The 56,610-nt window shown below is 68.5% G+C and carries 49 protein-coding genes, 1 other RNA gene and 2 pseudogenes (1 of these 52 only partly in view); 8 read left to right on the forward strand and 44 right to left on the reverse strand.

Annotated elements, in window-relative coordinates:
• Positions 1-23: 23 nt before the first annotated feature.
• The 26 genes and pseudogenes from CDN99_RS04640 to CDN99_RS04760 form a co-directional block, all read right to left on the reverse strand.
• On the reverse strand, positions 24-455 hold the full coding sequence (locus CDN99_RS04640; RefSeq protein ID WP_088382958.1) for a hypothetical protein: 432 nt from the start codon (positions 453-455) through the stop codon (positions 24-26).
• Positions 456-543: 88 nt separating this feature from the next.
• Positions 544-828, reverse strand: a pseudogene (locus CDN99_RS04645) (transposase domain-containing protein); the annotation flags it as partial.
• Between the two features lie 59 nt (positions 829-887).
• A pseudogene (locus tag CDN99_RS29715) lies at positions 888-995 on the reverse strand (transposase family protein); the annotation flags it as partial.
• Between the two features lie 41 nt (positions 996-1,036).
• Positions 1,037-1,402 carry a transposase gene (locus tag CDN99_RS04655; protein WP_141100635.1) on the reverse strand — a complete coding sequence of 122 codons (366 nt, stop codon included), beginning with the start codon at positions 1,400-1,402 and terminating at the stop codon, positions 1,037-1,039.
• Positions 1,403-1,828: 426 nt separating this feature from the next.
• On the reverse strand, positions 1,829-2,014 hold the full coding sequence (locus tag CDN99_RS04665) for a hypothetical protein (protein ID WP_088382962.1): 186 nt from the start codon (positions 2,012-2,014) through the stop codon (positions 1,829-1,831).
• Positions 2,008-2,271, reverse strand: a complete 264-nt coding sequence (locus CDN99_RS04670) for a hypothetical protein (RefSeq protein ID WP_088382964.1) — start codon at positions 2,269-2,271, stop codon at positions 2,008-2,010. Before CDN99_RS04670 ends, CDN99_RS04665 begins: the two co-directional genes overlap by 7 nt.
• Positions 2,272-2,310: 39 nt before the next feature.
• Complete coding sequence (gene lpxC, locus CDN99_RS04675; RefSeq protein WP_088382966.1) at positions 2,311-3,246, reverse strand: UDP-3-O-acyl-N-acetylglucosamine deacetylase; 936 nt, start codon at positions 3,244-3,246, stop codon at positions 2,311-2,313.
• Between the two features lie 24 nt (positions 3,247-3,270).
• Positions 3,271-5,520, reverse strand: coding sequence for a sensor histidine kinase (locus tag CDN99_RS04680; RefSeq protein ID WP_088382968.1), 2,250 nt, complete (start codon positions 5,518-5,520; stop codon positions 3,271-3,273).
• Between the two features lie 188 nt (positions 5,521-5,708).
• On the reverse strand, positions 5,709-6,944 hold the full coding sequence (gene ftsZ / locus CDN99_RS04685; RefSeq protein ID WP_088382970.1) for a cell division protein FtsZ: 1,236 nt from the start codon (positions 6,942-6,944) through the stop codon (positions 5,709-5,711).
• Between the two features lie 111 nt (positions 6,945-7,055).
• Entirely contained in the window at positions 7,056-8,285 is a 1,230-nt protein-coding gene (ftsA, locus tag CDN99_RS04690; RefSeq protein ID WP_088382972.1) for a cell division protein FtsA, read from the reverse strand.
• 8 nt (positions 8,286-8,293) lie between these two features.
• Entirely contained in the window at positions 8,294-9,133 is an 840-nt protein-coding gene (locus CDN99_RS04695; protein WP_088382974.1) for a cell division protein FtsQ/DivIB, read from the reverse strand.
• Between the two features lie 34 nt (positions 9,134-9,167).
• On the reverse strand, positions 9,168-10,175 hold the full coding sequence (locus tag CDN99_RS04700) for a D-alanine--D-alanine ligase (RefSeq protein WP_193531675.1): 1,008 nt from the start codon (positions 10,173-10,175) through the stop codon (positions 9,168-9,170).
• A complete protein-coding gene (gene murC, locus CDN99_RS04705; RefSeq protein WP_088382976.1) occupies positions 10,172-11,611 on the reverse strand; it encodes a UDP-N-acetylmuramate--L-alanine ligase in 1,440 nt (479 codons plus the stop codon). Before murC ends, CDN99_RS04700 begins: the two co-directional genes overlap by 4 nt.
• A complete protein-coding gene (gene murG / locus CDN99_RS04710) occupies positions 11,608-12,708 on the reverse strand; it encodes an undecaprenyldiphospho-muramoylpentapeptide beta-N-acetylglucosaminyltransferase (protein ID WP_088382978.1) in 1,101 nt (366 codons plus the stop codon). Before murG ends, murC begins: the two co-directional genes overlap by 4 nt.
• A gap of 177 nt (positions 12,709-12,885) precedes the next feature.
• Positions 12,886-14,169, reverse strand: a complete 1,284-nt coding sequence (gene ftsW / locus CDN99_RS04715; RefSeq protein WP_088382980.1) for a putative lipid II flippase FtsW — start codon at positions 14,167-14,169, stop codon at positions 12,886-12,888.
• Positions 14,166-16,175, reverse strand: a complete 2,010-nt coding sequence (gene murD, locus CDN99_RS04720; protein ID WP_088382982.1) for a UDP-N-acetylmuramoyl-L-alanine--D-glutamate ligase — start codon at positions 16,173-16,175, stop codon at positions 14,166-14,168. Before murD ends, ftsW begins: the two co-directional genes overlap by 4 nt.
• 17 nt (positions 16,176-16,192) lie before the next feature.
• Complete coding sequence (mraY, locus tag CDN99_RS04725; protein ID WP_088382984.1) at positions 16,193-17,371, reverse strand: phospho-N-acetylmuramoyl-pentapeptide-transferase; 1,179 nt, start codon at positions 17,369-17,371, stop codon at positions 16,193-16,195.
• Positions 17,361-18,836: a UDP-N-acetylmuramoyl-tripeptide--D-alanyl-D-alanine ligase gene (locus tag CDN99_RS04730; RefSeq protein ID WP_088383424.1), complete on the reverse strand. Its 1,476-nt coding sequence runs from the start codon at positions 18,834-18,836 to the stop codon at positions 17,361-17,363. The genes mraY and CDN99_RS04730 overlap by 11 nt, the downstream gene beginning before the upstream one ends.
• Positions 18,837-18,871: 35 nt before the next feature.
• The gene (locus tag CDN99_RS04735) at positions 18,872-20,401 is read right to left on the reverse strand and encodes a UDP-N-acetylmuramoyl-L-alanyl-D-glutamate--2,6-diaminopimelate ligase (protein ID WP_193531676.1); all 1,530 of its coding nucleotides are present in this window, start codon (positions 20,399-20,401) and stop codon (positions 18,872-18,874) included.
• Positions 20,402-20,414: 13 nt separating this feature from the next.
• Positions 20,415-22,202, reverse strand: coding sequence for a peptidoglycan D,D-transpeptidase FtsI family protein (locus CDN99_RS04740; RefSeq protein ID WP_088382986.1), 1,788 nt, complete (start codon positions 22,200-22,202; stop codon positions 20,415-20,417).
• Positions 22,199-22,519, reverse strand: coding sequence for a cell division protein FtsL (gene ftsL / locus CDN99_RS04745; RefSeq protein WP_088382988.1), 321 nt, complete (start codon positions 22,517-22,519; stop codon positions 22,199-22,201). Before ftsL ends, CDN99_RS04740 begins: the two co-directional genes overlap by 4 nt.
• On the reverse strand, positions 22,519-23,529 hold the full coding sequence (gene rsmH / locus CDN99_RS04750; RefSeq protein WP_088382990.1) for a 16S rRNA (cytosine(1402)-N(4))-methyltransferase RsmH: 1,011 nt from the start codon (positions 23,527-23,529) through the stop codon (positions 22,519-22,521). The genes ftsL and rsmH overlap by 1 nt, the downstream gene beginning before the upstream one ends.
• 8 nt (positions 23,530-23,537) lie before the next feature.
• Positions 23,538-23,966: a division/cell wall cluster transcriptional repressor MraZ gene (mraZ, locus tag CDN99_RS04755; RefSeq protein WP_510632653.1), complete on the reverse strand. Its 429-nt coding sequence runs from the start codon at positions 23,964-23,966 to the stop codon at positions 23,538-23,540.
• Positions 23,967-24,365: 399 nt separating this feature from the next.
• A complete protein-coding gene (locus CDN99_RS28065) occupies positions 24,366-24,617 on the reverse strand; it encodes a hypothetical protein (RefSeq protein WP_141100636.1) in 252 nt (83 codons plus the stop codon).
• The gene (locus tag CDN99_RS28070; protein WP_141100637.1) at positions 24,614-24,919 is read right to left on the reverse strand and encodes a hypothetical protein; all 306 of its coding nucleotides are present in this window, start codon (positions 24,917-24,919) and stop codon (positions 24,614-24,616) included. Before CDN99_RS28070 ends, CDN99_RS28065 begins: the two co-directional genes overlap by 4 nt.
• A 94-nt stretch (positions 24,920-25,013) precedes the next feature.
• On the reverse strand, positions 25,014-26,117 hold the full coding sequence (locus CDN99_RS04760; RefSeq protein ID WP_088383428.1) for an MBL fold metallo-hydrolase: 1,104 nt from the start codon (positions 26,115-26,117) through the stop codon (positions 25,014-25,016).
• Between the two features lie 192 nt (positions 26,118-26,309).
• Here CDN99_RS04760 and CDN99_RS04765 point away from each other — a divergent pair, with 192 nt between their 5' ends.
• Positions 26,310-27,005 carry a TetR/AcrR family transcriptional regulator gene (locus CDN99_RS04765; protein WP_088382994.1) on the forward strand — a complete coding sequence of 232 codons (696 nt, stop codon included), beginning with the start codon at positions 26,310-26,312 and terminating at the stop codon, positions 27,003-27,005.
• Between the two features lie 156 nt (positions 27,006-27,161).
• Here the strand turns inward: CDN99_RS04765 and CDN99_RS04770 are convergent, their stop codons facing one another.
• Together CDN99_RS04770 and CDN99_RS04775 are read right to left on the reverse strand one after the other, a co-directional pair.
• Positions 27,162-28,115 (reverse strand): carbonic anhydrase, encoded by a 954-nt coding sequence (locus CDN99_RS04770; protein ID WP_088382996.1) that lies wholly within the window; start codon positions 28,113-28,115, stop codon positions 27,162-27,164.
• Between the two features lie 150 nt (positions 28,116-28,265).
• On the reverse strand, positions 28,266-29,486 hold the full coding sequence (locus CDN99_RS04775; RefSeq protein WP_088382998.1) for a multidrug effflux MFS transporter: 1,221 nt from the start codon (positions 29,484-29,486) through the stop codon (positions 28,266-28,268).
• Positions 29,487-29,677: 191 nt separating this feature from the next.
• Between CDN99_RS04775 and CDN99_RS04780 the strand changes: the two genes are divergently transcribed.
• From CDN99_RS04780 to CDN99_RS04795, 4 genes are all read left to right on the forward strand, one after another.
• Positions 29,678-30,661, forward strand: a complete 984-nt coding sequence (locus tag CDN99_RS04780) for a Gfo/Idh/MocA family protein (RefSeq protein WP_158218757.1) — start codon at positions 29,678-29,680, stop codon at positions 30,659-30,661.
• 42 nt (positions 30,662-30,703) lie between these two features.
• Positions 30,704-31,104, forward strand: an RNA gene (gene rnpB / locus CDN99_RS04785) — RNase P RNA component class A.
• A 147-nt stretch (positions 31,105-31,251) separates the two neighbouring features.
• A complete protein-coding gene (locus CDN99_RS04790) occupies positions 31,252-31,719 on the forward strand; it encodes a GNAT family N-acetyltransferase (RefSeq protein WP_088383002.1) in 468 nt (155 codons plus the stop codon).
• A gap of 208 nt (positions 31,720-31,927) precedes the next feature.
• Positions 31,928-33,025, forward strand: coding sequence for an acyltransferase family protein (locus CDN99_RS04795; protein ID WP_088383004.1), 1,098 nt, complete (start codon positions 31,928-31,930; stop codon positions 33,023-33,025).
• 304 nt (positions 33,026-33,329) lie between these two features.
• Here the strand turns inward: CDN99_RS04795 and CDN99_RS04800 are convergent, their stop codons facing one another.
• From CDN99_RS04800 to CDN99_RS04810, 3 genes are all read right to left on the reverse strand, one after another.
• A complete protein-coding gene (locus tag CDN99_RS04800; RefSeq protein WP_088383006.1) occupies positions 33,330-34,328 on the reverse strand; it encodes an FHA domain-containing protein in 999 nt (332 codons plus the stop codon).
• The gene (locus CDN99_RS04805) at positions 34,310-35,875 is read right to left on the reverse strand and encodes a S1 family peptidase (protein WP_088383008.1); all 1,566 of its coding nucleotides are present in this window, start codon (positions 35,873-35,875) and stop codon (positions 34,310-34,312) included. Before CDN99_RS04805 ends, CDN99_RS04800 begins: the two co-directional genes overlap by 19 nt.
• Positions 35,876-36,008: 133 nt before the next feature.
• Positions 36,009-37,475, reverse strand: coding sequence for a cyanophycinase (locus tag CDN99_RS04810; RefSeq protein ID WP_088383010.1), 1,467 nt, complete (start codon positions 37,473-37,475; stop codon positions 36,009-36,011).
• Between the two features lie 284 nt (positions 37,476-37,759).
• Here CDN99_RS04810 and CDN99_RS04815 point away from each other — a divergent pair, with 284 nt between their 5' ends.
• Positions 37,760-40,609, forward strand: a complete 2,850-nt coding sequence (locus CDN99_RS04815) for a TonB-dependent receptor (RefSeq protein WP_088383012.1) — start codon at positions 37,760-37,762, stop codon at positions 40,607-40,609.
• 213 nt (positions 40,610-40,822) lie between these two features.
• Here the strand turns inward: CDN99_RS04815 and pyrC are convergent, their stop codons facing one another.
• From pyrC to CDN99_RS04855, 8 genes are all read right to left on the reverse strand, one after another.
• Positions 40,823-41,857: a dihydroorotase gene (pyrC, locus tag CDN99_RS04820; protein ID WP_088383014.1), complete on the reverse strand. Its 1,035-nt coding sequence runs from the start codon at positions 41,855-41,857 to the stop codon at positions 40,823-40,825.
• Positions 41,854-42,393 carry a hypothetical protein gene (locus CDN99_RS04825; protein WP_088383016.1) on the reverse strand — a complete coding sequence of 180 codons (540 nt, stop codon included), beginning with the start codon at positions 42,391-42,393 and terminating at the stop codon, positions 41,854-41,856. The genes pyrC and CDN99_RS04825 overlap by 4 nt, the downstream gene beginning before the upstream one ends.
• Before the next feature lie 296 nt (positions 42,394-42,689).
• Complete coding sequence (locus tag CDN99_RS04830; RefSeq protein WP_088383018.1) at positions 42,690-43,424, reverse strand: amino acid ABC transporter ATP-binding protein; 735 nt, start codon at positions 43,422-43,424, stop codon at positions 42,690-42,692.
• 12 nt (positions 43,425-43,436) lie between these two features.
• Positions 43,437-44,102, reverse strand: a complete 666-nt coding sequence (locus CDN99_RS04835; RefSeq protein ID WP_193531677.1) for an amino acid ABC transporter permease — start codon at positions 44,100-44,102, stop codon at positions 43,437-43,439.
• 1 nt (position 44,103) lies between these two features.
• Entirely contained in the window at positions 44,104-44,841 is a 738-nt protein-coding gene (locus CDN99_RS04840; protein WP_088383020.1) for an amino acid ABC transporter permease, read from the reverse strand.
• A gap of 158 nt (positions 44,842-44,999) precedes the next feature.
• A complete protein-coding gene (locus CDN99_RS04845; protein WP_088383022.1) occupies positions 45,000-45,893 on the reverse strand; it encodes an amino acid ABC transporter substrate-binding protein in 894 nt (297 codons plus the stop codon).
• A gap of 155 nt (positions 45,894-46,048) precedes the next feature.
• Positions 46,049-46,978: a LysR substrate-binding domain-containing protein gene (locus CDN99_RS04850; protein WP_088383024.1), complete on the reverse strand. Its 930-nt coding sequence runs from the start codon at positions 46,976-46,978 to the stop codon at positions 46,049-46,051.
• A gap of 11 nt (positions 46,979-46,989) precedes the next feature.
• A complete protein-coding gene (locus CDN99_RS04855) occupies positions 46,990-48,831 on the reverse strand; it encodes an ABCB family ABC transporter ATP-binding protein/permease (RefSeq protein WP_088383026.1) in 1,842 nt (613 codons plus the stop codon).
• A gap of 68 nt (positions 48,832-48,899) precedes the next feature.
• Here CDN99_RS04855 and CDN99_RS04860 point away from each other — a divergent pair, with 68 nt between their 5' ends.
• Both CDN99_RS04860 and CDN99_RS04865 read left to right on the forward strand, forming a co-directional pair.
• Positions 48,900-49,355, forward strand: coding sequence for an acyl-CoA thioesterase (locus CDN99_RS04860; protein ID WP_088383432.1), 456 nt, complete (start codon positions 48,900-48,902; stop codon positions 49,353-49,355).
• Positions 49,356-49,540: 185 nt separating this feature from the next.
• A complete protein-coding gene (locus CDN99_RS04865) occupies positions 49,541-50,881 on the forward strand; it encodes a dicarboxylate/amino acid:cation symporter (RefSeq protein ID WP_088383028.1) in 1,341 nt (446 codons plus the stop codon).
• A 7-nt stretch (positions 50,882-50,888) separates the two neighbouring features.
• Here CDN99_RS04865 and CDN99_RS04870 read toward each other — a convergent pair whose 3' ends face one another.
• From CDN99_RS04870 to CDN99_RS04890, 5 genes are all read right to left on the reverse strand, one after another.
• Positions 50,889-51,596: a hypothetical protein gene (locus CDN99_RS04870; protein WP_088383030.1), complete on the reverse strand. Its 708-nt coding sequence runs from the start codon at positions 51,594-51,596 to the stop codon at positions 50,889-50,891.
• 465 nt (positions 51,597-52,061) lie between these two features.
• Positions 52,062-52,823 carry an enoyl-CoA hydratase gene (locus tag CDN99_RS04875; RefSeq protein WP_088383032.1) on the reverse strand — a complete coding sequence of 254 codons (762 nt, stop codon included), beginning with the start codon at positions 52,821-52,823 and terminating at the stop codon, positions 52,062-52,064.
• An 82-nt stretch (positions 52,824-52,905) separates the two neighbouring features.
• On the reverse strand, positions 52,906-53,757 hold the full coding sequence (locus tag CDN99_RS04880; protein WP_088383035.1) for an alpha/beta hydrolase family protein: 852 nt from the start codon (positions 53,755-53,757) through the stop codon (positions 52,906-52,908).
• Positions 53,758-53,919: 162 nt separating this feature from the next.
• Positions 53,920-55,134, reverse strand: a complete 1,215-nt coding sequence (locus CDN99_RS04885; protein ID WP_088383037.1) for an acetyl-CoA C-acyltransferase — start codon at positions 55,132-55,134, stop codon at positions 53,920-53,922.
• Between the two features lie 178 nt (positions 55,135-55,312).
• On the reverse strand, positions 55,313-56,610 hold the 3' portion of the coding sequence (locus CDN99_RS04890) for a 3-hydroxyacyl-CoA dehydrogenase/enoyl-CoA hydratase family protein (protein ID WP_088383039.1). Its footprint extends 1,099 nt past the window's final position; the window shows 1,298 of its 2,397 coding nt (coding positions 1,100-2,397); its start codon lies beyond the right edge, outside the window; its stop codon occupies positions 55,313-55,315.

Genomic DNA, 56,610 nt, shown 5'->3' on the forward strand with positions numbered 1-56,610 from the left:
CGTGCGGGTGTGTGCACCAAGACTCAGACCTTGCCGATCCGTTCAGCGATGTTCTTCGTCACCAATATCCTGTCTCTGAAGATGGCAAGGTAGTCGTCGTCGGCCTCCTTGTCGGCCCCGGCCCCAGCCAACTTGTCCGTCGCAATGCAAAGAATGCAGAAAGCTGCGTGCTCGCCGCGCAGCAAGTTCTGCAACTGCCTGACGTGGTCGTATGGAAAGGCGCCACGGCTAAACGTGAGCGACCTGATGCCATCGCCATAAAAGTCCAACTGATGGAACCACTCCGAGGACGCTTCCCAGCGCCCGAGGGATGGGACGAGCAAGTCCTCTATCGATTGCACGAGTCGAAGATCGATGTCGCCGTGCGCGGCGCCTTGAGCCTCGAACACAATTCGTGGCGTCAGCATTCCCTCGAAGCGAATGTGGAAGTCGGTGTCGTGGGCGGCAATTTCCATGGTGATGGAGAAGACTCTACAGAAGACGTGGCACGGTTGACGTTACCTGATGGATTGCCTTGTTTGCCGGTGTGGCGCTGCCGTGCGCTCAGCGCCAACGATGTGGTAACAACTCATCAATACTGCAGGCACGCTGCGTCGGCAGTCGCTTCAGGACGTCGCTTGGGTAGATATAGGGGTCATGCCCATTGAGCTTGGCCGTCTGGATCAAGCTCATGATGGCCGCGGCGTGCTGACCAGAGAGCAGCGTCCCGGCGAAGAGCCAGTTCTTGCGTCCCGTGGCCCATGGCCTGATCTGCTGTTCGTCGAGATTGTTGTCGATGGGCAAGGCGGGGTCGCCAAGGTGGCGCGTGAGCGCGGCCCAGCGGTGCAGGGGCCCTGATGCAGGCGCCGCGCGGCCAGCCATACGCCGATGCCGTCATGCACGAGCACCTTCATGCGTGTGGCGCGTCGGTTGGCGAAGAGGTAGACATGGTGCGGCTTGGCGTCGCCGAAGACCTGCACCACACGGGCCAGGGCGGTCTCGGTTCCGGCGCGCATGTCCAATGGCGTCGTTGCGAGCCACACGGCGTCGATGCGGATCAACGCAGCAGCTCGCGCATCCAGGCCGCGCACGCGTCGGCAGCGCTTGCTGGCCACGTCAGCGCGATGGTGGTCGCGCCACGGCGAACCTCGATGCAGATTGGCTCAGCGCTCAGCGTGGACGACGCTGGTGGCGCCGGCATCGGGAGCGCGATGAAGCCCACGGGCTGGTCGCTGGCAGGGACTGCGTCGTCAGGCGGTTGAGCCCTCTCATGGACCCAGCGCCGCAGCAGGTTGGCGTTGACGCCCTGAGCCATCGCCACAGCGGCCATCGAGACGCCCGGCTGCCGCAACGCTTGCACTGCTTGTGCCTTGAACTCGGCGCTGTGAATTCGCCGCCGGCGGCCTGGCGCTGCTTGGTCCATGGTGCGTACGTATCCATCAAGTCGCTAATGGATACGAGCATCCTAGGCACTGCTCAGCGGATCAACATGACTTGCCAGGACGCTTACGATTGGTCTTGGTCTATGGCGAACAAGGCTCTGCTCCATGGAACTGCCGATACGACCGGCGTCGAAGCAAGAGCCAAAAGCCGCTTCTATCGGTTTACCGGCTTCATGCCCCACGATGCCTTGCCACACGCCATCACGTTGCTGGTTGGCGTGGTCCTGTTCTGGTTGGGATGGTCAGAACACCTCCCATGCTTTGCCCTGGGCTCCCCACCGAAATAACTCGCCGCCGCTGTCCCAGCGGCTCAACAGTCCTTACCCAGTCAGCAGGACAGGGCCATCCAAGGTTGGCTCGTTGAGCATCCGCTCATGCGGAAGCAGCAGTGGGAAACAGGCGCGCCTCTAAACCAACAACACCAACCTCTCCAAAATAATCACCGCAAAGAACCCAATCCCCGCGATCACCGTCCACTTGATCAGCAGGATTCCGCGCTTGCGCCAGATGGGTTGTTTCGTGCCGATGTAGACGGCGAAGCACAGCAGACCTGCCACGAGCAAGAGAGCAAAGACGAGTCGGAAGATCAGCACGCGAATGGTCTTTCTGATGACGACGTCATCTGCTTCTCATCGATCAATGAGCTGGAATGAAAGTAGCGCACCTGCGACCGAAACAGCGCTTCTGTTTCCGCTCTGAAGATGGCAATCTCGTCGTCCGCATCACTGCCAAGCAAGCTCAACTCCAGTTCGAGCATGTCGTCCTGAGCCTTGCTCATGTCGGCATCGTCGTATCGCTCAAGTCGCATCAGCGACTGAGCACGACGATCGTAGTGAACGAGAAGAATCATCGGCAGATGGTCAGTGGCGCTGATCGAGCAAAGAGCCGCTCACCAAGCCGGCGCCAACTCCCCAAACCCCGCGGGCGCCTCGCGCTCATCCTCGAAGGTCACGATCTCATACGCCTCCGCGTCCGCCAGCAGCTCCCGCAGCAGCAGGTTGTTCAGCGCATGGCCGCCCTTGAACGACGTATACGCCGCCAGCAATGGATGCCCCACCACCTGCATGTCGCCGATCGCATCCAGGATCTTGTGCTTCACGAACTCGTCGTCGTAACGCAGTCCCTCGGCATTCAACACGCGGTAGTCGTCGACGACGATCGCGTTGTCCATGCTCCCGCCCAGCGTCAACCCGCGCGAGCGCATCAGCTCGATGTCCTTCGTCATGCCGAAGGTGCGGGCCCGCGCGATCTCGCGCTTGTATTGGCCGCTGCCCATGTCGAACACGTACTGCTGGCCCGTCGCCGACACCGCGGGGTTGTCGAACTCGATCTGGAAGCTCAGCGTGTAGCCGTGATGCGGCACCAGCTTCGCCCACATCAGACTCTTGCCTTCGCCACGGCGCACTTCCACCGGCTTCTTGACTCGCAGGAATTGCTTGGGCGCGTTCTGCAGCTCGATGCCCGCCGACTGCAGCAGGAAGACGTAGCTCGCGGCCGAGCCGTCCAGCACCGGCACCTCGTCGGCGTTGATGTCGATCAGCAGGTTGTCCAGCCCCAGGCCGGCGCAGGCCGAGAGCAGGTGCTCGATCGTCTGCACCTTGGGTTGGCCGGGATCGCCGTCGGGGCTGATCGTCGTGGCCATGCGCGTGTCGCAGACGTTGGTGGTGCGCACCGGGATGTCGACCGGCTGTGCCAGGTCGACGCGGCGGAACACGAGACCGGTGCCCGGCGCCGCCGGACGCAGCGTGATCTCCACCTTCTGGCCGCTGTGGATGCCGACCCCGACCGCGCGGGTCAGCGATTTGATGGTGCGTTGCTTGATCATGGGCGCCATTCTCCCAAAACGGCATCAACCCTGCTGGACCGTGGCCTCGCGATCCGCGCGTGTCACGGGCAGCCGCAACGTCACCACCGTGCCATGTCCAGGGCTGCTGTCCACCCGCAGTGAACCGCCCAGTTGCCGGGCCCGCCGCTGCAGGCCGCGCAGCCCGCGCCCCTGCGGAATGACGCCGACATCGAAGCCCTCGCCATCGTCCTCGACACGGATCTCGACCCTGCGGCCCAGATCCCGCGTCACCATGCGGACGCGCGTCGCGCGTGCGTGCTTGAGCGCGTTCGTCAGCGCTTCCTGCATCAGCCGCAGCACGTGCAGCGCGTCCGGCGGCTCCAGCCATTCGAGCGGGGGCAGGTCATGCACGTCCCACTCCAGCTTCAGGCCGCCGAGCTGCAGCCGCTTGCCGAGCCGGTAGCGCATCGTCGCCAGCAACGACACCAGGTCATGCCCGACCGGCTCCAGCGAATCGATCACCAGCCGCAGGTCGTCGACGCATTCGCGCAGCACGTCCACCACCTGCTCCTGCGGCATCGAGCCCTGCTCCACCGCCACCATCGCCGACAGCAGCGACGAGCCCAACCCGTCGTGCATGTCCTGCATCAGGCGTTGTCGCTCCAGCAGCAACGCCTGCTGGCGTTCGACCTCGCGCAGCTTGTCGTGCTGCGCGCGCAGCTGGACGCTCTGCTCGTCGAGCCGCCGCGCCAGCTCTTCGTTGGCGCGTTCGACACCGCGCAGCGCCGCGATGTACCGGTACTGCACCGCGTAGAGGAAGCTGGCCAGGATCACCAGCGTCGCGAACGGCATCAGGTAGACGTGCTCCGGCCACCACCAGCCGGCCAGCAGCCCCAGGTCATGGATGCCCAGCGCGATGCCCACCACCAGCGCCATCGCGATCAGGCGCAGCTCGCGCGACCCCTGGCGCCACGCGATGCTGGCGACGAAGGCGGTGCCGCCCAGGCCCACCACCGCATTGCAGATGTGCAGCAGCACCAGCGCGTCGAAGCCGCGTCCCCACAGCGGCATCGACGCCAGGCTGGACACCATCACGAACAGCGCCATGCCCCACTCGAAACGCGCGAAGCGCTGCCGCGCGAAGCGCAGCGCGAAGAGAAAGGTCAGCAGCATCACCCACGACATCGACGCATGGGTCACCCACCAGAACCACTCCAGCGCATCACGCGTGCGCGGCAGGTCCAGGTGGTAATGCAGGTTGCGCACCAGCCACGCGACGCTGGCCAGCGCGAACAGCAGGTAGGCGGGATCCTCGCGCCGCTTCAGCCACAGCACGAGCGCGAACAGGCCCAGCGTGACCAGCGTCAGCCCGGTCGCCTGCGGCACGCCGATCTGCAGGAACCAGCGACGGTCGTGGCGCGCCTCCAGGTCCTCGCGCGCGCCCAGCCACACGCTGGACACCGAGTAGTAGCCGCCCTGCATCACCGGCACCGCGATGACGACCTCGATCTCGCGCGACTGCTGCAGCTCCGTCAACGCCGAGGGCAGCACCACCCACAGCGGCCGCACCCATTGCTCACGCGCGCCGGACTGGTTGTCGAAGACGGGACGCCAGCCGTCGTCGGTCTTCACCAGCACCGCCGCCGCCAGCGCCACCAGCCGCGGCATGTAGAGCGCGACGCTGGTCGGCCAGCGGCCCTGCGGCGCGGCATATCGGACGCGGTACCAGCGCATCTGGAACCGCGTGTCGCCGCTGCCCTGCGCGGCCTCGCGCTGGCGGACCTCGGGCAACTCCACGCGTTGCCAGCGCGCCGGGTCGGACGGCGGCAGCAGCGCGATCGGCAAGGCGCCGTCGCGGCCATCCATCACGCGCAGCGCGCGCCACCAGGCCTTGAGCTGATCCTGCGACCAGTCGGCGGTGGCGATCTCGGCTTCGATGGCGCGTTGCGCGCCGCCGGCGGGACCGCCGTCGGGCAGCGGGCGCGCCGGACCAAGCGGCGAGGCCTGCGCCACCTTCACCGGTGGCACGGGCGCGGTGCCATGGGACGAGCCGGCCGACTGGGCGTGGCCCACGCCGGGCAGTCCGGCCAACAGCGCGGCGAGAAGGACGACGGTCGGCGCGACAGCCAACGCAGCGGTCCGCGCGGTCGCCCGCGCGACAGCCATCGCGTCGGCCAGCGCGCCTCTCCACGCGATCACGATCGCGGCGACGCGCTGCAGCACGGAGCTCGCCAGGGACAGCACCGCCCTCGCCCGCCGCATCCCTGCGGCCGGCGCCCACGGCACCGTCTTCCCTACCTCACCCTGGACCATGCATGCGCTCTGCTGTCTCGTTGTCTGCGGGGCCCGCGCCCAAGGGCGCAAGTGTGCCGAAGTTCACCCAACGGGACGAGCATTCAATTGCAACAACGCCCCCTGGGTTCCGGGGACCGCACGGAAAAAAGGCCACGCCCTTGCGGGCATGGCCTTGAGGCTGGTGGCGTCGAGAAAGCGGCCGGAACTCAGTCCGCCTGCTTGCGCAGGAAGGCCGGGATCTCGATCTCGTCCATGCCGTTGGAGGACAGCGCCTCGACCTTGGCGGCGGCCGTGCGGCCGTGGCGCCAGACGCTCGGCACGCTCATGCCGCCGAAGTCGGTCGAGTTCATCGTCGCGGCCGGAGCCCCGCCCTGCGCCGCCGCCGAACCCGGCATCACCACCGGCTGCGTCAGCACCGGCATGTTGTCGGTACCGGTGCGCAGTTGCGGCTGCTGCACGACGAGCTGCGGCTGCTGGCGTGCCGCGGCGCGCTGGCTCAGGCCGGTCGCGATCACGGTGACGCGCAGTTGGTCGCCCAGCGCTTCGTCGTAGGCGGTGCCGTAGATGATGTGCGCGTCATCGGCGGCATAGCGCTTGATGGCGGTCATCGCGTTGCGGCTCTCGGCCAGCTTGAAGTTGTTGCGGCTGGCCGCGATCAGCACGAGCACGCCGCGCGCACCGGACAGATCGATGCCTTCCAGCAACGGGCAGGCCACGGCCAGCTCGGCGGCCTTGGTCGCGCGGTCCGGACCGGACGCGACCGCGGTGCCCATCATGGCCTTGCCGGGCTCGCTCATCACAGTCTTGACGTCTTCGAAGTCGACGTTGACCAGGCCCGGCATGTGGATGATGTCGGAGATGCCGCCGACCGCGTTCTTCAGCACGTCATTGGCGTGCGCGAAGGCCTGGTCCTGCGTGACGTCGTCGCCCAGCACTTCCAGCAGCTTGTCGTTCAGCACGACGATCAGCGAGTCGACGTTCGCTTCCAGCTCCGCCAGGCCGTTGTCCGCGGCCTTGCCGCGGCGCGAGCCTTCGAACTCGAACGGCTTGGTCACCACGCCGACGGTCAGGATGCCCATCTCCTTGGCCACGCGGGCGATCACGGGCGCCGCGCCGGTGCCAGTGCCGCCGCCCATGCCGGCGGTGATGAACAGCATGTGCGCGCCGGTGATGGACTCGCGAATGCGGGCCTCGGCCTCCTCGGCGGCCTGTCGGCCGACCTCGGGTTTCGCACCCGCGCCCAGGCCGGTATGGCCCAGTTGCAGGAGTTGATCGGCCTTGGAGCGATTCAGGGCTTGCGCGTCGGTGTTGGCCACCACGAATTCAACGCCCTGCACACCCTGGGCAATCATGTGCTCGACCGCGTTTCCGCCGCCGCCGCCCACGCCGATCACCTTGATCTGGGTGCCTTGATCAAACTCTTCGATCATCTCGATCGCCATATCAAACCTCCTGTCCATATTGTGCAACTGCCACCAGCAAAATAGAAGTGGGAACGGCCCTTTTTTAGGGGGCAAAACCCTTGGAAATGTAAAAAGTCTTCTTGGAAATTCTTAGAAATTACCCAGGAACCAGTCCTTGGCGCGGCCGAACAAGGTCTTCACGGACCCCGCCTGCTGCGCCGCCTTGAATCCCCGCGTGCGCGACAATCGCGCTTCCTCCAACAAACCCATCACGGTGGCCGACCGGGGATTGGCCACCATGTCGAAGAGCGCGCCGCTGTAGGTCGGATTCCCGCGGCGCACCGGTTTCAGGAAAATGTCCTCGGCCAGCTCGACCATGCCCGGCATGACCGACGAACCGCCGGACAGCACGATTCCGGAGGACAGCAGTTCCTCGTAGCCGGATTCCCGGATGACCTGGTGAACCAGCGAGAAAATCTCCTCGACGCGGGGTTCGATGACCCCGGCCAGGGCCTGTTTGGACAACATCCGCGGCGCGCGGTCGCCCAAACCCGGCACCTCCACCTGATCGGCCGGATCCGCCAGCAATTGCTTGGCCACGCCGTGCTCGACCTTGATTTCCTCGGCATCCTTGGTCGGGGTGCGCAGCGCCATCGCGATATCGCTGGTAATCAGGTCGCCGGCGATCGGAATCACCGCGGTATGGCGAATCGAGCCCCCGGTAAATATTGCCACGTCGGTGGTGCCGGCGCCGATGTCGACCAGCGCCACGCCCAGGTCGCGCTCGTCCGAGGTCAGCGCCGCGGCGCTCGACGCGCTCGGGTTCAGCACCAGCTGATCGACCTCCAGGCCGCAGCGGCGCACGCACTTGACGATGTTCTCCGCCGCGCTCTGGGCGCCGGTCACGATATGGACCTTGACCTCCAGCCGGCCGCCGCTCATGCCGATCGGCTCCTTCACCTCATGGCCGTCGATGACGAATTCCTGGGGTTCCACCAGCAGCAGGCGCTGGTCGTTGGGGATATTGATGGCCTTGGCGGTTTCCACCACCCGAGCCACATCCACCGGCGTCACTTCCTTGTCCCGCACGATGACCATGCCGGTGGAGTTCTGGCCGCGGATATGGCTGCCGGTAATGCCGGTGTAAACCCTCGAAATGCGGCAGTCGGCCATCATTTCGGCTTCCTTCAGGGCCTGCTGGATGGACTGGACGGTGGCGTCGATATTCACCACGACGCCGCGCTTGAGTCCATGGCTGGGCGCCACGCCCAGGCCGGCGATGCGCAATTCCCCATTGCCCATCACCTCGGCGACCACCGCCATGATCTTGGCGGTGCCGATGTCCAACCCGACGACCAAATCCTTGTATTCCTTGGCCATGCCTGTCCTCAATTCTTCTTGGTGGCGCCCTTGGGCGCGTTTGAAACCGTCGTCACACCTGCCAGCCGCACCGCATATCCGGCCTCATGACGGAGGTCAGCGGATACCAGCGAGGTCTGATAGCGAGTCGTTATCTGGGGAATGCTGGCGATGAATTGCCCATAACGGGCCAGGACTTCCGCCTCGCTGCCCCGGCCGAGTTCCACGACGGCGCCCTTTTCCAGCGTCGCCTTCCAGGACCCGCGGCCGGACAAATCCAGCCGGGCGACCCCCTCGTCGAGTTTGCGGTGGGTCATCGGATCGAGCTGGCGCCACATCGACAACATGGCCGTGGAGGTTTTGTCCGGACCGGCCAGCGTCGGCAGGTCCTCGTCCTCGACGTCGCCCAGGTTGGCCTCGAAAACCTCGCCGAAGCTGTTGACCAGCCGGGTGTCGACGACAGCCTCGCTGCCGGCGTCGGCGTTTTCAGCCTTGGTTTCCCAGTACGCGGCGGGCTTGTGCTCTTCCAGCGTGACCACCAGGTGCAGCGGCCAGACCCGCTGGACCGTCGCATGGCGCACCCAGGGCACCGACTCGAAGGCCTCGCGCGCCTTGCGCAGATTCATCGTCAGGAAGTTGCCGGACAACCGCGGCAGCGCGTTGGCCCGCAGCGATGCGCTGCTGTTGCGGCTGACGTCGCCCTCGACGGTGATCGAGCGGATCGCGAAGGCCGGCTGCCGCGCCAGGTACATCACGCCGACCGCCAGCGTCGCCAGCACCACGCCGAACAGCAGCAAGCCGGCCACGCCGTTCATCACTCGGATGTCCGGCGGCAGCGGGCTGGCGGTGTGGGTGAAGGTGGCGCCCATGGCGGTGGTTCGGGTGGCTAGGCGGGGTCGGGGGTCAGGCCTGGCTGTCCAGCCGCGCCTGCGAGAGCAGGTACAGGCACAGCTTCGGATAGGAGATGCCGACGGCGGCGGCCGCCTTGGGCACCAGCGAATGGGACGTCATGCCCGGCGAGGTGTTGATCTCCAGCAGGAACAGCTGGCCGTCGGTCTTGCGGCGCATCACGTCGACGCGGCCCCAGCCGCGCGCGCCCAGTGAGCGGTAGGCGTCCAGCACCAGCGCCTGCACCCGCGCCTGCTCGTCGGCCGGCAACTGGCCGACCAGATACTGCGTCGTGTCGGTGAAGTACTTGTTCTGGTAGTCGTAATTGCCGCCCTCGGCCCGGATCTCGATGACCGGTAGCGCGATCGCGTCGGCGCCCTCGCCCAGCACCGGGCAGGTCAACTCGGCGCCGTCGACGAATTCCTCGCACAGCACCTCGGCGTCGTACTTGGCGGCCAGCTCGACGGCGGCCTGCATGTCCGAATAGCCCATCACCTTGCTCGCGCCGATGGACGAGCCTTCGTGCGGCGGCTTGACGAAGATCGGCAGGCCCAGTTCATCGGGCACGGTCCGGACGCGCTCGCGTTGCAGCTCGCCGCGCTTGAGGCTGACCCAGCGCGGCGTCGACAGCTTGTCGGCCAGCCAGACGCGTTTGGTGGTGATCTTGTCCATCGCGATCGCCGAGGCCATCACGCCGGAGCCGGTGTACGGGATGCCCATCAGTTCGAGCGCGCCCTGCACGGTGCCGTCCTCGCCATGGCGGCCGTGCAGCGCGATGAAGGCGCGCTGGAAGCCCTCGGCCTTCAGCTCGAGCAGGTTGCGCTCGCCCGGATCGAAGGCGTGGGCGTCCACGCCCTCCGCCTGCAGCGCGGCCAGCACGCCGCTGCCGGACATCAGCGAGACTTCGCGCTCGGCGGAGTCGCCGCCGAAGAGCACGGCCACCTTGCCCTGCGCCTTGGGGTCGATGCCGGCGATGGCCAGGTGCTGGAAAAGTGCGGATGAGGTGTTGAGGTCCGTGGTCATGTCCGGACTCCCTTCGCTTGCGTCATGAGTTCCACGGTGCGCGCGGGGACCGCGGCGATCGAGCCGGCCCCCATCACGATCACCACATCGCCGGCGCGCGCCTGGTGGGCGATCGCCTGCGGCAGTCCCTGCCAGTCACCGACGAAGCCGGCCGCGGTGCCGCGCGCCGTCACCGCCCGGGCCAGGCTTTCGCCGCTGATGCCGGGCAGCGGGGATTCGCTGGCGGCGTAGATCTCGGTCAGCGGCACGCCGTCGGCCTGCGCCAGGACGTCGGCGAATTCGTCGAAGCAGTCGCGCGTCCGCGTGTAGCGATGCGGCTGGAAGGCCAGCACCAGCCGGCGCCCGGGATAGGCGCCGCGCGCGGCCTTCAGCACGGCGGACATCTCGACCGGGTGGTGGCCGTAGTCGTCGATCAGCAGCGCGGTGCCCGCGTCGCTGCCATCGGTCGCGGCCACCGGCAATTCACCGTAGGACTGGAACCGGCGGCCCACGCCGCCGAAGTTGGCCAGCGCCTGCAGCAGCGCGTCGTCGGCGATGCCCAGTTCCATCGCGATGGCGATCACCGCCAGCGCGTTCAACACGTTGTGCTGTCCGGCCAGTCGCAACTGCACCGCCAGCGCCGGCAGCTTGCGCCCGTGCCGGTCGCGGCGCAGCGTGGTGAAGCGCATCCGGCCGCCGGCATCGGCGATCACGTCGGTGGCGCGCACCGCGTTGCCGTCGCCCAGTCCGTACAGGATCACCGGACGCGAGACCATCGGCACGATGCTGCGCACGCCGCCGTCGTCGCCGCACATCACGGCGGCGCCCCAGAACGGCATCAGGTGCAGGAAGTCGACGAAGGCCTGACGCAGACGGGCCATGTCGTGCCCGTAGGTGTCCATGTGGTCGGCGTCGATGTTGGTGACGATCGCCAGTTGCGGCAGCAGGTGCAGGAAGGAGGCGTCCGACTCGTCGGCCTCGACCACCATGTGCAGCCCGCCGCCGAGCGCCGCGTTCGCGCCGCTGTCCAGCAACTGGCCGCCGATCGCGTAGCTCGGGTCCAGCCCGGCGCGCAGCAGCACCGTCGTCAGCAGCGAGGTCGTCGTCGTCTTGCCGTGCGTGCCGGCGACGGCGATGCCCAGGCGCGGGCGCATCAGCTCGGCCAGCATCTGCGCGCGCAGCAGCACCGGGATGCCCGCGGTGTGCGCGGCCATCAGCTCCGGGTTGTCCGCCTTGATCGCGCTGGACTTGACCAGCACCTGAGCCGCGCCGACATGCTCCGCCGCGTGGCCGATCTTCACGTCGACGCCGAGCGAGCGCAGGCGGCGCGTGGTGTCGCTCTCGCCTTGGTCCGATCCGCTGACGCGGTAGCCCTGCGAGGCCAGCAGCTCGGCGATGCCGCTCATGCCGGCGCCGCCGATGCCGGTGAAGTGGATGCGCTGGATGGCGTGCCTCATGCGCGCGCTCCCTTCGCGGCCTTGCGGTCGACCAGCGCTTCGAGCTCGTCGGCCACGCGCGCCGCGGCGCGCGGACGCGCCAGCGAGCGGGCCTTGGAGGCCACGGCCAGCCAGTGCTCGCGCGGTTGCTGGAGCAGCTCGAACAGCTTCTGCGCCGACAGCTCGCCTTGCGGCAGATGCACCGCCGCGTTGTGCTGCGCCATGTACTGCGCGTTATCGCGCTGGTGCGAGGTCGTGCTGACGACCAGCGGCACCAGGATGCTGGCGGCGCCCGCGGCGCACAGCTCCGACACCGTCACCGCGCCGGCGCGGCAGATCACCACGTCGGCATCGGACAGGCGCCGGGCCATGTCGTGGATGAAGGGGACCACCTCGGCCTGCACGCCGGCATTCGCATAAGCGGCCTGCACGAGCGGGAAGTTGGCCTCGCCGGTCTGGTGCGTGACCAGCGGGCATTGGTCCTCGGGCCACAGCGCCAGCGCCTGCGGCAGCACGTCGTTGATCGCGCGCGCGCCCAGCGAGCCGCCCACCACCAGCACCTTCAGCGGACCGGTCCGGCCCTCGAAGCGCAGCTCCGGCGCGGGCAGGTCCTCGATCTCGGCGCGGACCGGATTGCCGGTCACGATGCTCTTGCGCTGCTGCGCGGCGGCCAGGCCGTCGAAGCCGAAGGCGATCTTGCCGGCCACCGGCGCCAGCGCCTTGTTGGACAGCAACAGCGCGGCGTCGGCGTTGACCAGCATCAGCGGACGGCGCATCACCCAGGCCATCAGGCCGCCGGGAAAGCAGACGTAGCCGCCCATGCCCAGCACCGCGTCGGCCTTGCGCTCGGCAAAGACGTTGGCGCTCTGCGCCAGCGCGCGGAACAGCCGCACGACGCCCAGCAGCGAATGCTTCAGGCCCTTGCCGCGCAGGCCGGCGAAGGACAGGCGATCCAACGGCAGGCCGGACGGCGGCACGAGCTTGTTCTCCATGCCGGCCTCGGTGCCGAGCCAGGACACGGTCCAGCCGCGACGCTGCATCTCGGCGGCGACGGCCAATCCGGGAATCACGTGGCCGCCCGTTCCGGCAGCCATCACGACGAGGTGGCGCGTGCTCATGTGGCTCCCTCGCCCACGGCCAGCCGCGGCCGGTCCCCCGCGGGGACGCGAGCTTGCTTGAGGCGGCCCTGCGCTGCGCTCATGCTCGGCCTCCCCGCATGAGCTGGCGGTTTTGCCTTTGTCGAACCCGCAGGGCCCCGCTTCTCGCGGCCGGCTGGCCACGTTGTGTCCAGCAACTCATGCTCGGCCTCCTCGCATGAGCTGGCGGTTTTCAATATCTATCCGCAAGCAGATCGCCAATGCCACGCAGTTGAGGACGGTCGCCGAGCCGCCGTAGCTCATCAGCGGCAGCGTCAGGCCCTTGGTCGGCAGCGCGCCGAGGTTCACGCCCATGTTGATGAAGGCCTGGCCGCCCATCCAGATGCCGATGCCCTGCGCATACAGGCCGGCGAAGACGCGGTCCAGCGCCACCGCCTGGCGGCCGATGTGGAACAGCCGGCGCGACAGCCAGAAGAACGCGAAGATGACCAGCGCGACGCCGATGAAGCCCAGCTCCTCGCCGATCACGGCGAGCAGGAAGTCGGTGTGCGCCTCGGGCAGGTAATGCAACTTCTCCAGGCTGGACCCCAGGCCCTGGCCGAACAGCTCGCCGCGGCCGAAGGCGATCAGCGAGTGCGTCAGCTGGTAGGCCTTGCCCTGCGCGTACTTCTCGTCCCACGGGTTGAGGTAGGCGAAGATCCGCTCGCGCCGGAAATCGCTGAAGGTGATCATCAGCACGAAGGCGCCGATCAGCACCGCCACGCTGAGGAAGAACATCCGGCCGTTGACGCCGCCCAGGAAGAGGATGCCCATCGCGATCGCGGCGATGACCATGAAGGCGCCCATGTCCGGCTCGGCCAGCAGCAGCACGCCGGCGAAGGCCAGCGCGCAGGCCATCGGCCAGACGGCGCGGATGAAGTTCTCCTTGACCTCCATCTTGCGGACCATGTAGTTGGCCGCGTACATCGCGATGGCCAGCTTGGCCAGCTCGGACGGCTGGAAGTTCATCACCCCCAGCGGCAGCCAGCGGCGCGCGCCGTTCACGCCCTTGCCGACGTGCGGGATCAACACCACCATCAGCAGCACCAGCGCGACCACGAAGAGCTTGGGGGCGTGGCGCTCCCAGAACGTCACCGGGATCATCACCGTGATCCAGCCGGCCAGCAGGCCGATCAGGATGAACAGAGCCTGACGCACGAAGAAATGCATCGGCGCGTACTTCGCGAATTTCGGGTTGTCCGGCAGCGCGATCGACGCCGAATAGACCATCAGCAGACCCAGCGCCAGCAGCGACAGCACGACCCAGATCAGCGTCAGGTCGAAGCCCAGCAGGCGCGTGGGCTGGCCGGCCGAGGTCGAGACCCAGTCGCGCACCGGCACGTCCACGCCGGCGCCGCCCGAGGCGCCCGCGGCCGCGCCGCGTCGCGCGAAGGCCGCGCGCGCCCGCTCGCCGAGGTTGCCGAAGATCGAGGCGGCGTTCATCCGATCAGTCCTTCGTCCTCGGCCAGCTCGCGCACGGTGGCGATGAACACCTCCGCGCGATGGGCGTAGTTGCGGAACATGTCCAGGCTGGCGCAGGCCGGGCTCAGCAGCACGCTGTCGCCGGCATGGGCCTGGGCCAGCGCCCAGTGCGTGGCGGCTTCGAGCGAGTCGTGGCGGTGCATCGGCACGCCGCTGTCCTTCAGCGCCGCTTCGATCTGCGGCGCGTCGCGCCCGATCAGCGCCACGGCGCGCGCGTGCAGCGCGATCGGCGTGGCGAGCGGCGAGAAGTCCTGGCCCTTGCCGTCGCCGCCCAGGATCATCACCAGCCTGGCCGGCGCGCGGTCGGCGCCCAGCCCGGTCACGGCCGCGACCGTGGCGCCGACGTTCGTTCCCTTGGAATCGTCGTAGAAGTCGACGCCCTTGATCGTGGTGACGAACTCGACGCGATGCGGCTCGCCGCGGTACTCGCGCAGGCCGTGCAGCATCGGCGCCAGCGGGCAGTCGATCGCCGAGGCCAGCGCCAACGCGGCCAGCGCGTTGGCGGCGTTGTGGCGGCCGCGCACGCGCAGGGCGTCGGCGGGCATCAGGCGCTGGATGGACAGCGGCTCGTCGTCGTCCTTGCGGCGCTTCAGGCCCTTGAGTTCTTCTTCCTGCTCACGGGCGCGGACCAGCCAGGCCATGCCGTTCTCGACCAGCAGGCCGAAGTCGCCCGGGCGGCGCGGCGCGTCCAGGCCGAAGCGGACCACGTCGCGCTCGACCGTCTTGGCGGGGCGTCCGCGGCCCTGCTTGACGACGAGGGGCGCGGGCACCAGCGCCTCGACCTCCGGGTCGTCGCGGTTGATCACCAGCACGCCGCGCTCGCCGAAGACGCGGCCCTTGGCGCGCGCATAGGCGGGCATGTCGCCGTGCCAGTCCAGGTGGTCCTGCGTGATGTTCAGCACCGCGCCGGCGCTGGGCTCGAAGCCCGCCACGCCGTCGAGCTGGAAGCTGGACAGCTCCAGCACCCAGACCTGCGGCAGGACGTCGAACTCGGCCGGCCGGGGCGGCGGCGGCTTGATCGGCAGCGGTTGCTCGTCGAGCAGGTCGGCGACGGTTTCGAGCGCGGTGCGGTCGTCCACGGGTGCGGGCTCGGCGGCCGGGGCCTCGACCGACTCGGCCCGTTCGACCGGCGCCGCCGCGATGGCCTGCGACGCGTCCTCGACCGGGTCCAGCAGGACTTCGACGTTCGGGACGTCGCCGTTGGCCACGTCCACGCGCGCCGTGGCGGAAGGCGCCGCGTCGATGTCGAGCGGCATCACGGACTCGATCGCGACATCGACGATGGCGTCCTCGTCGGGACGCGCCGTGGCGTCGTCCGTGGCAGCCACCGGCGCGCCGTCGTCGATGCGGACGACACCGGCGTCGACGACGGCAGCGGACTCCGGCGCGTCAGCCGGCGCATCGGCGGGGGCCTCGGCCTCCTCGTCCCTGGACCGAGGCTGCGGCTCCTTGTCCAGCGCGTCGGCCAGCGTGCCCAGCAGCGTCGGGCCGATGTTGCCGGCCATCGCGACGCGGCGGCCGGCGCGGTCGACCAGCAGCGCGGTCATGCTGGTGGTGGTCGTCTTGCCGTTGGTGCCGGTGATGGCCAGCACGCCCGGCTCGTAGCGGTACAGCGCCTTGAGCTCCGCCAGCGCCTCGGCGAACAGATCCAGCTCGCCGCGCACGCGCAGGCCGAGCTTGGCGGCGCGCGCCAGCAGCGGCGCCAGGCGCGGGTCCAGCGGCGACAGGCCGGGGCTCTTCAGCAGCAGCGTCGCGGCGTCGACCCACTCCGGCGACAGCTCGCCATGGATGAAGCGCGCGTCCGGCAGGCGCTCGCGCAGCGCGCCCAGTTGCGGCGGCTGCTCGCGGCTGTCCCACACCGTCACGCGCGCGCCCAGCCGCGCGGCCCAGGCCGCCATCGCGAGGCCGGAGTCGCCCAGGCCCAGCACGAGAGCCGGGATGTCCTGGTGGCGCTTGGGGAAGTCCATCGTCGTTCCTGCCGGGCTCAGCGCAACTTGAGGCTGGCCAGGCCGACCAGGCACAGCAGCATCGTGATGATCCAGAACCGGATGACGACCTGCGTCTCCTTCCAGCCCGACTTCTCGAAGTGGTGGTGCAGCGGCGCCATCTTGAAGATGCGCCGGCCCTCGCCGTACTTCTTCTTCGTGTACTTGAACCAGCTCACCTGCAGCATCACCGACAGCACCTCGGCGACGAAGACGCCGCCCATGATGCCGAGCACGATCTCCTGGCGCGTGATCACCGCCAGCGTGCCCAGGCCGCCGCCCAGCGCCAGCGCGCCGACGTCACCCATGAAGACCTGCGCCGGATGCGCGTTGAACCACAGGAAGGCAAGACCCGCCCCCGCCAGCGCGGCGCAGAAGATCAGCAGCTCGCCGGAGCCCGGGATATACGGGAACAGCAGGTAGCGGCTGTAGACCGACGAGCCGGTCACGTAGGCGAAGACGCCCAGCGCCGATCCCACCATCACCACCGGCATGATCGCCAGGCCGTCCAGGCCGTCGGTGAAGTTGACCGCGTTGCTGGTGCCGACGATGACCAGGTAGGACAGGCCGATGAAGCCGAACACGCCCAGCGGATAGCTGATGGACTTGAAGAACGGCAGCATCAGGTCGGCCTTGGGCGGCAGCTCGGTCGAGAAGCCGCTCGTGACCCAGCGGAAGAACAGCTGCACGACACCGAGGAAGCTGGTCTCCGACACGCTGAAGGCCAGGTAGATGGCCGCGATGATGCCGATCAGCGACTGCCAGAAGAATTTCTCGCGGCTGCGCATGCCCTCGGGGTCCTTGTTGACGACCTTGCGGTAATCGTCGACCCAGCCGATGGCGCCGAAGCCCATCGTCACCAGCATCACCACCCAGACGAAGCGGTTGGACCAGTCGAACCACAGCAGCGTCGACACACCGATGCTCAGCAGGATCAGCACGCCGCCCATGGTCGGCGTGCCGCTCTTGGCCAGATGCTGCTGCACGCCGTACTCGCGGATCGGCTGGCCGATCTTCATCTCGGTCAGGCGCCGGATCACCCACGGGCCGAAGGCCAGGCCGAGCAGCAGCGCCGTCAGCGCGGCCATCACCGCGCGGAAGGTGATGTAGCTGAAGACGCGGAGAAAACCCAGTTCAGGGAAATTGGCCTGCAACCACTGGGCCAGACTAAGCAGCATGGGGGTCTCCTGGGCCGCCGGACTGCAAGGCGGCCACGATCTGTTCCATCTTCATGAAGCGGGAACCCTTGACGAGGATGTTCCGCACTTGCGGCGCCTCGCCGAGGGCCGCGATCAATTCGGGCACGGTGTCGAAGGCGCGCGCGCCCTCGCCGTAGGCCTGCGCCGCGTCGCGCGCGGCGGCGCCGGCGGTCCACAGCGCGGCCAGGCGCTGGTCGGCGGCATGCGCGCCGACCTCGCGGTGGAAGGCCGGGCCCTGCTCGCCGACCTCGCCCATGTCGCCCAGCACCAGCCAGGACTGGCCCGGCAGCTCGGCCAGCACGTCGATGGCGGCGCGGACGCTGTCCGGGTTGGCGTTGTAGCTGTCGTCGATCAGCGTGACGCGGCGGCCCTGCCACTGCACCGTCTGCAGCGCGGAGCGTCCCTTCACCGCCTTGAACGCCTGCAGGCCCTCGCGGATCGCGGCCAGCGGCGCGCCCGCGGCCAGCGTGCAGGCCGCGGCGGCCAGCGCGTTGCGGACGTTGTGCTGGCCGGCCATCGCCAGCGTGACCGGCACGGTGCCGGCCGGGGTCAGGATCTCGATCGCCCAGTGACCCGCGCCACCCGCGCTGCCGGCCTCGACCGGCCCGTCGAGCGGCACCACCCACTGCGCGCGGCCCATCACATCGGCCTGGCCCTGCAGCGCGAAGGTCAGCGTCGCGCGGCCGGCGGCCATTTCCTGCCAGACCGGCGCGCAGGCGTCTTCAGCCGGGAACACCGCCACGCCGGCCGTGCCCAGCGCGCCGATCACGGCGCCGTTCTCGCGCGCCACCGCCTCGACGGTGTGCATGAACTCCTGGTGCTCGCGCTGCGCGTTGTTCACCAGCGCCACCGTCGGCTGCGCCATCGCGGACAGCGGGGCGATCTCGCCCGGGTGGTTCATGCCGAGCTCGACCACCGCGGCGCGATGCCACAGCGCCTCGTTCTGGCGCAGGCGCAGCAGCGTCAGCGGCACGCCGATCTCATTGTTGAAGTTGCCCTCGGTCGCCAGCATCGCCGCGTCGCCCAGCCAGGCGCGCAGGATGGACGCGATCATCTGCGTCACCGTCGTCTTGCCGTTGCTGCCGGTGACGGCGATGACGGGCAGGTGCTGCTGCTCGCGCCAGGCCTGTGACAGCAGGCCCAGCGCCGCCTTGGCATCCGGCACCAGCAGGCCGGGCAGGCCGGCCTCGGCCAGGCCGCGCTCGGCGATCGCGGCGGCGGCGCCGGCGCTCCTGGCCTGCGCGAGGAAGTCGTTGGCGTCGAAACGCTCGCCACGCAGCGCGACGAACAAGTCGCCACCACGCAGCGTGCGTGTGTCGGTGTGCACCCGCAGCAGGGGCGTGGCCGCGTCGCCGACCAGCGTCGCGGCCGGCAGCAGCGGCAGCAGCAGCGCATGCGCGCGGCCCAGCGTCATCAGCGGCGCGGCGGTCTCGGGCGCCGTCATCATCGCGGCGACGTTGGTGTTGGATGCGGCGTCGCTCACAGCCCCGCCCTTTCGATCAGCGCGGCGCGTGCCGCCTGCACATCGGAGAACGCGCGGCGCTCGCCGGCGATCTCCTGGTAGTCCTCGTGGCCCTTGCCAGCGATCAGCACGACGTCGCGCGCGCCGGCTTCGCGCACCGCGCGGGCGATGGCCTCGGCGCGGTCGGCGATCACCTCGCGCGCGGCGCCCACGGGCAGGCCGGCAGCGATGTCGGCGAGGATCTTCGCGGGATCCTCGGTGCGCGGGTTGTCGCTGGTCAGCACCACATGCGCCGCCAGCCTGGCCGCGATCGCGCCCATCAGCGGGCGCTTGCCCGGGTCGCGATCACCGCCGCAGCCGAAGACCACGCGCAGCGCGCCGCCCCGCGCCGCGGCCAGCGGCTGCAGGGCACCCAGCGCCTTCTCCAGCGCGTCCGGCGTGTGGGCGTAGTCGACCACCAGCTGCGGCAGCTCGCGGCCGTTGCCGACGCGTTGCATGCGGCCCGGCACCGGCGTCACCAGCGCGGCGACGCGGGCGATGTCCTGCAGCGGATGCCCCAGCGCGCGCAGGCCGGCGATCACGCCCAGCAGGTTGGCCACGTTGTAGTCGCCGATCAGCGCGGTCTGCACCGCGACGGCGTGCTCGCCCTCGCGCAGCGTGAACGCCAGGCCTTGCGCGTCGTGGCGCAGGTCCTGGGCGGTCAGGCGCGCGTCGGCGCGGTTCAGGCCGTAGGTCCAGACATCGAGCGCGCCATCGGCCCGGCCGCCGTTCCCGGCGGCGAGTTCGGACGCAAGCTCGGCCCCCTTCGGGTCGTCGATGTTCAGCACTGCCGCGCGCAGCCCGGTCCAGCCGAACAGCTTGCGCTTGGCGGTCCAGTAGGCCTCCATGCCGCCGTGGTAGTCGAGGTGGTCCTGCGTGAAGTTGGTCAGCAGCGCGACCTGGAGGCGGGTGCCGGCCAGGCGCTGTTCCTCGATGCCGATCGAGGACGCCTCGATCGCGCAGGCCGAGAAGCCGTCGTCGGCCATGCGCTTGAAGGCTTCCTGCAGGCGGACCGGGTCGGGCGTGGTCAGGCCGGTGGCCTCGATCGACGCGGTGGTGGACGCGCCTGGCACCGGCGGCTGGCCAACGCCCAGCGTGCCGACCACGCCGCAGCGCGCGCCCAGCAGCGTCAGCGCCTGCGCGATCCACCAGGCGCTGGAGGTCTTGCCGTTGGTGCCGGTCACGGCCAGCACGCTCAGGCGCGCGCTCGGCTCGCCGTAGAAGGCGGACGCGATCTGGCCGCAGCGCGCCTTCAGGTCCGGCAGCGACGCGATGCGGGCGTCGACGAAACCGTACTCGGCCGCACCGGCGTCCTCGACCAGGCAGGTCGCCGCGCCGGCGTCCAGCGCGCCGGCCACGAACTGGCGCGCGTCCTTCGCGTAGCCGGGCCACGCGATGAAGGCGTCGCCGGGGCCGACGGCGCGGCTGTCGGTGCGGAGCTGGCCGCTCGGCGTCCATTCCAGCAGCCAGCGGGCGGCGGCTTCGGGGGATTTGAGATGCATCAACATGATTCGTGCCCGCTCAGAAACTCTCGTCCACGGCCTGCAGCTTCTGCTGCGCGACGATCTGCGGCTTGACCTCCAGGTCGGCCGGCTCGCCCAGCAGGCGCAGCGTCTGCGCCACCACCTGGCTGAACACCGGACCGGCGACGGCGCCACCGAAGTACTGCCCGTTCTTGGGCTCGTCGACCATCACCGCCACGATGATGCGCGGCTTGGAAATCGGCGCGATGCCCACGAACCAGGAACGGTATTTGTGGCTCGCGTAGCCCTTGCCTTCCTGCTTGTGCGCGGTGCCCGACTTGCCGCCGACGCTGTAGCCCGGGACCATCGCTTGCGGCGCGGTGCCGCCGGGGCCGGCGGCCATCTGCAGCATGGCGCGGATGTCCGCGGCGACCTTGGGCGAGAACACCTTGATGCCGGTCACCGGCTGGTCGACCGGGCGGCGCGTCATGGTGATCGGGATGATGTCGCCGTCGCGCGCGAAGACCGTGTAGGCGCGCGCCAGCTGCAGCAGCGACGCGGACAGGCCGTAGCCGTAGCTCATCGTCGCCTGCTCGATCGGGCGCCAGCTCTTCCACGGACGCAGCTTGCCGGTGACGGCACCGGGAAAGTCGATCTGCGGCCGCTGGCCCAGGCCGATCGCGGTGAACATCTCGTGCATCTCGCGCGGCTGCATCATCAGCGCCATGCGGGCGGCGCCGATGTTGCTGGACTTCTGGATCACCTGCTGCACGGTCAGGTCGCCGTGCGCGTGGGCGTCGGTCGGGGACCAGCCGGAGATGACGACGCTGCGCGGGCCGGTGCTCAGCAGCGTGTCGGGGCGCACGCGGCCGGTCTCCAGCGCCAGCGCGGTGGTGAACGGCTTCATCGTCGAGCCGGGCTCGAAGACGTCGGTCAGCGCGCGGTTGCGCAGTTGCTCGCCGGACAGGTTCTGGCGGTGGCCCGGGTCGTAGCTGGGGTAGTTCGCCAGCGCCAGCACCTCGCCGGTGTGGGCGTCCAGCACGACGACGGAGCCGGCCTTGGCGTTGTTCTCCGCCACCGCGTCGCGCACGCGCTGGTAGGCGAAGAATTGCACCTTGGCGTCGATGGAGAGCTCGATGTCCTTGCCGTTGGCGGCGGGCACACGCTCGCCCATGTCCTCGACGACGCGGCCCAGCCGGTCGCGGACCACCGAGCGCGAGCCGTCGCGGCCCTGCAGGTCCTTCTGGAACGCGAGCTCGATGCCTTCCTGGCCCTGCTCCTCGATGTTGGTGAAGCCGACGATGTGCGCGGCGGATTCGCCCTCGGGATACTGGCGCTTGTACTCGCGGTCCTGGAACACGCCCTTCAGGCCCAGCGCCTTGATCTTGGCGGCGGTCTGGTCGTCGGCCTGGCGGCGCAGGAAGACGAAACGACTGGACGGGTCCAGTCGCTTGTCGAGCTCGGCGGGGCTCATGTCCAGCAGCTTGGCCAGCTGGCGTCGCTTGTCGGGGTCGGCGTCGACCTCCTTGGGGAAGGCCCAGATCGACGGCACCGCGACGCTGGCGGCCAGCACCTGGCCGCTGCGGTCGCTGATCTTGCCGCGGCTGGCCGGCAGCTCCATCTTGTGGGCGTAGCGGGCCTCGCCCTGGCGCTGGAAGAAGTCCTCGCCGATCAGCTGGATGTAGGCGGCGCGCCCGAGCAGGCCGGCGAAGGCCAGGCCCACCAGCGCGACCAGGAAACGCGAGCGCCACGGCGGCGTCTTCGAGGCCAGCAACGGGCTGCTCGAATAGCTGACGCTGCGCGCCGCGTTGCGCGTGGCGTTGCGGGAACGCTTGCCGCCGATCATCGGGCCGCCCCCTGCGCCTGCGGGCGCGACGACCGCGGCGCGCTGGCCATCAGCGCCGGCGCGTCGGGGTTGTACGTGATGGACGGCGTGATCGGGCGCATCTTGAGACGCTCGCGCGCGACCTGCTCGACGCGCAGGTTCGTCGCCTGCGCCTGGCGGTCGGCCATCAGCTTCTGGAAGTCGGCGTCGAGCCGGCGGCCCTCGGTCTGCGAGCGGTCGAGCTCGGTGAACAGCCGGCGCGCGTCATAGGCGCTGCGGACCATGTAGATGCCCGAGGCCAGCACCGCGATCATGAGGATCAGGTTGAGGCGGCCCATCAGCGACGCCCTCCGCGCGCGCCGCGGCGCTGCTTGCCTTCCGGCGCGGGCGACAGGTCCGGCAACGGCGCGTCGGTGCGCTCGGCCACGCGCAGGATCGCGGAGCGCGAGCGCGGGTTGGCGCGGATCTCGCCCACGTCGGGCTTGACTCGGCCCAGCGCGATCAGCGCCAGCGGCTTGGGCTCGGCGAACGGGGCGCGGCGGTCGACCTCGGTCTTGCTGTGCGCGGCGATGAAGGTCTTGACGATGCGGTCTTCCAGCGAGTGGAAGCTGATCACCGCCAGCCGGCCGCCCGGCTTGAGCCGCGCGAGCGCGGCGTTCAGCCCCTGCTGGAGCTCCTCAAGCTCGGCGTTGACGAATATCCGTAGAGCCTGAAATGTGCGCGTTGCAGGATCCTGGCCCGGTTCGCGGGTTTTGACCGCACCAGCCACGACTTGGGAAAGCTCGGCGGTGCTTCGTACAGCACGCCCGCTCTCCCGGCGAGCAACAAGCGCCTTTGCAATCGGGAGAGCAAACCGTTCTTCTCCATAGTCACGAATCACCTGTGCAAGTTGAGTGACCTCGGCCCGCGCGAGGAAGTCCGCGGCGCTTTCGCCCCGGGTGGTGTCCATGCGCATGTCCAGCGGGCCGTCGAACCGGAAGCTGAAGCCGCGTTCCGGGTTGTCGATCTGAGGGCTGGACACGCCGAGGTCCAGCAGGACGCCATCGACCTGCTCGACGCCGAGCGCGTCGAGCTGCGCGGCCATGTCGGCGAACGGGGCGTGGCAGATGCAGAAACGCGGGTCATCGACCCGCGTCTGTCCGGACGTCGCGGTCGCGACCGCCTCGGGGTCGCGATCGATGGCGATGAGCCGCCCGTGCTCCCCGAGCCGGGACAGCAGCAGCCGCGAGTGCCCGCCGCGACCGAAGGTGCCGTCGACGTAGATGCCATCCGGCGACGTGAAGACGCCGTCGACGGTCTCGTTCAGCAGGACGGTCGTGTGGGTGAAGTGGGGGGACTGCTCGCTCATGATCGGGCTCAGAAACTGAAGTCCTTGAGCGCGTCAGGCAGCTCGGACTGCATGACGGCGGCCTCGTGGGCGGCATAAGCCTGGGCGTCCCACAGCTCGAAGTGGCTGCCCATGCCGAGCAGCATCACGTCTTTCTGCAGGGCGGCGGCGGCGCGCAGTTCAGGCGCGACCAGCACGCGGGCGGCGGCGTCGACCTCGACGTCCTGCGCATTGCCGAGGAAGACGCGCTTCCAGCCCGCGGCGGACATCGGCAGCGCGGCGACGCGATCGCGGAACTGCTCCCAGGCGGGACGGGGGAACACCATCAGGCAACCCTCCGGGTGCTTGGTCAGCGTCAACTGGCCGGCGCACAGCGCCTGCAGGACCTCGCGATGCCGCGCAGGGACGGTCAAGCGCCCCTTGGCGTCCAACGCCAAGGCACTCGCCCCCTGAAACACGACATTCGCCACTTTGCCCCACCGAATTGCACTTTCTCCCACTTTAATGGCGAGCCGCTGCACGGTCAAGGAAAATTGGCGTTTTTCCCAATCAAATCAACTACTTAGCCAGGCTTTGAAAGCAATTGCGCAAAATAAAAGTCCTTCTAAATGAAGGACTTAAGAACTGCTGTGCAAGTGATGGATCAACAAAATGGTGCGTGGTAACCCACCAGAAACTGGGACAGGGGCGCCACGGATGGCAAGGAAGCAGCGAAACCGAATCAGCCTCGGGCATCACGCCGACGCTGCGAAGCCGGAGTTGATGGCCGCGCCGAGCGTCCCCATGCGGGCGCCGCAAGCTCTGTCGATGCCTAACGAGGCCGCCCCGCATCGATCCACTCCTGCAGGTCTTGCGAGTCACACGAAATCGCGCGCAGTTGTAGAGCTCGAGAAGATCCCAGCGTCGCCCCCAGCATCTCGGCGAACTTCGGCGCGTCCGGGTTCTTGATGAATTGGGCCACCTCGACGGGCGGGCAATTGCCAAGGCAGGCGGCCAAGTTCAGCCAGCTCCTCGGCGAGCTCGCGGGGCAGCAGGCTCGACGCATGGGGCTGGTAGTCGTCGACGAACGAGCGGCGATAGGTCACCGGCTTGCGCGCCGTGACGGTCATGAACAAGCGCTCGCGAAGGACCAGGCTTCGCGCGCTCCACCGCGGCTTCGCGACGGAACGCGCGTAGGCGGCGCGGGGGGACCGACGTCGAGCCCGGCCGGTACCGCGTGGCGCGGGCCTTGCCGGTTCACCTCCACGCGACCTTCGGCGATCAATCCCGGCAGCAACCGCTCGACCGCCGGAAGGCTGCTGCCCACGACCGTCGCGAGCTGGGAGGACGAGACGGGCTCGGCGCCGGGGATGGATAGCGCGATCAGGCCCTGTAGCAGGCCATCGGGGGTCAGGCGGTCGTTGCGGGGCATGAATCAGCTCTCATCATGAGCCGATTTATGCAATCAAGTGCCAACGTGGAGCCGATACGCCAATATCGGCCCATCAATCGAGCCGATACATCGTTTATCGGGCAGATATGGCGGGCGCCGCCGATGTCGAGGGCTGTTTCGGCTCGGACGTCGCCTCGCCTTGCCACCACTGCGGCGTCGCCCCGGGGTTCTCGATCGCCAACGGCGCGCCGATCACCGGCGTGGCCAGGTCGACATTGCGCAGCCGGGCCAGCGCCGCGATGCGCTCGAACGGGTCCTGCCAGCGGTGCATCGCCAGGTCGAAGGTGCCGTTGTGGATGGGCAGCAGGCGCTTGCCGCGCAGGTCGACATGGGCCTGCATGGTCTGCTCCGGCTGCATGTGGACGTAGGGCCAGCGCGGGTCGTAGGCGCCGGTCTCCATCAGCGTCAGGTCGAACGGGCCGAGGCGCTCGCCGATGGTCTTGAAGCCATCGAAGTAGCCCGTGTCGCCGCTGAAAAAGACGCGCAGGTCGTCGTCGACCAGCACCCACGACGCCCACAGCGTCGAGTTGCGGTCGCTCAGGCCGCGGCCCGAGAAATGCTGCGCCGGGGTGGCCGTCAGCTGCAGGCCGGCGATGGACGTGCCCTGCCACCAGTCGAACTGCCGCACCTTGGCCGCCGGCACGCCCCAGTCGATCAGGCGCTGACCCACGCCCAGCGGCGTCACGAAGTGGCGCACCTTGGGTGCGAGCGCCAGCACGGTGGCGTGATCGAGGTGGTCGTAATGGTCGTGGGACAGGATCACCGCCTCGATCTCGGGCAACTCGTCGAGGGCAATCGGGGGCGCGTGGAAACGCTTCGGGCCCATCCACTGGAACGGCGAGGCGCGCTCCGAGAACACCGGGTCCGTCAACCAGAAGCGGCCGCGCAGCTTGAGCAGCACCGTCGAGTGGCCCAGGCGGAACAGCGTCCGGTCCGGCGCGGCGAGCAACTGGGCACGCGTCAGCGTCTGCACCGCCACCGGCCGATCCGGCGCGGTGCCGGCGGGCTTGTGGAACAGGAAGTCCCACATGATGCCGGCCGTCTTCCAGAAGCCCTGCTCGGGCTCCGCGGCGGGGTTGTGGAACTTGCCGTCGGCCCATTGCGGCGATTGCTCGACGGACGACTGCGCGCCGACGGCGGAGGAAGCGGACGAGGACACCCTACGGGAAGCGGACATGGCGAGGACTCCCAGGATCAGAACAGCAACCACGCCGGACAGCGCGATCAGGATGAGCGGAAGGACAGGTCGACGGCGGATCGGTTTCATCGATGAGGCCGGAGGCTAAAACTTGCACTACACGGTGTAGTTTCGACGGAGTGTAGACATCCGGATCGAAAAAGTAAACTGCCCGGTGTAACATTGCCAACCATGACTTCCGACGTCTCCGCCAGCGCCCTGCCCGCCTCGCTCCCGCCCGACGACGATGCCGCCGCGCCCGGCGACGCCGTCGATCGCACCCGGCTGACCGACCGCAAGCGCCAGGCGATCGTCGACGGCGCGATCGCGGAGTTCCGCGAGCACGGCTTCGAGGTCGCCAACATGGACCGCATCGCAGCCCGCGCGCAGGTTTCCAAGCGCACCGTCTACAACCACTTCGACGGCAAAGACGCGCTGTTCGACGCGATCCTGGAGCGTCTCTGGGTCGCCACCGAATCGCAGGTCAAGCTGGCCTATCGCCCCGACCGGCCGCTGCGCGAGCAGTTGCTGACGCTGATCGAGCAGAAGCTGGCGATGTCGGACGATCCGCAGTTCCTGGACCTGGCGCGGGTGCTGATCGCCGAGGCCATCCATGCGCCGCAGCGCGCGCGGGACATGCTGTGCCGGCTGGGCGGGCGCGAGGAAGGCCTGACGGTCTGGATCCGCGCCGCGATCGCCGACGGCCGGCTCAAGGCGGGCGATCCGGCCTTCGCCGCGGCGCAGTTGCAGGCGCTGGTCAAGGGTTTCGCGTTCTGGCCGCAGATCACGATGGGCCAGCCGCCGCTGGACGCGGCGCAGCAGCGGCAGGTCGCCGACTCGGCGGCGGACATGTTCCTGGCTTTCCACGGCACCGAGCCGCGGTCCTGAGCCGCCCCCGCCCCGCCTTCGCGCCCGGAGCTTTCGACAAGAAAAAGCCGGGCCGCGACGCGAGGTCACCGGCCCGGCCCAAGCGGCGGCGGGCGCATGCCCGCCCCGCGGCTCAGTTGATCGGCCTGCGCGCCCCGGTCCCCCGGGGCGGCGGGGTCAGTTGGATTCCTTGATCAGCCGGCCCGACTGCGCCTGCAGCGGGCGCGCGTTCATCGGGTACAGCCGCGAGAACACGGAGATCTGCTGCGTCGACACCGGCACGGGCTGGCGGAAGACCATCCACAACACCCCCTCCGTACAGGGCGGGACCGTCAGCGAGCCCATGTAGGAGAAGTAGGCGCGGTCCTTGGGCAGCAGCTGCGTCAGGTCGATCTGCACCGGCGCCTCGTAGGTGTCGCCGCGTTCCAGCGGCAGGTAGTTCCAGACGGTCTGGATCAGCGCCTGGTCCTGCCCCCGCTCCAGCAGCACCGCGATCACCGCCAGGCGGCCGTCGGCGTCCTTGTGGACCAGGTGGGCGACCATGTCGTACTGGCGGCCGTTGATGCGTTCCTCGCTGGGCCGGTGGAAGTGGAACTGCGCCAGCTCATAACGACGGCCCATGATCTGGATCGCGTTGCCAGGCGCGACGTTGACCTGGATCGTGTGGCCGTTGTCGACGACCGAGAAATTGCTGGCGTGGTAGTCGAACTGGATCTTTTCCTGGTCGACCTTGATCGTGTCGCGCAGGTCGATCGGGCTCTGCCGGGTACCGATCGCGCATTGGCGGAACTCGGGCTGGAGCTGGCCCCAGCGGTCCGGCGCGCCCTCCCCGGCGTAGGACCAGGGAATGGCGGTCTTGGCCGCGGACGCGGCGGCGGCCGGCTTGGCGGCCTTGCGGGCGCGCAGGTCGACGGGGTTGGCCGTCTTCACGTCACGCGGCGGCGGGGTCACCTTCAGCGTGGAGGAATCGTCCTTCAGGCGGTCGGCCAGGCGGTCGCGGAGTTGCTCCGGCGAGGCTTCGGTCCTGGCGGGCGCCGGAGCGTCGGCGGCGCGCGCGGGCAAGGACAGGCCCGCGCCGAGCGCGAGCAGGGACAGGACGGCCGGCAAGGCGCGGCCAAAGGGATGGGACATGGAAAGCTCCGGGAACGGCGAACAACGACGAGGCGCCGGGGCGCCTCCCTTATTTCGGAGCGGGCACGGCCTTCTTGAGGCCCGCGCGGCGCGGCGAAGGTTCGCTAGTGCGATCGTTCCGGGTCGAGTTCTCCAGGCGGGTCGGACGGGTCAAGCGGCGGGCGGGACGTCGATCTCGCGTTTGACCCAGGTCCAGGCCACCAGCCCGATGCACATCATGGCCGCCGAGGTGATGGCCAGCGACAGCATCGAATGCATCACCAGCGGCACCAGCACGCCGGCCACCAGGCCGTTGGCGGCGCTGCCGATGCAGGCCTGCAGGGACGAGGCCATGCCGCGGCGCTCCGGCGCCTGGTCCAGCACCAGCAGCGTCACCACCGGCACCATCAACGCCCAGCCGAAGGCGAAGGCGCTGATCAGCGGGAAGGCCCAGACCGGGCTGTGCGGCAGCGTCAGGTTGCAGGCGATGTTGGCGATCGAGGTGAACCCCATGATCAGGAAGCCGCGCCGGATCTGCTTGCGCGGCGTGATCTTGCCGGCCAGGCGGCCGCTGAGCCAGGCGCCGCCCATGATCCCGCCGATGCTGAACAGGAAGAACCAGAAGAACTGCGTCGGCGCCAGGCCCAGGTGCTCGCCCAGGAACACCGGCGCCGACAGCACATACAGGAACATGCCGTTGAACGGAATGCCGCTGGCCAGCGCCAGCAGCAGGAAGCGGCGGCTGCCGACCAGGCTGCCGTAGCCGCGCATCAGCGGGCCGGCGTGGAAGGGTTGCTTGTGCTCGTGATGCAGCGTCTCGGGCAGCAGGCGCCAGGTCATGACGAACAGCGCCGCGCCGACGACGACCAGGAACCAGAAGATCGAATGCCAGTCGGCATGCACGAACAGGAAGCCGCCGATCATCGGCGCGATCGCCGGCGCGAGGCCGAAGAAGATCGTCACCTGCGACATCACCCGCTGCGCCTCCGACGGCGGGAACATGTCGCGGATGATCGCCCGCGACACCACCACGCCGGCGCCGGCCGACAGGCCCTGCACCGTGCGCCAGAACACCAGTTGGCCGATGCTGCCGGACAGCGCGCAACCCATCGACGCCAGTGAGAACACCGCCATGCCCCACAGCACCACCGGGCGCCGGCCGAAGCTGTCCGACAACGCGCCGTGGAACAGGTTCATCACCGCGAAGCCCAGCAGGTAACCCGACAGCGTCTGCTGCATCTCGATCGGCGTGGCGTCCAGCGCCTGCGCGATGCCGGCGAAGGCCGGGATGTAGGTGTCGATCGAGAACGGACCCACCGTGGCCAGCGCGGCCAGCAGGATGGCAAGGGCCCAGCGCGGCGCGCGCCACAGTTGACTGGCTTCGGGGTTCATGGGTGCGGTTCGATGCGAACGAAGGGCCGCGGCGATGCCGCGTGGGGAGGGCCGGGAGCGGCACGCGACAGCCCTGGAACGACGATTGCGTGCGCATGTCGCCCCTGCGCCGAGCGCGGACCGGAGCGGCGATCGGCAGTGTAGCGGGGGCCCCTACACTGCGAACCTTTTGCGGGCGAGGAGCAACGGCGGTGCCTGGCGTATTGAGCATTGGCGTGGTGGGACTGGGCGTGATGGGGCAGCGGATGCTGGCCCGTCTGGCCGGCCATGCGCGTCTGCGGGTGACCCGCGTGTGGGACGAGAACCCGGAAGTGCTGGCCCAGGCGCTGACCCACTATCCGCTGCTGCGCGCCGCCGCCAGCGCCGACGCGCTGATCCGCGAGCCCGGACTGCACGGCCTGTACATCGCCACCCCGCCCGGCCCCCACATCGCGCTGGCCGGAAAGGCCTTCGACGCCGGCCTGGCGGTGCTCTGCGAGAAGCCGCTGACGACCGACTTCGAGGCCGGCCGCGCCTGCATCGCCCGCATCGAGAAGGAGCGTCGCCGCGCGGCGGTGAACTACTCGCTGGCGTCGTCGATGGGGCTGGCCTCGCTGCAACTGGCGTTCGGCGCGGCATCGCGCCGGCCGCTGGGCATGCTCAAGGATGTCGCCATCGAACTGCGTTTCGCGGCCTGGCCGCGGCCGTGGCAGTCCGGCGCCGGCGCGTGGCTGTCGCAACGCGCCGAGGGCGGCTTCTCCCGCGAGGTGCTGTCGCACTTCGTCTTCGTGCTGCAGCGCGTGCTGGGGCCGGCGGTCGTCATGCGCAGCCACGTCGTTTATCCGGACGACGGCATCGGCTCGGAGATCTCGCTGGACGCGGAGCTCCACGCGGGCGGCGTGCCGGTGCGCATCAGCGCCGGGATCGGCGGCGACCGGGCCGACGACAACCGCATGCTCTGGCGTGCCGCCGAGGGCGAGATCGAATTGCGCGACTGGTTCGGCGTGACGCAGCAGCGTCAGGGCGAACGGGTGCAGAGCCTGGGCGACGCCGAGACGCTGCGCATGAACGGCATGACCGATCAGCTCCATCACTGGTCGGCGATGCTGGAGGGACACTCGCACAGCCTGCCCGGTTTCGGCGAGGCGCTCGCGGTGCAGCTCACCATCGAGGCGCTGCTGGCCGGCCAGGAGTGACAGCCGGCGCGCGGGGACGGCTGGGCTAAACTCCGCCCCCGTGAAGCAAGCCAGACCGCCGCTGGTGCGATCGTGGAAACACGGCACTGGAGGAAGGTCCGGACTGCATAGAGCGGCGTAGCAGCTAACGGCTGCCCGGCGAAAGCCGAGGATCAGAGCAACAGAGACGAGTCGGACCAGGTCTGGGACGGGTGTTCTGTTCGGACGGGGCGAAAGCCCCGAGCCGGACAGCCTCCCGAACCAGGCAAAGCCTGGTTCGGGTGAAACGGGCAATCTCTACGCGCAGCAACACCAAGTAGGCCAACGTCGATGCGGCTCGCAGAGTTGGCGGGTAGGTGGCACCGAGCCGGGCAGCGATGCCCGGCCCAGAGGAATGGCGGTCACGCGGGCGATCCGAAAGGAAGACCGGCGCACAGAATCCGGCCTATCGGCTTGCTTCACACTATTTTCGGAACGCCGCTCATGCCGTGCGACGTACGCGGGCCGCGCCGCGGCAAACCCCGCGCCCATCGGCGCCGAAACCCCTTCGGCCAACGTTCGCTTGCAAACGCTTGCAGCGTCACAGGCACATCGGTTGCTACCGTGACGGCATGCAGATCCAGGCCCTAGACCCCCACAGCCCCGCCGCGATGTCCCTGCTGGCGCAGTCGGACGCGTACATGGCGGCCCTCTATCCCAGCGAGAGCAACCACCTCGAAGACCCTCACTCGCTCGCCCAGCCGCAGGTGCGCTTCATCGGCGTGTGGCTCGCGGAGTGGTTGGCGGCGTGCGGCGCGGTGAAGGTCGTCGACGATGACGACGGCCCGTATGGCGAGATCAAGCGGGTGTTCGTTCAGCCACAGTTCAGGGGACGCGGGCTGTCCAAGGTCCTGATGGAGGAGCTGGAGGCCCACCTCCGGGCGCAGGGCATCGACCTGGTGCGCCTGGAGACGGGCGTGCACCAGCCCGAGGCGCTGAAGCTTTACGAAACGCTGGGTTACGACCGCCGCTCGCCGTTCGGGCGCTATGCCGAGGATCCGCTGTCCGTTTTCATGGAAAAGCGTCTGACGGCGGACTGATCGGGCCCTCCCCCGAAGCCGGCCGGAGGTCGGCGGCGCGCCACGCCTGCGATGCCTACGCGCATCGCGCCGATGCGCCTGTCCCCTGCTCAGGTTCCCTTGTCCGGGGGAGTCTCATGCGGGTCGAGCGGCCTTACCGTCACGACGTCGCACCATCGAGACGTGCTTCCGCGCGGGCGCTTGCCCGGCGCGCCCCGGAGTCTGCCCGATGTCCCGCTCGTCCCTTCACACCCCCAGGCTCGCCTCGATCGAGGCCGCCCGCGCGTTCGCCGCGCTGGCGGTGGTGCTGATGCACACGACGCACCTGATGCGGGTGCCGCAGTTCTCGGGCGAGGTGGCGCTCGGTGGGATCTTCGACTTCGGTTATGTCGGCGTCGATTTCTTCTTCGTGCTGAGCGGTTTCATCATCACCTACGTCCACCACGCGGACCTGGGCGGTGGCGCCTCGCGTTGCCCTGGCTACCTGTGGAAACGCTTCGTGCGCGTCTTCCCGATCTACTGGACGGTGCTGGCGATGAGCGCGGGCCCGTCGATGCTGGCGCGGCTGTTGAGCGGCCGGCACCCGGTGTCGGAACTGGGCGCCGACGACATCCCCGGCACGCTGCTGCTCTGGATCGGCGGCAACGCGCCGGAGTACGTCGGCGTCGCGTGGTCGCTGCAGTACGAGGTGCTGTTCTACCTGAGCTTCTGCGTGCTGCTGCTGCATCTGCGCGCCGGACTGGCGCTCTACGGCCTGTGGGCGGCGCTGGTGGTGGCCCAGGCCTTCGGCGCGCTGCCGGGCGTGCTGCCGCTGCGCCTGGGCGATCCGCATTGCCTGCAATTCCTGTTGGGGGTCGCGACCGGATTGCTGGCGCGGCGCGTGGCGCTGCCGGCGATGCGCTGGCAATGGCCGGTGGTGATCGGTGCGCTGGTCGCGGCCGTGGCGTATGAACGGCTGGGGCCGCAGGCCGCTCACGGGTTCGGCGGACGCGTCGCGCTGGGACTGGCTTCGGCGGCGGTGCTGGGCACCCTGGTCGCGATGGAACAACGCCGACCGGTGCGGGTGCCGGCGCCGCTGGTGCAGTTGGGGGCGGTGTCCTATTCGCTGTACCTGGGACACTGCCTCTTGATCAACATCACGTTGACGCTGCTGGTCAAGGCCGGGGTGTATCACGCGCTGCCACAGGTGGCGGTGTTCGTGATCGCGGTGGTCGCAGCCGTGGGGGGCTGCTGGTTGATCGGGCGGTGGATCGAGCTGCCCATGGTCGCCAGGTTGCGTCGGCGGCGGACGCCGCGGGCGGTGGCCGTGCCCAACGCCGCGGCTTGAGCAGGCCTGCCCCCTCCTTCGACTTCGCGGCGCCAGGCGCGGGCTCCCTCATCCTCGCGGCGCCGGCGCGAACTCCCTGGACCTCGCGACGCCAGGCGCGGGCTCTCCACGGGGCGAGGGGGCTCCCTCCTGGACCCCCTCGCCCCATTCCGGCCCCAGCCACAGTCATGGACTGCGTGCATGCGATCAACCTGGCCGAATCAGGCAGCGAGGCCTGCCGATACGCATCGGACCTGGACCCGTCGAAGGTCGAAGGTCCGAGGGCTTGGGGCTTGGGGCTTGGGGCTTGGGGCTGGGACGGGAACTACTCGTCGTTGTCGCCGCTGCCGCCGGACTGCTCGTTGCGTTTCTCGGCCTGCTTCAGCAGCGGAGCTTCGAGCGACTGCATGCCGTCGATGAAGCTGTCGACCGGCTTGGGCGTGGCGATGCGCAGCACGGGCGGCGCCAGGGTGGCCATGTAGTTGGGGCCTAGCCAGTACTGCTGCTCGGTGCGCCGGCCAACGGTCAGCACGACGCCGACGATCGCCATCGCGCCGATGCCCACCGCCAGTCGCCGCGAGGCGCGCGGCCAGACCACCGTGGCATGCCACCACAGCAGCAGCGCGGCGCCGATGGGCATCGTCAATGCTTCCACCGACAGCAGTCGCGGCAGGTTGAAGGCATAGGCCATCAGCGGCAGCGCCAGGCCGATCAGTTGCATCGCCACCGTCGCGACCAGCGCGCGCCACAGGTGCGCGCCGAAGGCGAACCAGTGCCGGAACACCTGCGTGACCAGCGCCCACAACGCGGCCCAGATCAGCGCCACGCCGATGGGCGCGAGCATCGCGCTGACGGTGTCGACCCAGGTGGCCGAGCCGTCGCTGCCGGCCCAGTTGGTGGCCAGCATCATGAGCACCCAGACCGCCAGCAGCGCGGGCAGGGCCCAGTGCGGGCGCGCGTCGCGGCGCACCGGCTCGTCGTGGCGCAACAGCGGCTTCTCGGCCGGCAGCGGATCGAGCGAGGTCCGCAGCCGCAGCCGCGTCGCGCCGATCTGCAGCAGCGCCGCCGACGGCCAGGCGTGGCGCGAGCCGGCGGCAAGCCGGCGCCCGTCCAGCCAAGCGCCGTTGTGGCTGGGCAGCAGTTCCAGGGTCGGGGTGTCGTCCTGCCAGTGCAGCAGCGCATGCGCGCCGGCCAGGTGCGGGTCGGACAGCACCAGATCGCTCTCGGGCGAGCGGCCGATGCGCACCGGCCAGGCGCGGACCTTGTGCGTTTCCCGGCAATGACCGTCCCGGTCGACGATCTCGATTACCGCGGCGTGGTCCATGCGAATCCTTGCAGATAGTGACGCGTCAGCCGGGTGGCATTGGCGAAGCTGACGCCGCGGGCGTCGAAGCGGCCCAGCGCGCCCTCGGTGGACGAGTCCACGTTGGTCACCAGCACCGTCAGGTCAAAGAGTCCTTCAAGCTTGCGGTAGGCCCGCAGGCAGGCGACGGCGCGCAGCGGCGGGCCGTCCTTCTGCTGGACGAAGTCCTCGCGACAGTACGGCGCGGTGCGGTCGCGGTCGGGGCCGCCCAGGCGCTCGTTGCGGAAGCTGCCCGAGTAGATGTTGGCGAAGCGCACGGCGCCCAGCTTGCTGCCGTCGTAGACCTCCTCCGTGACGCCGAAGTAGCCGGTCTGCAGCGATTCGCTGATGAACAGCGCGTGCTCCATCCGGCATTGCGTACGCTGCATCTGCAGGCCCTGCGCGTCGGCCGGCGTGCCGCTGCCCCAGCAGCGCATGTATTGCTCCTGCGGGATCGGGAAGCGGTAGCGCGGATGCGGCAGCGTGCGCCACGGCTGGGCCAGGAAGTTGCGCGACAGCTCCTCCTGGTAGGCCATCAACTGCCCGCGCAGCTTGGGCCACGCCGCCCCCTTGAGCGGCGCGGCGTCGCGGCTGCGCGCCAGCAGCGCCGCCGCGTGCGCGGCCGGCACCAGGAAGCTCATCTGCTGCGCGAAGATCATCGTCGAGACGTTGATGCCGACGATCTCGCCGTCCTCGTCCAGCACCGGGCCGCCGCTCATGCCGGGGTTGATGGCGCCGGAGTAGTAGATCAGCGGATCGAAGCTGCGCTCCACCAGGCCGTTGTAGGTGCCCTCGACGACGGCGAAGGCCACGTCGTGCGGGTTGCCCATCGAGTAGATGCGCTCGCCCTTGGCCAGCGGCTGGTCGAGCTTGCGGAAGACCAGCGGCGCCGCGGTCATGCGCCGCGTGGTGTCGGAAGCCGCGGCATTGGCGGCCGGCGCGGACACCCCGCCCTGGGGCGCGGCCGCCTTGCCACCTCCGGCGATGCGCAGCAACGCCAGATCGCGCCGCGCATCGAAGTCCAGCAACTCCAGGTCACCGCCCTCGCCGTCCGGCGTCGCGTACTGCAGGCGATAGCGGTCAGGCTCCAGCGCGAACTGGCTGACGACGTGATAGTTCGTGATGACGTGGCCCTCGGCGCTGACGACGAAGCCCGACCCCACCGAGGCCTGGCTGCCGTTGGAGAGCGTGCGGACCTGCAGCAGCTGCGCGCGGCTGCGGTCGTAGAGGCGCCGGGCGCTGGCCGAGACCGGCGCGGTCGCGAGGGCCTGACTGGCCGCCGCGCCGGGCACCGGCAGACCGGGAGCAAGGCCGGGCAGGACCGCGGGCGGGCCCGGCCGGGGCGCCGGCATCGGCGCGGGTGTCGGTGCCTGGACCGGCGCCTGCTTGGGCGCCGTCGGCTGGAGGGTCGGCGCGGCGGGGCCGGACGCGGGACGCGTCTGGGCGCCGACCGGCAGGCCGAGCGCTGCGATCAGCAGCAGCCCCGCCCCGGCGGCGGACCGCGCATGGGTGATGAATTTTCGCGACAACGCTGGTGTCTCCCGAGGAAGGGCGAGATGAGTCGGAAAGCGTCGGGCACACGGCCCGTCCGGGCCCGGCCCGACGTCGCATGCTAGCGGCTTTGAGGCAAGCCCCAGCCAATCGATGCAGGTCGGCCGCCAGTTACTGCTGCTGAGGACGCTCGCCAGCGGGCGGCTCCTCGGGCGCGGCGCCCTTGATGGGGCGTTTGTCGCCAGGCCAGGCACCGAACAGCGGCAATGGCATCCGCACCGGCGTCACGTCGAGGTAAAGGTTGACCACGGTGTAGTCCTCGGGGCCGAGCTCGTCGGTGCTCCAGCCCACGCTGCCGGGGCCCTTGTAGAGCCGGAACAGGAACCCCAGGTCGGCCAGCGAGTCGCCCGCCTTGGGCGCGGCCTCGAAGCTCAGGCCGCGGACCTCGGGCTGGACGCTGTCGATCAGGATGGACATCGCGGTCGAGATCGTCGAGTCCCCCAGCATGTCCGTGTAGAACTGCGGCAGCGTGTAGTACGGCTTGTAGTCGGGTGCGCCGGGCTCCAGCTTCTGGCCGCGCAGCTTCACCGCCGACGGCGTCACGCCGCGGGTGGCCAGGTTCATGCGGTCGCCGTGGTCGAGGTAGGTCAGCTTGGCCTGCTTGAGGTTGAACACGCCGAGCGCCCGATCGCTGGACGCCTCGCTCAGGTCGACCAGCAGCGCGCCCTTGTGGCCGACGATCTCGACCTCGTCGCCGCGGATCACCGCGGCGGAGTTCTCGTCGACGCCCAGGCCGAGCTGGTAGCCCTTGGCCAGCATCAACGGCACCATGCGGCCGAAACGGCCACGCTTGAGGAAATGCTGGTCGACGAACAGCTTGGGCCCGACGAAACCCAGCCCGCGGTCGATCTGCTTGCCCTCCTCCCACTTGCCCTTGAGGATGCTGATGACGCTGGGCGCGTCGCGGAACATCACCGTGCTCATGATCGCCGCGCCGGCCGAGGTGCCGGCCACCACGCCGCCGCGCCGGTAGACGTCCCAGATGGCGTCGAGCATGGGCGTCGGGCGGCCTTCGGGATACAGCACGTCGACGATGCGCTCCTGCGAGCCGCCGGTGAAGAAGATGCCCTTGGCGCCGCGGACCTTGGCGATCAGCGCGGCATCGCGGACGACCTTGTTGAGGTCCACCCATGAGAACTTCGGCGCCACGGGCAGCGCCTCGGCGATCGCGCCGCGGCGCTGCAACTGCTCGACGACCTGCTTGGCGCTGGCCTCCGGATCCTCGGCCGCGGTGCCGAAGACCACGAAGCGCGCGCCACGGCCGCCGGCCAGCGCGATGAGCCGGTTCCAGACCTCGTCGTTGTCGGCCTTGAGCGCACCGCCGATGGCCATCGCGTGGCCTTTGATGGGGACATCCGCCGCGGGGCCGGGTGTTGCCTGGGCGGCCGCGGAGGCCGGCGCGGCGGATGTCGGCGCGACCAGGGCCGGCACGGTCACGGCCGGCGCGGCGACGGGCCTCACCGCGGGCGGCTGGGCCTTGGGCGATGGATTGGCCGCCTGCGACGGCAGCACCATGGCCGCGAGGAACAACGTGGCCGCCACGCGGCGACACGGGAAAGGAAGCAGGCGTTCGATCATCGGCGGAGCCTCGAACCGCGGACCAGCGGCATTGCATGACGAATGGACGTCGGGATCTGAAGTCGGGTATCGACGTCAGGCGTCGACGTCAGGAATGAGAGTGAACGTCGCGCGAAGGCAAGGGGCCGCACGACGATAGCCGTTGCAGGGTGTCATGCGGTGACCACCGGTGACAGGCAGTTGTATCGGCACGACTGGACAGGAACACCCTCTAGGCTCGTGACGGCCTGCTCCCTAGACTGGCCCGACAGAGCCATCGCCATCGGCCACAAGGGAGCCACGTCATGCCCGTCCGTCCCCGCATTCCGCGAGCGTCTCGTATCGTCGCGCAGGCCCCCGCCTCGCGGCGTCCGCCGCTGAAATCGGCGACCGCCCTCGCCTGCCTGATCGCGGTCTGCGGCGGGGTCCGGGCTCAGCAGTCGCCGCCGCCCGCGTCGCCTGAACAGGCGGCGTCCGCGCCCGCCGCCACGCCGCAGAAACTGCAGCGGGTGCAGATCACCGGGTCCGCCATCAAGCGCATCGCCGACGAGGGCGCGCTGCCGGTGCAGGTGCTGACCCGCGCCGACATCACCAAGGCCGGCGTCACCACCGCGGCCGAGCTGATGGCCACCGTCTCGGCGCTCAGCAACAGCCTCACAGACGGCGTCAGCATCGGCACCGGCGGCTTCCGCGACCAGATGGGCTTCAACTCCGCCAACCTGCGCGGGCTGGGCACGTCGTCGACGCTGGTGCTGCTGAACGGCCGGCGCATGGCCAACTTCGCGTCCCCCGGGGACGACAACGGCGTCGACCTCAACAACATCCCCGCCGCGGCGATCGAGCGCGTCGAGGTGCTGCTCGACGGTGCCTCCGCGCTCTACGGTACCGACGCGATCGGCGGCGTCATCAACTTCATCACCCGCAAGGACTACCAGGGCGTGCAGCTCGACGTCTACGGCGGCGTCAGCGGCGAAGGCGGCGCGGGCAAGCGCACCGCGTCGATCGCGGCCGGGCATGGGGACCTCGAACGCGACGGCTTCAACGTGATGGGGGTGCTGGACTTCCAGAAGACCGGCGCGCTGCGGACCTCGCAGCGCGACTTCATCTCCGACCTGCGCATTCCGGAGCGGCTGCCGCACCTGCTGTCGTCGGCGGGTTTTCCCGGCAACATCCGGCTGGGCGGCGACCAGCTCGACTACCTGCAATCGCAGGGCTTCCAGCTCAACGGCAAGCCGATCACGAGCCGCAACATCAACCTGAGCATCCCGAACTGCCAGCCGCCGCACACGCTCTACCTGCCCGCCGGCATCGGCGGCGTCGACGGTTGCACCTACGACTACATGCGCGACCTGGAGCTCTATCCGAAGACGGACAAGGGCAGCTTCCTGGGCCGCGGCGTGTTCAGGATCAACGACGCGCACCAGGCCTTCATCGAGGCCTCGTACACGCGCAGCAAGAGCTGGTACGTGGGCACCAGCAACCGCATCGATGCCGACCTCGACGTCTCGCTGATCCCGGCGCTGGCGGCGACAGGGCTGGGTGCCGCGCTGCCGGACGACCGGCTGATCACCGTGCGCACCCGCATGCTGGAGGCCGGCCCGCGCGCCAGCGAGCTCGTCAGCACCGGCAGCCGCGTCGTCGTCGGCATGACCGGCACGATCGGCGCGTGGGACTACGACTGGGGCTACAACCACAGCACCAACCGCGTGTCCGATCGCGACGTGCGCGGCTACCTGCCCTACGACGAGACGCTGCAGGCCTACGCGGACGGGATCCTGAATCCGTTCGGCCCGTCGAGCGCGGCGGGACTGGCCTTCCTGCGGGACAAGAACATCGACCAGGAGGTGCGTCGCGCGCGGGGCACGATGGACAGCCTCGACGTCAAGGCCACGCGCAGCCTGATGAAGCTCGGCGGCGGGGACCTGGCGATCGCGCTGGGCGCGGAGTTGCGGCGCGAGAAGTCCGATTCGGCGGCGAGCGACCTGCTGATCTCGGACAACATCCTCGGCGACCCGACGCCCGGGGATGCGCAGTTCACCAACAACTCGCGCAAGGTCTGGGCGGCCTATGGAGAGCTGCTGGCGCCGCTGACCAAGGAATGGGAGCTGCAGTTCGCGGTGCGCCATGACCACTACCAGCAGGTCGGATCGACGACCAATCCGAAGATCGGCCTGCGTTATGCGCCGATGAACAACCTGACCTTCCGCGCGTCCGCCGGCACCGGGTTCCGCGCGCCGTCGATGAACGACCTGTACCGCTCGGTGAAGGTCAGCGAGACCGCGACGCTGCCCGATCCGGTCTGCATGCGGGAGAACGACAACGACCTCGGGTTCTGCGCCAACAACTGGGAGACGCGGACCTACGCGAACCCCAACCTGAAGCCCGAGAAGTCGCGCCAATTCTCGATCGGCGTGCTGGCCGACCCGTCACCCGAGTGGAGCATGGGACTCGACTACTGGTACATCGAGAAGCGCAACCTGATCAGCACCCTCGGCGACGACGTGATCCTCGCCAACCTCGACAAGTACGAGCCGCTGGTCCATCGCTACAACGAGAACGAAGGACTGCCGGGCTGCGCGTACGACCCGTCGGACTCCGAGATCTGCTTCATCGAACTGCGCAAGGAGAACCGCGGCAAGCAGAAGGCCTCGGGTCTGGACATGACGCTGCAGTACCGCTCGGCGGGGACGGACTGGGGACGCTTCGGCGTGAAGCTGGTGGGGACGCTCACGCTGAGTTCCAAGAAGCAACCCGGCGACGGGGATCCGTACATCAGCAACCTCGGCCGCTTCGTCACCGACGGCGTGGTGCAGCGCTGGCGCCATCGGCTCAACGTCGACTGGTCGAAGGGGCCGTGGAGCGTGAACCTCGCCAACACCTTCTACAGCGGCTACGACGATCAGAACTCGGCGATCGACACCAACACCGGCAGCATCGTCGGGAAAAACAAAGTCAAGGCGTATTCGCTGTGGGACCTGTCGGGGGGATGGGAAGCGACCCAGGCGCTGACCGTCCGCGCGGGGGTGAAGAACCTGTTCGACACGGCGCCGCCGTTCTCGAACCAGGCCTACTTCTTCATCTCGGGATATGACCCGAGCTATACCGATCCGCGGGGACGGTTCTTCTACCTGTCGGCGTCGTATCGGTTCAAGTGAACGGCCGCCGTTGGGTGGCCCTCTGCGTTGCATGCTTCGAGGGACCGCCTGCCTGCATCGTGCGGCCCTGCATCGTGCGGCGCGTTGGCCGCCAGGTCATGGGGCCCCGGCCTGCGCCGAAACCCCACGCCCTGCCGTCCCCCATCACTGTCGCACTGCGTCGGTTTTGCTACCGAGGCCTGCGGCGGTTGCCGTTGGGGACCTCAGGCGAGCTCAGGCCAGCTTCCAGTGCATCACTTCGCCACCACGTAGCGGCTTGAGCTGCGCGGCCTCGCCGAAGGGCACGGCCTCGGGCAGCGTCCAGTCGGTCTTGGTCAGCGTGACTCGGGCCGTGTTGCGCGGCAGGCCGTAGAAGTCGGCGCCGTTGAAGCTGGCGAAGGCCTCGAGCTTGTCGAGCGCGTTCGCGACCTCGAATGCCTCGGCATACAGCTCGATCGCGGACAGCGCGGTGAAGCAACCGGCGCCGCACACCGAGTTCTCCTTCATCACCGACGCATGTGGCGCGCTGTCGGTGCCGAGGAAGAACCTGGGGCTGCCCGAGGTCGCCGCCCGGATCAGCGCGAGGCGGTGCTCCTCGCGCTTGAGCACCGGCAGGCAGTAATAGTGAGGACGCAGTCCACCCATGAAGATGGCGTTGCGGTTGTAGAGCAGATGCTGCGGCGTCACCGTCGCGCCGGTGAAGCGGTCGGCGTCGGTGACGTACTGCGCCGCTTCCTTCGTCGTGATGTGCTCGAAGACGACCTTCAGCTCGGGGAAGTCCTTGCGCAGCGGACGCATCACGCGATCGATGAAGAAGGCCTCGCGGTCGAAGACATCGACGTCGCCATCGGTCACCTCGCCATGCACCAGCAGCAGCAGCCCGGCCTTTTGCATCGCCTCCAGCGTCGCGTAGGTCTTGCGGATGTCGGTGACGCCGGCATCGCTGTTGGTCGTCGCGCCGGCCGGGTACAGCTTCAGCGCGACGACGCCGGCGGCCTTCGCGGCGGCGATGTCCTCCGGGCGGGTGCGGTCCGTCAGGTACAGCGTCATCAGCGGCTCGAAGTCCACGCCCGCGGGCACGGCGGCGAGGATGCGCTCGCGGTAGGCCAGCGCCTGCTCCGCCGTCGTGATCGGCGGCTTCAGGTTGGGCATCGCGATCGCGCGGGCGAACTGCCGCGCGGTGTATGGGACGACGCTCTGCAGGGCGGCACCGTCGCGCAGGTGCACGTGCCAGTCGTCGGGGCGGATCAGGGAGAGGGTGGCGCTCATGGGGCGGGATTGTCGCATCGCCCCTCCGGCGCCTGGGCAACACCGTCGCGGTGGACAGGCCCGGCGGCGGTTTCGATCGCACCGGCGGCGAGGATCCGGGACACCGTCGGCGCGGCGCTCCGCGCAGACGCCGCCGAGCCCGCGGGCGGAAAGCGATAGGCGGAGATGATGCTCGGCACTTGCGAAAAGAGCGCCAGCAGTCCCAGGGCGCTCGCCACGAGCCATTGCGTTGACGTCAATGAGTGTCTCAGGCCCTCCACCTCTCCCTTGAGGCCGTCGATCTGCCCTTTGATCCCGTCGATCTGCCCCTTGATGCCAGTGATCTCGCCTTCCACCTTTCCTAAGCGCTCCACCATGTCGCCGCGGAACGTGGCCAGGTCCGATCGCAACATCGCCCACTCCGCCCGCATCTGCTGCAGGAGTGCGTCGTTCTTCGCGTCGTGCTCGGCGCGCGTCAGGACGTCGTCGCCCGATCGCCGCCCCCGTCGCCTCGGACCGGCCTTGGTCAAGCGACGAACCTTGTGCCATGTGCTCATGAACCATCCCTCCATGCCACGTGATGACGATGGGCGCCCCGACCGGCGGGCGGATTCCCGCACTGCGCGCAGCTCACCTCGTGCGACTTGCCACACACCACCGTGCAACATCGATCGCAGCGAAAACATCGATTGTTGGGACCCCGCCCGGGCTCGTCACTGACCTGCACCTGGCGTCTTTTCGCGATTCATGCCGTGGCCGGATGACACCCCGGCAAGGGCCCGGAAAGCAGAAGGCCCGCAGCTTGCGATGCGGGCCTTCTGGATCCGGTGGCTCGGTGCCCCGAGCCGTCGCCTCAATGCTGCAGGATCTTCGCCAGGAAGTCCTTGGCGCGCGGCGAGCGCGCATCGGCGTTGTCGAAGAACTCGTCCTTGGCGCAGTCCTCGATGATCTTGCCGGCGTCCATGAAGATCACGCGGTTGCTGACCTTGCGGGCGAAACCCATCTCGTGCGTCACGCACATCATGGTCATGCCTTCGTTGGCCAGGCCCACCATCACGTCGAGCACCTCGCCGACCATCTCGGGATCGAGCGCCGAGGTCGGCTCGTCGAACAGCATCACGATCGGGTCCATCGACAGCGCCCGGGCGATCGCCACGCGCTGCTGCTGGCCGCCCGACAGCTGGCCCGGGAACTTGTCCTTGTGGGCCGTCAGGCCGACGCGCTCCAGCATCTTCAGGCCGCGCGCCTTGGCGTCGGTCATGTTGCGCCCCAGCACCTTCACCTGCGCCAGCGTCAGGTTCTCCGTCACCGACAGGTGGGGGAACAGCTCGAAATGCTGGAACACCATGCCCACGCGCGAACGCAGTTTGGGCAGGTTGGTCTTGGGGTCGGTCAGGCTGGTGCCGTCCACCACGATGTCACCCGCCTGGATGGGCTCCAGCGCGTTGACGGTCTTGATCAGCGTGGACTTGCCCGAACCGGACGGGCCGCACACCACCACGACCTCGCCCTTCTTGATGGTCGTGGAGCAATCGGTCAGCACCTGGAAGGGGCCGTACCACTTGGAAACGTTCTTGATGTCGATCATGGCGAGCGGACCTCAGCGAATGATGGCGATCTTCTTCTGCAGCCGGCGGACCAGCATGGACAGGCTGAAGCAGATGACGAAGTACACGGCGGCGGCGACCAGATAGGTCTCGACCGGACGGTTGAAGTTCTTGCCGGCGACCTCGAAGCCCTTGAGCAGGTCGTAGGCGCCGATGGCGTAGACCAGCGACGTGTCCTGGAACAGCACGATGGTCTGCGTCAGCAGCACCGGCAGCATGTTCCGGAACGCCTGCGGCAGCACCACCAGCGTCATGGTCTGGCGGTAGCTCATGCCCAGCGCCTGGCCCGCGAAGACCTGACCCTTGGACACCGACTGAATGCCGGCGCGCATGATCTCGGAGTAGTAGGTCGCCTCGAACAGCGTGAAGGTGATCAGCGCGGTCTTCTCCGCGCCCAGCGGCCCCAGCAGGTAAGGGATCAGCAGGAAGAACCACAGGATCACCATCACCAGCGGGATCGAGCGCAGCGTGTCGACATAGATCGCCGCCGGCTTCTCCAGCCACCACTTGCCCGACAGGCGCATCAGCGCCAGCACCGTGCCCAGCACGATGCCACCCACCATGGCCGAGAGCGTCAGCTGGATCGAGAACCACAGGCCCTTGGCCACGAAGGCCGACAGCACGTCCCAGGTGAGGAAGGAAAAATCGAGATGGATCATGTCACTTCGCCCCCAGGATGCCGGGCACCCGCACGTAGGCCTCGATCAGCTTCGCGATGCGATTGATCAGGAACGCGGACACGAAGTACAGCAGCGTCACCGGCAGGAAGATCTGCACGAAGCTCGACTGCTCCGAAGCCTGCAGCGCGAATTGCGCCAGGTCGGGAATGCTCACCGCGAAGGCCACCGCCGAGTTCTTGACGATGTTCATGCTCTCGCTGGTCAGCGGCGGAATGACGATGCGGAACGCCATCGGCAGCAGCACGTGGCGATAGGTCTGCGGCAGCGTCAGGCCCAGCGCCTGGCCGGCGTAGCGCTGGCCCTTGGGCAGCGTCAGGATACCGGCCTTGACCTGCTCGGCGATCCGCGCCGACGTGAACAGGCCGATCGCCAGCACCACCAGCACGCTCGACGGCACGCCCTGCAGCACCGGGAAAATCTGCGGCACCACGTGGTACCAGAGGAACAGCTGGACGATCAGCGGAATGTTGCGGAAGACCTCCGTCCAGGTCTCCCCGAACAAGGCCACCTTCTTGTTCGGCACTGTCCGCAGGATGCCGATCAGCGAGCCCACGATCAGCGCCACCAGCAGGCCCAGGATCGAGACGGTCATCGTCCAGCCCCAGGCGTGGACCATCGCGTCCAGGTAAGTCTCGTAACCGGGGGCGCCGAAACACTTCGGCGCGGCTTCCTCGGTCACCATGTCTGTGCAGTACAGCTGCCAATCCCAACTCGGCATGGCGTGCTCCATCCATCAATGCCAAGGGCCGCCCCACATGCCGCGGCCCCCTTGTCGCGGGCTGTCCGGACGCATCCGGCGACACCCGCGAGTTTCGCGATCCGGCGACCTTTGCGACAAGGCGCCCCAGGGGGCGCCTTGCGCATCGGCCGTCGCGCTTACTTCTTCGCGTATTCCTCGACGGGCTTGTCGTTCGGATTCGCCCAGGCGTCCTTGGTCGCCGCGGTGGCCGGCAGGCCGACCTTGGTGTTGGCCGGGGGGATCGGCTGGACGAACCACTTGTCGTACAGCTTGGCGATCTCGCCGGACTTCATCAGCGCCTTGATGCTGTCGTCCACGGACTTCTTGAAGGCCGGATCGTCCTTGCGGATCATGATCGCGATCGGCTCGACCGACAGCACTTCGCCGACGATCTTGAAGTCGGCCGGGGCCTTGGACTTGGCGATGTTGCCGGCCAGGATCTGGCCGTCCATCACGAAGGCGTCGGCACGGCCCGACTCCAGCAGCAGGAAGCTGTCGGCGTGGTCCTTGCCCAGCACTTCCTTGAAGTCCACGCCGTTGGCGCGCTCGTGCTTGCGCAGCAGCTGGACGGAGGTGGTGCCGGTGGTCGTCGCGACGGTCTTGCCGTTCAGTTGCGCGATCGAGGTGATGCCGGAATTGGCCTTCACCGCGATGCGCACTTCCTCGACGTAGGTCGTGACGGCGAAGGCCACGTCCTTCTGGCGCGTCAGGTTGTTGGTGGTGGACCCGCACTCGATGTCCACGGTGCCGTTCTGCACCAGCGGCACACGGTTCTGCGAGGTCACCGGCAGGTACTTGATGTCCAGCTTGGCCAGGCCCAGCTGCTTCTGCACGTCGGCCAGCACGCGCTGGCAGATCTCGACGTGGTAACCGACGTACTTGCCGTCGCCGAGCGTGTAGGACAGCGCGCCCGAGGACTCGCGCACGCCCATGGTCACGCTGCCCGTGTCCTTGATCTTCTTGAGCGTGTCGGCCTGCGCCACGCCAACCAACGCCGCGCCAAGGGCCAGGACTAGCAATGCCTTCTTCATAGATGCTCCTGCGGTTTCGGATTCAGATCCGGATTCAGATTCGAGAGGTCGTTCAACAACGTCGTTCAACCGGCGAAGCAGACCATGTCCGGCCGCCTCGCTGGGTAGGGAGTATTACCCATCTCAAAGTGTTGCGTGGCTTAGGTATGCAGGTTTCATGCCCGACTCTGCTCTGCATGAGTCAGGAAGTTCCACAGCGCCTGGGCCACCGGCTTGACGCGCCGGGAAGTCCCCTGACGTTCGCGGTACATGCGCAGTTCCATGGTGAGCTCGTACTGGCCGGGCTCGGAGGCGCGGACCAGCCGGCGCCCCTTCACTTCCTTCTTCACCGAGCTGGCCGGCAGGAAGGCCAGGCCGTGTCCTTCCAGCGCCATCGCCTTGAGGCTTTCGGCCATGTCGGTCTCGAAGACCGACTCGAAGTTGAGCGGCTGGGCCGCGCCCTTGACGATCAGCTCGACCAGCCGGCCCAGGTAGGCCCCCGACGCGTAGCTGAGGAAGGGGATCTTGTGGCCGGGGTGTCCGGTGATGCGGAACATCGGCGCGCCGGTCGGGTCGGCCTTCGCGTAGGCGGCCAGGGTCTCGTGGCCGAGCGACACCGACTCATACCGCTCCGGGTCGAGCTGCAGCGGCTGGCTGGGGTGGTGATAGACGACCAGCAGGTCGCAGTTGCCCTCGCTGAGCTGCAGGGTCGCGTCGTGCACGTTGAGCGCGTTGAGGCGGCACTTCACTTCCCCGAAGCGCTGGCGCAGTTCCATCAGCCAGTGCGGGAAGAAGCTGAACGACAGCGAGTGCGGGACGGCGAACTCGATCATGTCCTGGCCCGCCGACTGATGGCTGCGCAGCATGTTGCGCGTCGCCTGCAGGTTGCCGAGCAGGTCGACGGCCTGGCCGAGCAGCGTCTCGCCGGCCGCGGTGAGCCGCGTCGGATACGAGGAGCGATCGACCAGGTCGACGCCGGCCCAGGCTTCGAGCGCCTGGATGCGGCGCGAGAACGCCGGCTGCGTGACATGGCGCAGTTGCGCCGAGCGGGAGAAGCTGCGCGTCTCCGCCAGACTCACGAAGTCTTCAAGCCATTTGGTTTCCACGGCGGCGGAGTTTATCCGGGGCTTGAAACCGCGTGTTCCTGACCATCCTGCTGCAAGGCCCACATCTGCGCGTAACGCCCGCGCAGCGCCAGCAGCTCGGCATGCCGTCCGCGCTCGACGATGCGGCCCTGTTCCATCACCAGGATCTCGTGCGCATCGACCACCGTCGACAGCCGGTGCGCGATGACCAGCACCGTCTTGTCCTGCGCCGCGGCCTCCAGCTCGGCCTGGATGGCGCGCTCGTTGCGCGAGTCCAGCGCCGAGGTCGCCTCGTCGAAGATCAGGATCGGCGGGTTCTTCAGCAGCGTGCGCGCGATCGCCACGCGCTGCTTCTCGCCGCCGGAGAGCTTCAGTCCGCGCTCGCCCACCATCGTTTGATACCCCTGCGGCAGGGCGACGATGAAGTCGTGGATGTGCGCGGCGCGGGCCGCCGCCTCGATCTCTTCGGTCGAGGCCTCGGCGCGGCCGTAGCCGATGTTGTAGGCGATCGTGTCGTTGAACAGCACCGTGTCCTGCGGCACGATGCCGATCGCGCGGCGCAGGCTGTGCTGGGTGACGTCGGACAGCGCCTGCCCGTCCACCGTGACGCGGCCGGTGCCGACGTCGTAGAAGCGGTACAGCAGCCGCGCCAGCGTGCTCTTGCCGGACCCGCTCGGGCCGACCACGGCGACCTTGCGGCCCGCGGGGATCTCCAGGCTCACGCCCTTGAGGATGGGCCGCTGCGGCTCGTAGGCGAAGTGGACGTCCTCGAAACGCACCGCGGCGCCCGTCACCCGTAGCGGCAACGCGCCGGGCGCGTCGGCGACCTCGCGCTCGCGGGCGAGCAGCACGAACATCTTGTCCAGGTCGGTCAGGCTCTGCTTGATCTCGCGGTAGATCACGCCCAGGAAGTTCAGCGGGATGTAGAGCTGGATCATGAAGGCGTTGATCATGACCAGGTCGCCCAGGCTCATGTGGCCGGCGACCACGCCCTGCGTCGCGCGCCACAGCATCGCCACCAGCGCGAACGCGATGATCAACTGCTGCCCGGTGTTGAGCAGCGACAGCGTGCGCTGCGCCTTCAGTTGCGCGCGGCGCATCTGCTCCAGGCTCTGGTCGTAGCGGGCAGCCTCGAAGTCCTCGTTGTTGAAGTACTTCACCGTCTCGTAGTTCAGCAGCGAGTCGATCGCCTTGCTGTGCGCGATCGAGTCGAGCTCGTTGAGCTGCCGCCGGAACTGCGTGCGCCACTCCGTCATCCACACGGTGAAGCCGATGTAGAAGACCAACGCCGCGCCGGTGATCCACGCGAACAGCACGTCGAACTTCACCGCCAGCAGGGCCAGCACCATCACGACTTCGACCAGCGTGGGGAAGATGCTGTAGAGCGAATAGGAGATGAGCGCATGAACCGCGCGCGTGCCGCGCTCGATGTCGCGGGTCATGCCGCCGGTCTGGCGCTCCAGGTGGAAGCGCAGGCTCAGGTCGTGCAGATGGCGGAAGACCTGCAGCGAAATGCTGCGCGACGCGCCCTCCGTCGCCTTGGCGAAGATCAGCTCGCGCGCCTCGGTGAACAGCGAGGTGCACAGCCGCAGCGCCCCGTAGGCGACCAGCAGGCCCACCGGCACCACCATCAGCGCCTGCGCGCCGCCGGGCGGGATGTCCAGGCTGTCGACCAGCTTCTTCAGCAGCACCGGGACGGCGACATTGGCCATCTTGGCGCCGATCATGAAGGCCAGCGCGAAACCGACGCGCCAGCGGTAGCGCCAGAAGTACGGCAGCAGCCGGGCGACGGTGTGCCAGTCGCCGCGCTTGTCCGGGGTGGGGGTCATGGAGGGAGTCGGCGCGGCGGTGCCGGCGAGTGTGGAACGGCGCATGAAGGGGATCGGTCGTGTGCTCTGGCGCGTGCTGGACGACAATCGGTCATTGTCACCTTTTGCCGATCATGAGCGACTCCACCGCCTCCAATGCCCCCGCGCCCGCCGCACCGTCCGCCGCGCCCTTGACCCTGCCGCCCGAGACGATCGGTCCGCGCGAACTGGTGATGCGCGTCATGCCCATGCCGGCCGACGCGAACGGCAACGGCGACATCTTCGGCGGCTGGATCATGGCGCAGGTCGACCTGGCCGGCTCGGTGCTGCCGCTGCGCATCTCGCGCGGCCGCGTCGCGACGGTGGCGGTCAACGAGTTCATCTTCAAGCAGCCGGTGTCCATCGGCGACCTGCTCAGCTTCTATGCGCAGGTCACCCGCATCGGCCGCACGTCGATCACGGTGCACGTCGAGGTCTTCGCGGAGCGCAACCCGGCCAATCCGCATGTGGTCAAGGTCACCGAGGCCAACCTGACCTACGTCGCGATCGATCGCGAAGGCAAGTCGCGCGCCTTCGCGCAGCAGCCCTGAGCGTCCCGGACGCCCGCCCGGCGGGCGTCCGAAGGCCGGCATGCGGAAGCCCCCTGCACCAGGGTTAGTACGTACATTCCGCAGCCACCACAAATTTGTGGGTGGGATACTGATTCGCTTGGGTGGACTCCCGCGCCAGCGTCATTGCCGATGGCCGGAGCAGCCCGCTTCCGGAGTCGAATCTCATGCAGAACCCCCCCTATTCCTCCGCGCCGGTGGTGCCGCTGCCGTGGTATCGGCATCTTTACGTCCAGGTGGTGGTCGCCATCGTCATCGGCATCCTGCTGGGCCACTTCGAGCCGAAGTTCGCCGTGCAGTTGCAGCCGCTGGGCGACGCCTTCATCAAGCTGGTGAAGATGATCATCGCGCCAGTGATCTTCCTGACGATCGTGACCGGCATCGCCAGCATGACGCAGTTGAGCAAGGTCGGCCGCGTCTTCGGCAAGGCGATGGTGTACTTCCTGTTCTTCTCCACGCTGGCGCTGGTTGTCGGCCTGGTGGTGGCCAACGTCGTGCAGCCGGGCGCCGGCATGAACGTCAACGTGGCGGACCTGGACCAGAAGGAAGTGCACCGCTACGTCGAGAAGACGCATGACCTGACCCTGGTCGGCTTCCTGATGGACGTGATCCCGAAGTCGCTGATCGGCGCGCTGGCGGACGGCAACATCCTGCAGACGCTGTTCGTCGCGGTGCTGTTCGGCATCTCGCTGGCGCTGGTGGGTGATCGCGGCAAGCCGGTGCTGACCTTCTTCGAGTCGCTGACCGCGCCGGTGTTCCGCATGGTCCACATCCTGATGAAGGCCGCGCCCATCGGCGCGCTGGGGGCGATGGCGTTCACCATCGGCAAGTACGGGTTGGCCTCGCTGGTCAACCTGGGCATGCTGGTGGGCAGCTTCTACCTGACCTCGCTGCTGTTCGTGCTGGTGATCCTGGGCATCGTCGCCCGGCTGTGCGGCTTCTCGATCATCCGGCTGATCCGCTACCTGAAGGCGGAACTGCTGCTGGTGCTGGGCACGTCCTCGTCGGAATCGGCGCTGCCGTCGCTGATGGAGAAGATGGAGAAGGCGGGCTGCGAGAAAACGGTCGTCGGCCTCGTGGTGCCGACGGGGTACTCGTTCAACCTGGACGGGACCAACATCTACATGACGCTGGCGGCGCTGTTCATCGCGCAGGCAACCAACACCGAGCTCACCCTGACCCACCAGATCACGCTGCTGCTGGTGGCGATGCTGAGCTCCAAGGGCGCGGCGGGCGTGACCGGCGCGGGCTTCATCACGCTGGCGGCGACACTGTCGGTGGTGCCCGAGGTGCCGGTGGCCGGCATGGCCCTGATCCTGGGCGTCGACCGCTTCATGTCGGAGTGCCGCTCGCTGACCAACTTCGTCGGCAACGCGGTCGCGACCATCGTCGTCTCGAAGTGGGAAAACGCGCTGGACCATGACGCGCTGGACCTGGCGCTGTCGGGGAAGACGGTGGATCCGGAGGATCTGCCGGTGCGGGTGGCGGGCGACGCTGAGCGGGCGTGATCAGCGGTCAAGCGGGGAGCCTGATTCGCGGTTTGTTTGCACGCCTTCTGCGGATGGCGTCGTCGAGTTCCAGCTCGGCTTCTTTCAGCTCTTCGTCTGACAACGCTGCGACGTCAGCCTCGTTGGGGAGGAACCAGCCCATCACGCAGCTCGGCTCCCTCAACGCGATCTGCACGTGGGTGTCACGTCTGAACTCCGTCCCCTCCACGAGCAAGTCGCCCTGATAGAACGCCGCTCGAACCGCTTGGTAGGGCGGTAGTCCCCGCTGCTCCCTCAGCTCGTGGATCAGATTGAGCACGGCACAGTCCAGCGATCGAAGCAGCATGGTGCGATCCGCCAAGTGCGCGGGCCGATTGAATGGCATCGGACGCACTTGCGTTGCTCGCAGATCCCTCAGGCTGTCGAAGGCTGTCAAGTAGGTCTGCAGGCCACGCCTCGTGGTCAGGTCCAACCATCTGGACACACAGAGCACGGCGCCCACCACCGCAGGTCTCACGATCGGTTGTGCGGCGTACAGCGCAGTAGGCTTGTCCCGTGCGGCGATCGCGAAGTCCATCGCCCGTCGCCAATCGTTCTGAAAAAAGTACACGCCGCTGCCCAGCCAGTCATAGTGATTCTTCGAAGGTCGAAGTGCCCGGAGACTTCCTTTGACAAGCTTGTCGCGCACGGTGATGTCACAGCCGTGATAGGCGATCACCAAAGATCCGTCGGTCATCTGTACGGCTTCCTCAAGTTCCCCTTGGGCGTGTAGATGCCTGCTTTCACGGCAGCCTCAAAGGCCTCTTGAGGACTGATGGGGCCGCCCAGATCATCTGGGTAGGGCGTCACCGTGCCGCATTTCCACGCCCAACTCGGCTCGGTCGACAGGGGCGCTGCACCGCTCGCTCCAACGTGGCGGTCGGCTGGCGGCGCGAGCCGTTGAGAAGTCTTCTTCGCCATGAAATCACTCACCCCATCAACAACGATGGCCCCATGATTCCAGCCCGCGTCGTCGAACCCAATGACCCGTTCCAGTAGGGCTGCATGCAGCTTCCACCTGGACGTGTGGCGGCGCTCCGCGACTCGCGTCGTGGTCCATTGAATCCGCCCTCGCGCCTGCCGAATGCGCGTCTCAATGCAAAGAGGGCGCCCGCGGCGCCCTCTTTGCATCGTTCGGAGTCGTTCCGACTCGCCCGGTCGATCAGAACTTCGAGAAGTCCGGCTGCCGCTTCTGGAAGAAGGCCTGGAAGGCCTCGACGGCCTCGGGGCTGCGCAGCCGGGCGCCGAAGATCTCGGCTTCCGTCTTGATCGTCTCCAGCAGCTCGTCCTGCGTCGCGCGGCGCATCAGCTTCTTGCTCTCGCGCACGGCGCTGGGCGCCAGCTTGTTGAAGCGCTCCGCGGTGCGGCGCGCCTGGGCCACCACCTCGGCGGCCGGCAGCACGGCATTGGCCAGGCCGCATTCCACCGCCTGCTCGCCGGTGAACGGATCACCCAGCAGCAGCTTCTCGGCGGCGCGGCGCTGGCCCATCAGACGCGGCACGATCAGGCTGGAGCCGAACTCCGGCACCAGCCCCAGGCTCACGAACGGCATCGCCAGGCGGGCGTCGTCGGCCACGTAGACGAAGTCGCAGTGCAGCAGCATCGTCGTGCCGATGCCGATCGCCGCGCCGTTCACCGCCGCCACGATGGGCTTGTCGCAGCCGATCATCGCGCGCATGAACTGGAACACCGGCGCGTCCTCGTCCCGCGGCGGGCTGCCCATGAAGTCCTCAATGTCGTTGCCCGACGTGAAGATCGAGGGCTGGCCCTGGATCAACACCGCGCGCACCGCGTTGTCGGCGTTGGCGGCCACCAGCGTGTCGGCCATCTCCTGGTACATCGCGCGGGTCAGCGCGTTCTTCTTTTCCGGACGTGCGATCTCGAGGGTCTGCACGCCGTTGACGATGGCGGTCTTGATGCTCATGGAGTTGTCTCCTCGGTAAAACTGGGTCGAATGCGTCTGACGCAACTGGGGCGTCCGGGGCGTCAGATGCGAATGGCCGCGATCATGCCAGCCAGTTGCTCACCTGCGGCCACAGGCTGCGCTGGAAACGGTCGCGGAAGAAACCGAAATGGCCGATGCGGCGCTCGCCGATGTCCTTGGGCGCGATGCGGCGCATCTCCGGCCGCGCGCCGGCGTAGAAGCCGTGCAGCGATTCGGTGTTGCGACGGGACATGAACTCGTCGTCGGTGAACGCCAGCGACAGCATCGGCGCCGTCAATCCCGCGTACTGCGCGCGCAGCGCGTCACCGCCCTCGCCCATCATGTACTCGCGGTCCAGGCACCAGCGTCGCCATTGCGCCATCACGCCGCGCGGCAGGTCGCCGACCTTGCGCAGTTTGCGGCCCGGGAAGTAGCCGAACACCGGCAGCGCCAGCGGGACCACGACATACCAGAGCCACCAGACATAGCGCCGCAGCCCGGCCGAGTTCTCGCGCCAATAGCCGCTGCCGCAACCGATCGTCACGGCGCGGGACACACGCGCGCGGTTGGGAAGCATGCCCAGGATCTGGCCGCCGAGGCTGTGGCCCAGCCAATGGATCTCGCGCCGGTCGCCCAGCAGGCGGTCCAGATGCGCCAGCGCCGCGGCGGCGTCGCGCTCGGCCCAGGTGTGGATGTCGGCGTCCAGGCCGCGCAGCGAGCGCTTCAACGCGGCCGGCCGGGACGCGCCCATGCCGCGGTAGTCGAAGCTCAACACCAGCCAGCCCTGACTGGCCATCCAGTCGGCGAAGGCGGCGTAGTAGCGCTGCTCGACACCCATCGCCGGCGCGATCAGCAAGCCGGCCTTCGCGGTCGCGGGGTCTCCGTGGAGATGGCCCTGGAGCTCGAATCCGTCTTCCGCTCGGAAACTGATCATCACGATCTCCTGGTGACCGGCATCGCCACTTGCGGTTGGCGTGGGGTCATTGACCCCGGCAAGTCCCGTGGACTACCCGGACCCACTGCGGCCAGCCCAGCGCCTTCCGGCCCCGGCGAGTCCCATGGACTGCCAGGACCGTACTTCGGAGCGTCGTGCTTGTTACAAGCGCTCGATGATGCCCGCGGCGCCTTGGCCGGCGCCGACGCACATCGTCACCATGCCGTACTTGGCGCCGGTGCGGCGCAGGCCGTGGATCACCGAGGCGGCACGGATCGCGCCGGTGGCGCCCAGCGGGTGGCCCAGGGCGATCGCGCCGCCGTTGGGGTTCACCTTGCTGCGGTCCAGCACGATGCCCTTGCTGTCCAGGTCGTTCAGCACGGCCAGCGATTGCGCGGCGAAGGCCTCGTTCAGCTCGATCCAGCCCAGGTCCTCGGCCTTGATGCCGGCCAGGCGCAGCGCGGCGGGGATGGCCTCGATCGGGCCGATGCCCATGATCTCGGGCGGCACGCCGCGCACGGCGAAGGAGACGAAACGCGCCAGCGGCGTCAGGCCGAAACGCTTCACCGCGGCTTCCGAGGCCACGATCAGCGCACCCGCGCCGTCCGAGGTCTGCGAGCTGTTGCCGGCCGTGACGCTGCCCTTGGCGGCGAACACCGGCTTGAGCTTGGCCAGGCCTTCCATCGACGTGTCCTTGCGCGGACCTTCGTCGGTGTCGACGGTGCGGCTCTTGACGATCACGCCGTCGCCGTTCAGGTCGGGCTGGCGGTCCTTGATCTCGAAGGGCGTGATCTCGTCCTTGAAGTGGCCGGCCTCGATGGCGGCGAGCGCGCGACGGTGCGATTCGAGCGAGAACTCGTCCTGCGCCTGGCGGCTCACCTTCCACTGGTCGGCCACCTTCTCGGCGGTCAGGCCCATGCCGTAGGCCAGGCCGATGTTCTCGTCACGCTCGAAGATCGCGGGCGGGAACGACGGCTTGTTGCCGCCCATCGGCACCATGGACATCGACTCGACGCCGCCGGCGATCATGACCTCGGACTCGCCGACGCGGATGCGGTCCGCCGCCATCGCCAGGGCGGTGATGCCGGAGGCGCAGTAGCGATTCACCGTCACGCCGCCGACCGTGTTCGGCAGTCCCGACAGCACCGCGGCCACGCGGGCGATGTTCATGCCCTGCTCGCCCTCGGGGAAGGAGCAGCCGATGATGGCGTCCTCGATCACCGACGGGTCCAGGCCCGGCACCTGGGCCATCGCGGCCTGGATCACGCGGGACAGCATCTCGTCCGGCCGGGTGTTCTTGAAGTAGCCCCGGCCCGACTTGCCGATCGGCAGACGGGTGGCGGCACAGATGTAGGCGTCTTGAACTTGCTTGCTCATTTCTGATCCTTTCAACGATCAGCGGAAATCTTGAATTCGAGGCAGCGATGTCTCGGGGCGTAGCGAGCGGAGGCCAGGCCAGGCGGTCGAAGCGCAGGAACCGGAACGTACTTCCTGTACGTGAGGATTCCGGGCAGTCGACCAACGACGCATGGCGTTCGCGCAGTAGCCCCCGCTCTCAGTTGCGGACCGGTTTGCCGGTCTGCAGCATGCCCATGATTCGCTCTTGAGTCTTGGGGTGCTCGAGCAGCGAGCAGAAGTGCTTGCGCTCCAGCGACATCAGGTACTCCTCGGTCACCAGCGAGCCGGCTTCCACTTCGCCGCCGCAGACCACGTCGGCGATCAGCGAGGCCAGGTGGAAGTCGTGGGCGCTGATGAAGCCGCCGTCACGCATGTTGGCCAGTTGCGCCTTCACGGTCGCGATGCCGGAGCGGCCCGCCACCTGGAACCTGGCCTTCAGCGGCGCGCGGTAGCCGGAGTCCGCCATCGCCTTGGCCTGCGCCGTGGCGATGAACAGCAGTTCGTCCTTGTTGGGGACGATCACGTCGCTGTCCAGCAGGTAGCCCAGCTTCTGCGCTTCCAGCGCGGAGGTCGCCACCTTGGCCATCGCGGCGTTGGTGAAGCCGTCCTTCAGGAAGGCGAAGATGTCCGCGTTCGCGTTGCCGGCCGAGGCCATCTCCGCCGCGCGACGCGCGATGTAGGTCAGGCCGCCGCCGCCCGGGATCAGGCCGACGCCCACTTCCACCAGGCCGACGTAGGACTCCATGTGCGCGACGCGACGGGCGCAGTGCACCGCCAGCTCGCAGCCGCCGCCCAGCGCCAGGCCGCGCATCGCGGCGACGACCGGCACGTTGGCATAGCGGATGCGCAGCATCATGTCCTGCAGCTTCTTCTCTTCCGGCGCGATGCCCTTGGCGCCCTTGGTCATGAAGACCGGCATCAGCGCCTCCAGGTTGGCGCCGGCGGAGAACACGTCGTCCGGCGACCAGATCACCAGGCCCTTGTACTTGGCCTCGGCGATCTCGACGGCCGTCAGCAGGCCCTCGGTCACCGTCGGGCTGATCAGGTGCAGCTTGGCGTTGATCGAGGCGATCAGCACCTCGCCGTCCAGCGACCAGACGCGCACTTCCTCGTTCTTGAACTCCTCAGTGCCGGCCTTCAGCGGCTCGACGGCGCCTTCGCCGACCAGCGCCTCGGGGAAGGCCTGGCGCTCGTACACCGGCAGCTTGGCGCGCGGCTTGAACTTGCCCTCGGCGGCGCTCCAGGAACCGTCCTTCGAATGCACGCCGCCGTTCTCGGCCACCGGGCCTTCGAACACCCAGGCGGGCAGCGGCGCCGACGACAGCGTCTTGCCGGCGTCGATGTCGGCCTTGACCCACTCGGCGACCTGCTTCCAGCCCGCCGCCTGCCACAGCTCGAACGGACCTTGCTGCGAGCCGAAGCCCCAGCGCATCGCGAAGTCGATCTCGCGCGCGG

The sequence above is a fragment of the Roseateles aquatilis genome, assembly GCF_002205645.1.
GTDB classification, from domain to species: domain Bacteria; phylum Pseudomonadota; class Gammaproteobacteria; order Burkholderiales; family Burkholderiaceae_C; genus Roseateles; species Roseateles aquatilis.

What these genes read in the sequence shown, in the direction of transcription:
- CDN99_RS04640 (WP_088382958.1), bottom strand. Translation starts at nt 455, where the DNA reads ATGGAAATTGCCGCCCACGACACCGACTTCCACATTCGCTTCGAGGGA.
- CDN99_RS04655 (WP_141100635.1), bottom strand. Translation starts at nt 1,402, where the DNA reads ATGGACCAAGCAGCGCCAGGCCGCCGGCGGCGAATTCACAGCGCCGAG.
- CDN99_RS04670 (WP_088382964.1), bottom strand. Translation starts at nt 2,271, where the DNA reads ATGATTCTTCTCGTTCACTACGATCGTCGTGCTCAGTCGCTGATGCGA.
- lpxC (WP_088382966.1), bottom strand. Translation starts at nt 3,246, where the DNA reads ATGATCAAGCAACGCACCATCAAATCGCTGACCCGCGCGGTCGGGGTC.
- CDN99_RS04680 (WP_088382968.1), bottom strand. Translation starts at nt 5,520, where the DNA reads ATGGTCCAGGGTGAGGTAGGGAAGACGGTGCCGTGGGCGCCGGCCGCA.
- ftsZ (WP_088382970.1), bottom strand. Translation starts at nt 6,944, where the DNA reads ATGGCGATCGAGATGATCGAAGAGTTTGATCAAGGCACCCAGATCAAG.
- ftsA (WP_088382972.1), bottom strand. Translation starts at nt 8,285, where the DNA reads ATGGCCAAGGAATACAAGGATTTGGTCGTCGGGTTGGACATCGGCACC.
- CDN99_RS04695 (WP_088382974.1), bottom strand. Translation starts at nt 9,133, where the DNA reads ATGGGCGCCACCTTCACCCACACCGCCAGCCCGCTGCCGCCGGACATC.
- CDN99_RS04700 (WP_193531675.1), bottom strand. Translation starts at nt 10,175, where the DNA reads ATGACCACGGACCTCAACACCTCATCCGCACTTTTCCAGCACCTGGCC.
- murC (WP_088382976.1), bottom strand. Translation starts at nt 11,611, where the DNA reads ATGAGGCACGCCATCCAGCGCATCCACTTCACCGGCATCGGCGGCGCC.
- murG (WP_088382978.1), bottom strand. Translation starts at nt 12,708, where the DNA reads ATGAGCACGCGCCACCTCGTCGTGATGGCTGCCGGAACGGGCGGCCAC.
- ftsW (WP_088382980.1), bottom strand. Translation starts at nt 14,169, where the DNA reads ATGAACGCCGCCTCGATCTTCGGCAACCTCGGCGAGCGGGCGCGCGCG.
- murD (WP_088382982.1), bottom strand. Translation starts at nt 16,175, where the DNA reads ATGGACTTCCCCAAGCGCCACCAGGACATCCCGGCTCTCGTGCTGGGC.
- mraY (WP_088382984.1), bottom strand. Translation starts at nt 17,371, where the DNA reads ATGCTGCTTAGTCTGGCCCAGTGGTTGCAGGCCAATTTCCCTGAACTG.
- CDN99_RS04730 (WP_088383424.1), bottom strand. Translation starts at nt 18,836, where the DNA reads ATGACGGCGCCCGAGACCGCCGCGCCGCTGATGACGCTGGGCCGCGCG.
- CDN99_RS04735 (WP_193531676.1), bottom strand. Translation starts at nt 20,401, where the DNA reads ATGTTGATGCATCTCAAATCCCCCGAAGCCGCCGCCCGCTGGCTGCTG.
- CDN99_RS04740 (WP_088382986.1), bottom strand. Translation starts at nt 22,202, where the DNA reads ATGATCGGCGGCAAGCGTTCCCGCAACGCCACGCGCAACGCGGCGCGC.
- ftsL (WP_088382988.1), bottom strand. Translation starts at nt 22,519, where the DNA reads ATGGGCCGCCTCAACCTGATCCTCATGATCGCGGTGCTGGCCTCGGGC.
- rsmH (WP_088382990.1), bottom strand. Translation starts at nt 23,529, where the DNA reads ATGAGCGAGCAGTCCCCCCACTTCACCCACACGACCGTCCTGCTGAAC.
- CDN99_RS28065 (WP_141100636.1), bottom strand. Translation starts at nt 24,617, where the DNA reads ATGACCGTCACGGCGCGCAAGCCGGTGACCTATCGCCGCTCGTTCGTC.
- CDN99_RS28070 (WP_141100637.1), bottom strand. Translation starts at nt 24,919, where the DNA reads ATGCCCCGCAACGACCGCCTGACCCCCGATGGCCTGCTACAGGGCCTG.
- CDN99_RS04760 (WP_088383428.1), bottom strand. Translation starts at nt 26,117, where the DNA reads ATGTCCGCTTCCCGTAGGGTGTCCTCGTCCGCTTCCTCCGCCGTCGGC.
- CDN99_RS04765 (WP_088382994.1), top strand. Translation starts at nt 26,310, where the DNA reads ATGACTTCCGACGTCTCCGCCAGCGCCCTGCCCGCCTCGCTCCCGCCC.
- CDN99_RS04770 (WP_088382996.1), bottom strand. Translation starts at nt 28,115, where the DNA reads ATGTCCCATCCCTTTGGCCGCGCCTTGCCGGCCGTCCTGTCCCTGCTC.
- CDN99_RS04775 (WP_088382998.1), bottom strand. Translation starts at nt 29,486, where the DNA reads ATGAACCCCGAAGCCAGTCAACTGTGGCGCGCGCCGCGCTGGGCCCTT.
- CDN99_RS04790 (WP_088383002.1), top strand. Translation starts at nt 31,252, where the DNA reads ATGCAGATCCAGGCCCTAGACCCCCACAGCCCCGCCGCGATGTCCCTG.
- CDN99_RS04795 (WP_088383004.1), top strand. Translation starts at nt 31,928, where the DNA reads ATGTCCCGCTCGTCCCTTCACACCCCCAGGCTCGCCTCGATCGAGGCC.
- CDN99_RS04800 (WP_088383006.1), bottom strand. Translation starts at nt 34,328, where the DNA reads ATGGACCACGCCGCGGTAATCGAGATCGTCGACCGGGACGGTCATTGC.
- CDN99_RS04810 (WP_088383010.1), bottom strand. Translation starts at nt 37,475, where the DNA reads ATGATCGAACGCCTGCTTCCTTTCCCGTGTCGCCGCGTGGCGGCCACG.
- CDN99_RS04815 (WP_088383012.1), top strand. Translation starts at nt 37,760, where the DNA reads ATGCCCGTCCGTCCCCGCATTCCGCGAGCGTCTCGTATCGTCGCGCAG.
- pyrC (WP_088383014.1), bottom strand. Translation starts at nt 41,857, where the DNA reads ATGAGCGCCACCCTCTCCCTGATCCGCCCCGACGACTGGCACGTGCAC.
- CDN99_RS04825 (WP_088383016.1), bottom strand. Translation starts at nt 42,393, where the DNA reads ATGAGCACATGGCACAAGGTTCGTCGCTTGACCAAGGCCGGTCCGAGG.
- CDN99_RS04830 (WP_088383018.1), bottom strand. Translation starts at nt 43,424, where the DNA reads ATGATCGACATCAAGAACGTTTCCAAGTGGTACGGCCCCTTCCAGGTG.
- CDN99_RS04835 (WP_193531677.1), bottom strand. Translation starts at nt 44,102, where the DNA reads ATGATCCATCTCGATTTTTCCTTCCTCACCTGGGACGTGCTGTCGGCC.
- CDN99_RS04840 (WP_088383020.1), bottom strand. Translation starts at nt 44,841, where the DNA reads ATGCCGAGTTGGGATTGGCAGCTGTACTGCACAGACATGGTGACCGAG.
- CDN99_RS04845 (WP_088383022.1), bottom strand. Translation starts at nt 45,893, where the DNA reads ATGAAGAAGGCATTGCTAGTCCTGGCCCTTGGCGCGGCGTTGGTTGGC.
- CDN99_RS04855 (WP_088383026.1), bottom strand. Translation starts at nt 48,831, where the DNA reads ATGCGCCGTTCCACACTCGCCGGCACCGCCGCGCCGACTCCCTCCATG.
- CDN99_RS04860 (WP_088383432.1), top strand. Translation starts at nt 48,900, where the DNA reads ATGAGCGACTCCACCGCCTCCAATGCCCCCGCGCCCGCCGCACCGTCC.
- CDN99_RS04865 (WP_088383028.1), top strand. Translation starts at nt 49,541, where the DNA reads ATGCAGAACCCCCCCTATTCCTCCGCGCCGGTGGTGCCGCTGCCGTGG.
- CDN99_RS04870 (WP_088383030.1), bottom strand. Translation starts at nt 51,596, where the DNA reads ATGACCGACGGATCTTTGGTGATCGCCTATCACGGCTGTGACATCACC.
- CDN99_RS04875 (WP_088383032.1), bottom strand. Translation starts at nt 52,823, where the DNA reads ATGAGCATCAAGACCGCCATCGTCAACGGCGTGCAGACCCTCGAGATC.
- CDN99_RS04880 (WP_088383035.1), bottom strand. Translation starts at nt 53,757, where the DNA reads ATGATCAGTTTCCGAGCGGAAGACGGATTCGAGCTCCAGGGCCATCTC.
- CDN99_RS04885 (WP_088383037.1), bottom strand. Translation starts at nt 55,134, where the DNA reads ATGAGCAAGCAAGTTCAAGACGCCTACATCTGTGCCGCCACCCGTCTG.